Here is a 57,671-nt window from a genome sequence, read left to right as displayed (position 1 = left end):
GTTTTTTGCAATCGACAATCCGATTGGTCCATAGCCACAGCCTACATCAAGTAAAACACCTTCAACTTCAGGCATTTCAAAAGCATCGATAAGCACACGGGAACCAAAATCTACTTCGCTTTTACTGAATACACCCGTATCCGTTTCGAACGTAAACGTATTACCTAATAAAGTAAATTTCCATTGGCGTGGTTTACTTTCAGATTGAGGCTTATTTGAATAATAATGTTCAGACATCGATATGCCTCCTTAGAAAAACACATTTGCACCAACATGCGAAATGCTGTCTTTTTTCTTTATGTGGATTTCTTTTAAAAATTATACATTCTCATCCACTAAAAGTTAAATAAAGAAAAGCCCGCCGCAAAATTGTGACGAGCTTTCCTTATTAAGCTAAGCAATAGGCATAGCTATTAAATAAAGTTAAACTAAAATTATTTAACTTCTACTGAAGCGCCAACTTCTTCAAGTTTAGCTTTGATAGCTTCAGCGTCATCTTTAGAAACGCCTTCTTTAAGAGCTTTAGGAGCGTTGTCAACAACCTCTTTAGCTTCTTTTAAACCTAATCCAGTGATTTCACGAACCACTTTGATTACTTTAATTTTTTCTTGACCAGCAGATGTTAATACTACGTCAAACTCAGTTTTTTCTTCAGCTGCAGCAGCACCGCCAGCAACTACTGCTACTGGAGCAGCAGCTGTTACACCGAATTCTTCTTCGATTGCTTTTACTAAGTCGTTTAATTCTAGAACTGTCATAGCTTTGATAGCTTCTAAGATTTGCTCTTTGTTCATTTTAATTTCCTCCTATGGAATGTTTATTAGTTTAGGCAATTTGCCTGATTGTTGAAGTTAAGAGGCTAATATTAAGCGCCTTGCTCTTCTTTTTGTTCTGCAACAGCTTTTGTTGCAAGTGCGAAGTTGCGCACTGGAGCTTGAAGTACAGATAAAAGCATTGATAATAGACCTTCGCGAGATGGAAGTTCTGCAAGAGCTTTAACGTCTTCAACTGATGCCACAGTACCTTCGATGATACCAGCTTTAATTTCTAACGCTTCGTTTTTCTTAGCGAATTCGTTAATAATTTTAGCAGGAGCTACTACGTCCTCGTTAGAGAATGCGATAGCATTTGGACCAGTTAAGAATTCATTGATTCCTTCTAAACCAGCAGTTTCAGCAGCACGACGAGATAAAGTATTTTTATATACTTTGAACTCAACACCAGCTTCACGTAATTGCTTACGTAATTCTGTTACTTGCGCTACAGTTAAACCACGGTAATCTACTACTACGATAGAAGCAGCAGCTGAGAATTTATCAGCGATTTCTTGAACTTGAACTTTTTTTGTTTCGATTGCTTTGCTCATGATGACACCTCCTATTAGAATGAGTCATTTATACCGACAAAGAAAAGCCTCTACATCAAAATAGACATAGAGGCTGAAAGTACATCATCTTAAAAAGAATCCGAACTCCGATGTCCTCGGTAGGCTCATTAAGTGCAATATTGGCACCCCTACTGTCTACGGTACAAATGGATGATTCACAACAGCATTCATCTTATCAAGTAAGAGATGTGTTGTCAACAAATTTTATTTTACGATTTTTAAAAATCGGATAATTACTTAATAGTTACGTTAGCAGCGTCAACTTTTACAGCAGGACCCATTGTAGTTGTAACATTTACAGACTTCATGTAAGTACCTTTTGCTGCAGCTGGCTTAGCTTTTTGAACTACTTCAAAAACAGCTAAGAAGTTTTCTACTAATTTGTTTGTATCGAAAGAAACTTTACCAATTGGTGCGTGGATGATACCAGACTTTTCAGCACGGTATTCTACTTTACCAGCTTTGATTTCTTCGATAGCTTTTGTTACGTCAAATGTAACTGTACCTGTTTTAGGGTTTGGCATTAAACCTTTAGGACCTAATACACGACCTAATTTACCAACTTCACCCATCATGTCAGGAGTTGCAACGATTACATCGAAATCAAACCAACCTTGTTGGATTTTTTGGATGTATTCTGCATCGCCTACATAATCAGCACCAGCAGCTTCTGCTTCTTTAATTTTTTCGCCTTTAGCGAAAACTAAAACGCGTTGAGTTTTACCAGTACCGTGTGGTAATACTACCGCACCACGGATTTGTTGGTCATTCTTACGAGTGTCGATACCTAATTTGAATGCTACTTCTACAGTTGCATCAAAGTTTACTGAGCTTGTTTTTTGCGCTAATGCTACTGCTTCTTCAACAGAGTATAAAGTTGCGCGGTCGATTAATTTAGCTGCTTCTTGCAGTTTTTTACCTTTTTTAGCCATTATAATTTCCTCCTTGATTGTGGTTGTAACGGATTTGGACCTCCCACGAATAAAGGTTGCGCACTCATCAAACTAGTATCCGAGTGCAGCAACCTTCCAAAAAACAAAAACATCATCAAGTGTTGAAGATGGGATTAGTCTTCGATCGTAATGCCCATGCTTCGTGCAGTACCTTCAACCATTAACATAGCAGCTTCAACTGAAGCAGCGTTAAGGTCTGGCATTTTTTGTTCAGCGATTTCGCGAACTTTATCACGTTTAACCGTTGCAACTTTCTTACGGTTTGGTTCACCAGATCCTGATTGGATACCAGCTGCTACTTTAAGTAACACTGCTGCAGGTGGAGTTTTCGTAATGAAAGTAAATGAACGATCTTCGAATACTGAAATTTCAACTGGAATAATAAGACCAGCTTGATCAGCAGTACGAGCGTTAAATTCTTTACAGAATCCCATGATATTAACACCTGCTTGACCTAATGCAGGACCAACCGGTGGCGCTGGGTTTGCTTTACCAGCAGGGATTTGAAGTTTTACAACTTTAATAACTTTTTTAGCCACGAGACACACCTCCTTAAGTCCGTGATGTGGTAATAGGGTTGCCCCTCCCACTCAATATCTGTTCGTCAGCTAAGCCGATAACATTAAAACTAATTAAATCAAACATCAAATAGAATGACAGTCTGACCTATGAAATGATAACACTTTTAAATTGCTTAATCAAGTCTAAATAATTCTATATTTTTTGCACTTGGTTGAAATCTAGTTCCATCACTGTTTCGCGACCAAACATATCTACTAAAACTTTTAGTTTCGCTTTATCTACATCTACTTCTTCTACGCGACCTTGGAAATGTGCAAATGGCCCTTCAAGAACTTCAACAACTTCACCAACAGAAATTTCAACTTCACCTAATTGAGACTCGTTCATGCCCATTTGTGCAAGTAAACGTTCTGCTTCTTCCGGTAATAATGGCGTTGGCTTAACCCCGCCGCCTGAAGAACCGATGAAACCAGTTACCCCTGGTGTGTTACGGACTACATACCAAGCGTCGTCTGTCATAATCAACTCTACTAGAACATAACCAGGGAAGATTTTACGCATTACCGCTTTTTTCTTACCGTCTTCTTTTACATCGATTTCCTCATGCTCAGCTACGATTACTCGGAAAATCTTATCTTGCATACCCATAGTTTCTACACGTTTTTCAAGATTAGCTTTCACTCGGTTTTCATAACCAGAATACGTATGAACTACATACCAATTTTTCTCCATATAGGTAGGACTAAATCGTCCGTCCCTCCTTTACTTTAATGTGTTAGGGTATATATTTCCCCGATCACAAAACTTCAATAATCTATTTATTAACTATAAAACATTTTTTAACAAATGAAAAAACCCGTTATTTGAAATTGACGGGCTATTTCGAAATATTAACATGATATAGCTTATAGAGACAAGAACCAACGGAATAATTCTGAGATTCCTAAATCTGTAACCGTAAAGAATAACGCCATAACGATAACTGTTGAAATTACTACTACCGTATATTTCGTTAACTCTTTGCTTTTTGGCCAACTTGTTTTACGCATTTCCGAGCCGACTTCTTGAAAAAAGTTTGTTACCTTACTCATTTTGGCTAACCCCCGAACAACGAATTAATCTATTTTTTATTTATAACGTTTGTTTATGCGTTGTATGCTCGTTGCAATGCGAGCAAAATTTCTTTAATTCTAAGCGCTCAGTCGCTCCATCTTTTTTAGGAACGCTGTAGTTTCTTGAACCACATTTTTCACAGCTTAAAACGACTTTCTTTGCCATTTATATCACCTTTTCGGCAGTTTGTCCTTTAAAGACTAACACCTAAATTTCCCACTGTCAATAAAGGCTGTCAGTGTTTAAGTTATTTCTTTTAGTTCAAGATGCCGCTCTAATTTACGCTTTACCCGTTGCAGGGCATTATCTATAGATTTAACATGGCGGTTTAATTCTTCAGAAATTTCATTATAGGATTGGCCCTCTAAATAACGAGCCAACACTTGCTGCTCAAGCTCGCTTAATACCTCGCCCATCTTTTGTTCTAGATAAACATAGTCCTCACGGTTAATCATCAAATACTCTGGATCATCAGAAAGTGGACTCGTAATTATATCCATTAATGTCCGCTCTGATTCTTCATCATAAATCGGCTTATCTAAGGACACATAAGAATTTAAAGGGATATGCTTTTGGCGTGTAGCCGTTTTAATCGCTGTAATAATTTGCCTTGTTATGCACAACTCGGCAAATGCACGGAACGAAGCAAGCTTATCCTCTCTAAAATCTCGGATGGCCTTATATAAGCCAATCATACCCTCTTGGATAATATCTTCTTTATCGGCACCCACCAAAAAATATGACCGTGCTTTTGCTTTAACGAAAAGCCGGTATTTCGAAATCAAAAAATCTAACGCATCTGTATTGCCTAGATGCACCTGCTCTACAAGCCCTTCATCTGTCAAACGTTCTAAATGCAGTACCATTTGTAACTTCTCACTTTTAAGCAACGAAAATCACCTCAGCTACGCTAGAATTATTAGGAATAGTATAACTTAATTGGAAATTGCGGGCAAACTATTACTTAATCCCTCGTCTCCATTTTTCAAATTGTAGTTCTACTTCTTTCGATAATTTAATTCTTGAGGCCGGCTTTTCGTCAGTCGATTCTTTTACTTTAGAGGAAATTTTCGACTGAATAATTTGCATCTCAATTTCAAGCTCACGTGCGGACTTCCTTAAAGCACCGTGACCGAATACGACATTTTGCTCTGTCATATCGGAAGTTGCCACATGGATTTGAATTTTGCGCCCTTTCAACTCGGTCGATAACTTTTCAATACGCTCATCTGCTGTTTCGTTTTTACGCGTGTAGATTACTTCCACAGCATGCTGAATATAGAGTTGCTCTGTGCCCGGTACAAGGTGTGCATCAAACACAACAATCACACGCCACCCTGTATGCGCTTTATATTCAGCCATTCTTTCAATCAAGCGATCGCGCGCATCTTCAAAGTGGGGTTCGCGTAATGGACGCAGCTCACTCCATGCACCTATCATGTTATAGCCGTCTACTAGCAAAATGTTTTGCATAACCTCATCCGTTAGCTTCTTGTCGTTTACGGTACACTTCATACATAAGCAGTGCTGCTGCTACGGAAGCGTTCAATGATGTAACATGACCAACCATTGGTAAGTGATATAAGAAATCACATTTATCTTTTAAAAGACGGCTCATTCCTTTACCTTCACTACCAATAATTAATGCAAGCGGTAATGTTGCATCCATTTTACGATAATCGGCCGAACCTTTAGCATCTGTTCCCGCTATCCAAACGCCACGGTCTTTTAACTCGTCCACTGTTTGGGCTAAATTCGTTACACGCACAACTGGTACATGCTCGATAGCGCCCGTTGAAGCTTTTGCAACAACTGCCGTTAAACCTACCGCACGACGCTTCGGTATAATGATACCATGTACACCGATTGCATCTGCCGTTCGCATAATTGAACCTAAGTTATGAGGGTCCTCTAGCTCATCTAAAATAAGGAAAAACGGATCTTCATTTTTTACTTTTGCCACTTCAAATAAGTCATCTAGCTCTGCGTAGTCATATGCTGCAACAGATGCAACAATTCCCTGATGGTTTTCTGCTAGTTTATCTACTTTTTGCTTTGGTACAAATTGAACTAACACACCTTGCTCTTTCGCTAAGTCCATTAATTCCTGTACACCTGTTTTCTTAACACCTTCAGCGATCCATAATTTGTTGATTTCACGACCTGCACGTAGCGCTTCTAATACCGGATTTTTCCCGGCAATCATTTCTCCGGTTACTTCCTCTTGGGCAGCCTGAGGTTTTTCCTGCTGTTTTTTATCGTGAGCTTTAAAGGTATCCGCCTTTTTGTCGCGACCTTTAGCATCGCGCGGCTTACGACCTTGCTGTCTTTTTTCTGCCATAGTTACTCTCCTTTTGAATGTTCTACGATTTCTATTGCGTAATCTATAATTTCATTTGCCCGGTCATGTTCTTTGCTTAAAAATAAATAGCCTAAAACAGCCTCAAAGCCCGAACTATTTCGATATGTGCGAACATCTGTATTTTTAGGGACAGAGCCTGATTTGGCATTGCGCCCTCTACGGAAAACGGCTTGTTCTTCATCTGTCAAATAGTTTTCGTCAATCATGCGATGTACGATGTTTGACTGAGATTTGGCCGAAACATATTTTGTCGCTTCTTTATGCAATGTATTTGGCTTTGCGCGACCAGATAAAATTAAATATTCTCGAATTCTTTGTTCAAGCACGGCGTCCCCCATATAGGCGAGCGCCAGTGCATTTAACTGTATGACATCATGCGGTGTTAAGTTTTGCATCTATTGTCCTCGTTTCCAGCGTGTTCCTTGACGAGTATCTTCCAGCACAATATCCATACTTAACAATTGGTCACGAATTTCATCTGACCGTGCAAAATCTCTGTTTTTACGAGCTTGGTTACGCTCTTCAATCAATGCCTCTATCTCTTCGTCCAATAAACCAGCTTCAATTTTCACTTTAATTCCCAATACTTCTCCAATTGCATCAAACATATTTAATATCGCTTGCAACACAGCTTTATCAGTATTAGTTTCTTTTAAATAAACATTGGCAATATGTGATAGTTCAAACAATGCCGAAATCGCATTTGCTGTGTTGAAGTCATCATTCATTGCATTTTCAAAATCAACTTTCACTTGATTAACTTTCTCAAGCCATTGTTCGCTGTCATCCCCTAAGCTTGCCGATAATGCCAAACGGTGCTCAGCATTTGCATAAGAGGTACGAATACGATCCAATCCGTTTTTCGCCGCTTCCACTAAATCTTGCGCGAAGTTGATTGGGTGACGATAATGAACAGACAACATAAAGAAACGCAGTACTTGCGGATCGATTTGCTGACGAATATCATGCACTAATATAAAGTTACCGAGGGATTTTGACATTTTTTCATTATCAATATTAATATAGCCATTATGCATCCAATAACGTGCAAATGTTTTATCGTTATGCGCTTCTGATTGCGCAATTTCATTTTCGTGGTGAGGGAATGTTAAATCCTGACCTCCTGCGTGAATATCGATTGTATCACCTAAATGCTCACGTGCCATAACAGAGCATTCAATATGCCAACCTGGGCGTCCTTCTCCCCACGGAGAGTCCCATTTAATTTCCCCTACTTTGGCTGCTTTCCATAAGGCAAAATCTAACGGGTCTTCTTTCTTTTCACCTGCTTCAATGCGAGCGCCTACTTTTAAATCATCGATCGATTGGTGGCTTAACTTTCCATAGCCATCGAATTTACGTGTACGATAATAAACATCGCCTTGAGATTCATATGCATAACCCTTATCAATTAGCACTTTAATAAATTCAATAATATCGTGCATATGCTCTGTTACACGTGGATGGGCATCCGCTTTTTGGCAACCCAATGCAGTAATGTCTTCAAAATATGCAGCAATGAAGCGGTCTGTTAACGCCGATGTTTCTTCTCCCAGCTCATTGGCAGCTTTAATAATTTTGTCATCAACATCGGTAAAATTCGATACGAATTTCACTTCATAGCCGGCATACTGGAAATAGCGTCGTACCGTATCATATACGATGACTGGACGTGAATTTCCGATATGAATGTAATTGTATACTGTAGGACCACATACATACATTTTCACTTTGCCATCCTCTAATGGAATAAAGGGCTCTTTTTGTCTCGTTAACGAATTGAAGATTTGAATACTCATTTTGCCGCTCCTTTTTATATACATTCTTTTTTAATTAAATATTCACTTTTTATTTCTACAAAAAAGCGTCTCCATCACCTAGTTAAAGGTGACAGAGACGCTATACGCGCGGTTCCACTCTGGTTGAAAAAATACGAATACTTTTTCCGCTTGAAAGTCCTTTAACGGGGACAAATCGACTTAACTTACTATAATTTCAGTTAAATACTCGAAGGTGCATTTCAGCTTTGCCTAGACCTAGATCACTTTCAGCCGGTGATGATCCTCTCTAATAAGGTATGCGCCGCGTACTTCTCCTTCTCAACGTGCTAACTTTATATACAATTTACATTCATTTTACATTTATTTTCTGAAAAATCAATCATTAATATTACTCTTAGATAACTATTCAGCAAACTTCCCGACACGGGCGATTGTTTTTTCCTTGCCGATTAAGGAAATGGCGTTCGGTAATTCCGGTCCATGTGTTTGACCAGTCGTCACAACTCGAATCGGCATGAATAGGTTTTTACCTTTTACCCCTGTTTCTTTTTGCACGGCTTTAATAGCCGCTTTAATTGAGTCTGCATCAAAGGATTCTAAAGTTTCTAACTGAGTTTTAAATGCAGCCATAACAGCTGGCACTGTCTCACCTGCTAATACCTCGTTTGCTTCTTCATCATATGCAATTTCTTCTGTGAAAAATAGGCTCGATAATTCTACGATTTCAGCCCCGAAGCTCATTTGCTCATGGTAAAGTGCGATTAAATCAGAAGCCCATACATGCTGCTCTTCTGATAACTCTTCTGGTAGTAAGCCTGCTTTTTGTAAGTGTGGCAATGCTAGTGCAACAACTTCTTCACGAGACATTTTTTTAATATATTGGTTGTTCATCCATGTAAGTTTTGTTTTATCAAACATTGATGGTGATTTTGATAAACGTTTTTCATCAAAAAGCTTAACAAGTTCATCATGAGAAAAGATTTCCTCTTCCCCTTCCGGAGACCAGCCTAGTAAGGCAAAGAAATTAAACATTGCTTCCGGTAAATAACCAAGCTCTTTATATTGCGTAACGAATTGAATAATTGATTCATCACGCTTTGATAATTTTTTGCGCTCTTCATTTACGATTAATGTCATATGGCCATATTGTGGATATTCCCATCCGAAGGCATCAAAGATCATCATTTGTTTTGGTGTATTCGATAAATGCTCTTCTCCTCGGAATACATGCGTAATTTCCATAAAGTGATCATCTAATACAACAGCATAGTTGTATGTTGGAATTCCATTTGCTTTCACAAGCACCCAGTCACCAACATCCTTTGATTCAAACGATACTTCACCACGAACTAAATCATTGAAGTTATATGTCACATCTGCTGGTACACGCATACGGATTGTATATTGCTCGCCCGCTGCTTCTTTTGCAGCAACTTCTTCTGATGTTAAGTGACGGCATTTCCCTCCGTACATTGGAGCAGCAATACCCTTCGCTTTTTGAGCGTCACGCTCTGCTTCTAGCTCTTCTGATGTACAGAAACATTTATATGCTTGACCTGATTCCAACATCTTTTCTGCATGCTCTTTATAAATATCCAGGCGCTCCATTTGGCGATACGGTGCATACGGCCCCCCAATATCCACTGACTCATCTGGTACAATACCTAACCAACGTAAGTTATCAAGTTGAGAAGCTTCTCCACCCTCTACATTACGCTCGATATCTGTATCTTCAATACGTACTACAAAAGTTCCGTTATGATGTTTTGCATATAAATAGTTAAATAAAGCTGTACGTGCGCCACCGATATGTAAAAATCCTGTTGGCGATGGTGCATAACGAACTCGAACTGTTTTCGTCATAATATTGCCTCCTAATTTTAGCGTTAATACGCTCGACCATTTTTAATATAAAAAGTATACATTTTTTTATATGTGTAAGAAAGAACATTATATTGCACTATACTTTCACAATAAGTGTCTTTTTAAACCTTGTCCATTCTACCACTGTCAGTTACTAAGTTAAAGCAACATATGTTGATTTTCACACCTAATTTTGCCTTAAGCTTTCACTAAAAGAATTGTTGCCATTGCGGCAATACCTTCTTCACGACCAACAAATCCCAATTTTTCGGTCGTTGTTGCTTTTACATTTACTTGTGAAGGCTCTGCATTTAATAATTCTGCGATACGGTTTTGCATTTGCGCAATATATGGCGCCATTTTTGGACGCTGAGCCATAATCGTGCAATCTACATTGCCTAATTTGTAGCCCCGTTCTTCAACCTTTTTCCAAATGTATTCAAGTAACTTCGCTGAATCGGCATCTTTCCACTCTGGATCTGTATCCGGGAAGTGTCGACCTATATCTCCTTCACCAATTGCCCCTAATGCTGCATCTGTCACGGTATGCAAAAGTACATCAGCATCTGAATGCCCTAGCAAGCCGCGCTCATGGGGAATTGTAATCCCACCTAAAATTAATGGACGTCCTTCTGCAAACTCATGAACGTCAAAACCTTGTCCTATTCGAAACATAATAATGCTAGCTTACAAAGTAAACTAGCTTTCACCTTCTTTCTGCTAATCTCATTACCCATAGTATAATCAACTTCTACAAAAAAAGCCTTGAAAACCTTTTACTTTTCAAGGCTCTTTCTAAAGTTATGTTTTTCTAAAATAGCTTCTCCAAAAATCAAGTCTTCCTGAGTCGTCATTTTTACATTTTCGTAGCTGCATTCTACGATGTGAATATCATGCCCTAATCGTTCTACTAGCATCGCTTCATCCGTTCCTAAAAAACCAACCTTTTCAGCTACATCTTCTGCTTCAGCCAATAAATCATACCGGAATGCTTGCGGTGTTTGAACCATCCATAAAGACTCACGGTCAATTGTTTCTTTAATGAGTCCATTCTGCACAATTTTCATCGTATCTTTTGCACGAACGCCTGCAATGGCTGCTCCTTTTTCGTATGCAACCTTTGCAAGTTCTGTAATTTTTGGAATCGTAATAAAAGGCCTTGCTGCATCATGAACAAGAACAACCTCTACTGCCTTCATTTCTTTAATACATGAATGCACTGAATGTTGCCGTTCTTCTCCCCCTGTAGGTAGCCCTTTTACTTTTGTAATATTATAATTTTCGATGAGCGATTGTATAAATAATCGTTCCTCATCCTTTACTGCTAGCCAAATTCCTGTGCAGTTTGCATCTTGTTCAAAAACAAGAAGAGTATGCACTAAGATGGGTTTATCCGCTAAGTTTAAAAATAGTTTATTTTGCCCAGCGCCCATACGCTTCCCACTACCTGCTGCCGGCAAAACGACTTCATACCGCAAAATACTTCACTTCCTAATCTTCTTTTGGCTTCGCGAAAATCATTCGCCCGGCTGATGTTTGTAATACACTTGTTACCGTTACTCTAATCGCCTGCCCGATATAGCTACGACCGCCTTCTACAACAATCATCGTACCATCATCTAAATATGCTACCCCTTGATTGTGTTCTTTACCATCTTTAATCACAACTACTTGCATATCTTCACCAGGAATAACGACAGGCTTGACCGCATTTGCCAAATCATTAATATTCAATACTTTTACACGGTGCAATTCGCAAACTTTATTTAAGTTAAAATCATTCGTTAAAATTTGTGCACTCATATTTTTAGCTAAACGGACCAACTTTAAATCTACTTCAGCCACATCTTCAAAATCTACTTCAGTAATAAGGACTTTGGATGACCGTTCATCCTGAAGACGCTTTAGAATATCCAATCCTCTGCGACCACGCGTACGTTTTAACGTATCAGAAGAATCTGCAATATGCTGAAGCTCTGTTAGTACAAACTGAGGCACGACTAAAATCCCTTCAACAAACCCTGTCTCGGATATGTCCGCTATACGCCCATCAATAATAACGCTCGTATCAAGCAATTTATATTGCTCTTGCTCCTGTTCCTGCAATTCTTTTCCAGATGTCTCATTAATACGCTTTTTGTTGGATTTCCCTGTAAAAATCTGCATAAGCTCGTCACGCTTACTAAAGCCTAATCTAAAGCCTAAATATCCTAGTACAATCGATAAGATTGCTGGAACAACCGCAGTAATTACAGGTATATTCATTTGATTAATTGCCACACCAACTAATGTTGCTACACTTAGCCCTACAATTAAGCCAAGCGTCCCAAACAACAAATCTGCTGCAGGCAATTTAAATAATACTTCTTCTAACCATGTAATTAATTTTACAAAGTAATCGGATAACGCAAACGATAGAACAAATAATAAAGCAGCACCTATCGCAACACTAAAGTATGGATTATTAAGCCACGGATTGGATGATAAATTCATAAATTCGTATAATGGCGGTAAGAAAATGAGACCTAATGCTCCACCGATAAATAAAAATGCTACTTGGATAATTCTTTTTAACATTTACTATCACCTCCATCAATAATTATACATATAATGCCCTGTTCATGCGAAGCACAACCATCAATATCGCAGCAAAATAGAAATATTAATTAAAGACTCTATTTATGTAAGTTCCATGTCTTCATTAATATTAAACATTTGCAGAGAATTCTCCCTTTCTATTTGTTGAATTTACATTATATCTTTTCGATTATTACAGAGTTCGTTCAAAATTATACTCACACATAGCATTTAGATATTATTTTAATATAATAGAAAAATGACAACATAGAATAGGAGAATACGTTATGGATACAACAAAAGAAATAAAAATCTCAACCGCTGACCCATCTGCAATCGGGTTATTCGGTTTAGCTATTGTGACATTTGTGGCTTCAACTCAAAAATTGGGATGGACTGAAGGTTTAGGTTTAGTCATTCCCTGGGCAATTTTCTTAGGTGGGATTGCACAATTTTACGCGTCAGTATTAGATTCAAAGCATAATAATACATTTGGTGCGACAGCATTTGGCGCATATGGTTTATTTTGGATGGGTGTAGGTATGAGCTGGTTCGTTCAAGCCGGTGTGTTCGGTGAAGCATTGCAAGCATCTGTTGATACACGTCAGCTTGGCTTTGTGTATCTAGGGTATTTAATCTTTACCCTATTTATGACGATTGGTGCAGCTGAAACAAATAAAGTTTTATTTTCTATCTTTGTAATGATTGATTTACTATTTATTGGTTTAGCATTAAGCTCATTTGGGATAATGGAGCACGGTATGCATTTATTAGCCGCTTATTCTGAATTAATTATTGCGCTTTTATCACTTTACGGTGCAGGGGCTAATGTATTAAACAAGCATTTCGGCTTCAATTTCTTACCGATTGGAAAGCCTTTTGGCATTTTCACAAGAGAAGCATTTGAAAAGAAAGATAAAACTGTAAAAGCATAATTTATTGTTGTACAAAATAAAGCGTCGCAATTTGGTTTCTACCCATTGCGACGCTTTTTTATCTACATTGTTCCCCGCTTTACGGACAACTTCTATTTTCTCCCGCGCTCATCGAGAACACAAAAGGTTTACTATAAATTTTGAAAAGATTCCCGAAGTGCATCACTAATCGTTTCAACACCGACCACTTGTATATCTGCAGGGAACTCCCAGCCCCCAATATTTGAGGCAGGAATAAATGCGCGTTTAAACCCTAGCTTTGCCGCTTCTTGTACACGCTGCTCAATTCTAGAAACACGACGTACTTCACCAGTTAACCCTACTTCCCCAATAAAGCAATCAGTTGGGCGTACTGTTTGATCTTTAAAGCTCGAAACAATACTCGTTAATACCGCTAAATCAATTGCCGGCTCATCCAGCTTCACCCCACCGGCAACTTTAATATAGGCATCCTGTGCCTGAAGCATCATACCCATCCGCTTTTCCAATACTGCCATTAAAAGCTGCACACGGTTTTGATCAACCCCTGTAGCCATGCGTTTTGGATAATTGAAACTTGTCGGCGTGATAAGTGACTGTATTTCCACCAAAATCGGTCGTGTCCCTTCCATTGACGCCACAATCGTCGAACCCGGTGCACCTTGTGAACGTTCCTGTAGAAACAGCTCAGACGGATTTAATACTTCTTTCAATCCACCGTGGAGCATCTCAAAAATCGCAATTTCATTTGTAGAACCAAAACGGTTTTTTTGACTCCGTAAAATACGGTGGTTATGGTGACGCTCCCCTTCAAAATACAAAACAGTATCTACCATATGTTCTAAAATACGCGGCCCTGCAATCTGACCTTCCTTTGTAACGTGACCAACCAAGAAAATCGCGATGTTTTTCGTTTTCGCAATACGCATTAATTCTGCTGTACATTCACGTACTTGAGAAACACTCCCCGGCGCACTCGTTACCTCTGGATGATGTACTGTTTGAATTGAATCGACAATAACAAATTTCGGTTGTACCTCATCAATTGTTTGATTTAAAAATTCCAGATTTGTTTCCGAGTAAATATAAAGCTCTGGAGTGTGTACACCTAAGCGTTCGGCTCTTAGTTTCGTTTGACGTACAGATTCCTCGCCGGAAATGTATAACACACGCTTTCCTTGATTAGAAAGAAGAGCAGATACTTGTAATAGTAATGTCGACTTCCCTATTCCCGGGTCTCCCCCTATCAATACAAGTGAGCCTGGGACAATTCCGCCGCCTAGAACGCGATTAAATTCATTCATTTCTGTGGCAATACGTGTTTCTTCCTGTACCTCCACATGAATAATAGGTGTTGCCTTTGTAGCGGTTGTAGAATGCTGGAAAGCACCACGCGGCCCTTTTGTGATGACTTCGACTTCTTCGTTCATCGTATTCCATTCGCCACACCCTGGGCAACGTCCCATCCATTTTGCCGCTTCATAGCCACAGCTGCTGCACATAAATTTCGATTTCTTTTTTGCCATTTTGCTAGCTCCTTCGAATGTTTGTTCCTATAATTGTACACGAAACAAAATCGAATACCCACTAATCAGTCGTAAAATTCATTTTGGGCTTCAAAAATGGCTAAAAAAAGACGAGGCAGGAAATAACCTACCTCGTCTTTTTATTCCATTAATTTGTTGATACTTTTTCTTGTGTACGGACGATGAACTCATCACTTACATAATCAAGTACCACTGTTTGCGATTTATCTAATGTCCCTTTTAACAGTTCTTCAGATAAACGGTCTTCTACATGTTTTTGCAATGCACGACGTAATGGGCGGGCACCATATTGTGGATCGTAGCCTTCTTCAGCAATCTTTTCAAGTGCAGCATCTGTAAGGTGCAGCTCAATTTCTTGCTCTTTAAGACGGTTTGTTAAAGAGTTAGCCATTAATGATACGATTTCTTTTAAGTGAACTTTCTCTAATGAGTGGAACACAATCATTTCATCAATACGGTTTAAGAACTCTGGGCGGAATGCTTTTTTCAGTTCTTCCAGCATTGTACCCTTCATATCTTTATCTTTCGATTCATTTAATCCTGCACTAAATCCAACATGCTTACGGTATTTCAATGCATCCGCACCAACGTTTGATGTCATAATAACTACCGTATTACGGAAATCTACAACACGACCTTTTGAATCCGTTAAACGACCATCTTCCAGTACTTGCAATAAGATGTTGAATACATCTGGATGTGCTTTTTCGATTTCATCAAGTAATACAACTGAGTATGGTTTACGACGAACTTTTTCCGTTAATTGACCGCCATCATCAAAGCCCACATAGCCTGGAGGTGAACCAACTAAACGTGAAGTCGAATGTTTCTCCATATACTCTGACATATCTACACGGATCATCGCATCTTCATCACCGAACATTACTTCTGCCAGCGCCCGTGCAAGTTCCGTTTTACCGACACCTGTAGGACCAAGGAATATGAATGAACCGATTGGACGTTTAGGATCTTTTAATCCCGCGCGTGCACGACGAATAGCTCGTGAAATTGCTTCCACCGCTTCACCTTGACCGACTACACGCTTGTGTAATTCTTCTTCAAGGTTCAGTAATTTTGCAGATTCTGCTTGTGCAATTTTAGAAACTGGAATTCCAGTCCACATTGCAACAACTTGGGCAATGTCATCTACATATACTGTCGACTCTTCTTTACCCTGCTTTTCTTTCCATTCCTTTTTCATTTGCTCTAGCTCTTGTTTTAGCTTTTGCTCCGAATCACGTAACGCTGCTGCCTTTTCAAATTCCTGACCTGAAACAGCTGCATTCTTTTCGGATTTTATGCCTTCTAACTTATCTTCCAGTTCTTTTAAATTCGGTGGAACTGTATATGAACGTAAACGTACTTTCGAACCTGCCTCATCAATTAAGTCAATCGCTTTATCCGGTAAGAAACGGTCTGAAATGTAACGATCTGATAATTTCGCCGCCGCTTCTACTGCTTCATCCGAAATTTTCACACGGTGATGTGCTTCATAACGGTCACGTAAACCTTTAATAATTTGGATTGTTTCATCAACAGACGGCTCATCGACTTGGATAGGTTGGAAACGACGCTCCAATGCAGCATCTTTCTCAATATATTTACGGTATTCATCAAGTGTTGTGGCACCGATACATTGTAATTCCCCACGAGCTAAAGATGGTTTTAAAATGTTTGATGCATCAATTGCACCTTCAGCACCACCTGCACCGATTAGTGTATGAAGTTCATCGATGAACAGAATAATATTTCCTGCTTGGCGAATTTCATCCATAACTTTTTTCAAACGGTCCTCGAATTCACCGCGATATTTTGTACCTGCTACTACAGTACCCATATCAAGTGTCATAACACGTTTGTCACGTAGTGTTTCAGGTACTTCATTATTAATAATTTGCTGAGCTAATCCTTCAGCAATGGCTGTTTTACCGACACCTGGCTCCCCAATTAATACTGGGTTGTTTTTCGTACGGCGTGACAATACTTCCACGACACGTGTAATTTCTTTTGAGCGTCCAATGACAGGATCAAGTGAACCTTCTCGGGCAACTGCTGTTAAGTCACGTGCTAAACTATCCAACGTCGGTGTATTTACAGTTTGCGCCATATTTGACGTTCCACTATTATTGGCATCATTATTTCCTAAAAGTAATAAAACTTGTTGGCGTGCTTTATTAATACTTACACCTGTGTTAGCCAATACTCGTGCTGCCACACCTTCTCCTTCACGAATTAATGCCAATAGAATATGTTCTGTTCCTACATATGCATGACCTAATTTACGTGATTCGTCCAATGAAAGTTCGATTACTTTTTTAGCACGCGGTGTGTAATGTACGATAGGTCCAACCTCCTCGGTACCTTTCCCTACTAATTCCTCTATGCCTGTTTCAATCATTTGAGGGCTAATATTAATTGCTTCCAATGCTTTTGCAGCAATCCCGCCACCTTCACGAATTAAGCCAAGTAAAATATGTTCTGTTCCAATTTCTTTATGCTTAAGGCGAATTGCTTCTTCTTGAGCAAGTTGTAATACTTTCTGAGCACGTTGTGTGAATCGATTGAACATCATAAAAAATCCTCTCCTTTTTCCCCATTGTTTGTAGCTTCATCTTGCTCGTTTAACTTATCTTGTAAAAGCTTTGCACGATACATATCGCGCTCTGCTGGTTGCAAAGTAGTACCAATATATTGCTGAATGAGTCCAGGTTGCATTAAAAGCATGCACTCATTTAATTTACGCTGTGAAATAGGTTCTAATAATCCTAAACTTACCCCAAGACGGACATTGGATAAACAGCTTGCGGCTTCTTCACTCGGTAAAATTTTTGCATACTTCAATGTACCAAGTGAGCGACTTAAACGGTCTTCTAATATTGAAGGCGCTCGCATCAACAAATTCTTCCGAGCAAGCTGTTCTTTTTGTATCACTTGCTCTACTACTTCTTGAAGCTCCTGCAAAATTGTTTCTTCAGATTTACCTAAAGTGATTTGATTAGAGATTTGATAAATATTACCTAAATTTTCACTTCCTTCTCCATATATACCCCTCACTACCATTCCTAATCTTGTCATCATCTGAATTAAGGCATTCATTTGTTTAGTCATCGTAAGTGCTGGTAAATGAAGCATGACAGAGGCTCTAAGTCCCGTTCCAACATTGGTCGGGCAACTTGTTAAGTATCCATATCGGTCTTCATATGCATAGTTGATTGACTTACTTAAGTAGCGGTCAATTGTTCTAGCTTCCTGAAAGGCTTCTTTTAAGTTCATGCCTTGTGTCAGGCTCTGAATCCGAATATGGTCCTCTTCATTTACTAATATGCTAATGGATTCATCTTTTGTTAAAAAAAATGATCCTATTTTTTTTCTTCGTGCCAAGTTAGGGCTTATAAGGTGCTTCTCCACTAGGATTTGACGCTGTAATACAGGCATATCTTTTATTTGGAAGTAGGAAAATTGATAAGGGTTTACGTCTGTAGATAGTAGAACCTTCATCATTTTATCTTCGACTACCTGTGCCTCTTCTTCTGTAAAACTTATCGGAAATCGAGTATTGGCAATATTACGAGCAAGTCGAATGCGTGTGCTTATGACGATATCCGATTCGCTTTCATGTTGCATCCAGCTTGGACTAGCATTCGTTAGAAAATGCTCGATGTTCATGCGTTCCCCTCTCCTTCCTGTTTAATTTTATTTTCCAATTCACGTACTTCATCACGAATCAAGGCTGCGTCTTCAAAGCGTTCCTCAGCAATCGCCTGATGTAATAATGTACGGAGTTCGTTAATTTGTTGTTCGATTTTTTCTTTTGATGGGGCATTTTTTTCGTACCCTACATGCTGTGTGCCTGCTTGAATGCGCTCAAGCAACTGTGGTAATTGCTCGCTAAATGTCTCATAACACTGACCACAACCAAATTTACCTTGCTTTAAAAATTGTCGGTACGTAAACCCACAAGAAGGACATGCTTTTTGAGTGGTAGGCTGTTTCGTTGCATTTTCTTTTTTTGCATTCACCGGTACAAAATTGAACCAATTCGATATAAGTTGTTGAAGAGAGGTTGGCTCTTCACTCACATCAAATTGAAATGGATGGAATTGTGTAGCGCATACTTCACAATAGTGACGTTCCACTTTCTGACCGTTATGAACTTGTGTTACGGTTACATTTGCATGACGCTGCTTACAATGCTCACATATCATATATTTACACCTCTACTTTTCAAAAGAAATCGTTTTTAGCATTGCATGCATAATGCGTGCCCTTAACTGATCACGGAGTGGTAAACCTACCTGTAATGTGACACGATCGAGGGCTACTTTCATAATGCTTGCTTCACGCTCGGTAATAATATCCTCTTCCAACAATCGATAAATAATATGCTCTGCATTCGTCTGTGCAATGACATTCCCTATCTGTGTTTCCATTTCATCTAATAAGTTTTTCTTTGAGTGGATTGTTACTCGCAAAATTCGAATATAACCGCCACCCCCGCGTTTACTCTCTACATAGTATCCGTGTTCGGTCGTGAAACGCGTATTGATGACGTAATTGATTTGGGAAGGAGCACAGGAAAATTGCTTGGCTAATTCATTTCGCTTTATTTCAATATGTCCCTGTCCATCTAATTCAATAACTTCCTTCAAATACCCTTCAATTATGTCAGATATATTCCTCATGCTGTTCTCACCTCTCATCAACTGACTTTGACTATCTTTGACTTAAATATACAATATTTATTTTTTGTAATGCAACTATTTGCTCTTACTTAAGTTTCCCCTAAATCACAACAATAAATCCCTATTAATGTAAAAAAACAGCCGAGTTTGTTTTGTACAAACTCGACCGCTTAATCTTAGACCCAACGACCGACAATTGGATAATTCCAATCTTGGTCTGATAATGCTTTTATAATTCCTATCACTGGAGCACCCCAGAAGATTATGAAGAACACCAATAAGAATGGTAAACCGATTAACACAATTGTGAAGATCCCTGCAATTGTTAATAAAATACCAAATACAACTTGGAATAGTAATGCTTGCATTGCAGTACGTTTTACTTCGGATTCAGTAGTTATTAAGAAAAATAGAATCGGCACTAAGAAAGGAGCAAAAAAGGCACTCGCATGTATAATAATTTTTGACCATTTAGATTCCATTTGTTATCAACCTCACTTTGTATTGTTAACTTATTTACGAATAATATTCATAAAAGTTTCATAGCAGGAATAAAAAAATCCCGATTCTTTTATCGAGATTTCTTAGAGAACAAACTTCTGATTAATATGGACCTCTATCATCAGGGTTATCCCCTTCTTGAGGAAATAAAAAATACGAAATTATAGCTGTTAAAATGGTAGCTCCTATCACAATCAATATTCGATCACGGTCGCCTACTTCTGCATAATTATTAACTAACATAATATAAGAAGCAATTGCAACCCCTAATGACAATGGTATAACAAATTTTAAACGACCTTTATGAAATTTCATTTTTTCTACGCCCTTTGAATCTATTTTTGTTAGTTTCTATCATACCTCGTTTAATTTTAAATTACAAATTCTTCAATAATAAGAATTTATACCGAAATAATAATGATAATACCAATAAAAAATAGTAAGATTGTAATAGTTGGAAAATTAATGAAATGAGGAATAGTATGGGCATTCTATTTGCAAGAGCGACTAAAGTTTCAAAAAAACCTTACTTTGATATAGATAAATATTCTCAAGAAGTTTCTTTAGATGTTTCGAAGTATCCCGATTTAAATAAACAGCTTCAATTATTAAAATTAACAAACGATGACTTAGCCATAATAAAACAGCTGGAGCCCTTTGCACCAGAAATCATTCCTACTATGGTGGAACAGTTCTATGCAGCAATTAGTTTAAGTACGGAGCTTACTGATATTATAAATAATACAAGTAAAATAGACCGATTAAAAGTTACTCTATACAAACATTTAGAAAGTATTTTTAAAGCTTCAATTGATTCGCATTACTTAGAAGAGCGTCAGACAATTGCACATGTACATGTCAGAATTGGTTTAAAATCAAAATGGTATATTGCTTCGTTCCAATCCTTAATAACGACATTTATTGAGTTTATCGAAAAGATTGATATGCCGAACTCCGAAATGGGTAAAGCCATTAATGCTTTCTCGAAAATTATTAATCTCGAACAGCAGCTTGTTATCGAAGCTTATGAAAAGGAAGAACAGCGAATTCGTATGGAAAATGTAGAGTTGCAAACAAAACTAATCGACCGGATTCAAAATACCGCACAGGAATTGTATAGCATTAGTGATGAAACAAACGATTCTTTACAGGAAATAGCCAGCCAATCTGAAGAAATCGCTTCTAATACAGAGCAAGGTTTAAATTTAGTCGCGGAGACAGAAGACAAATCGACAACCGGCACAACCTATTTAGTAAGTCAAACGGCAATTATGACGACGATTTTAGACCGAGTAGAGACATTGGAAACTTCAATGGTTACACTTCGTCAATCCTCTCAAAAAATTGCTGATATCGTAGGGTTAGTTACAGGTATCGCTGATCAAACGAATTTACTAGCGTTAAATGCATCTATTGAAGCTGCCCGTGCAGGAGAACATGGTAAAGGTTTTGCTGTCGTAGCGGATGAAGTTCGAAAGCTTGCAGAAGAAACGAAAAAAGCAGTTCAAAATGTGTCGCAATTAATTAAAGAAACTGAGCTCAGTATTACCCAAATGTCTCATTCTGTTTCGAGTGTCGATGAGCAGGTCAAAATGAGTGTCGATACTCAAAAAAATTTAGCGGATTCATTTACTTCTATTACAGAAGCTGTATCCGGCATTAAAAAGAAATATGAAAATACTAATGAAGACATTCATACCATATCCTCTGTCATTACGGGATTAACACATACAACCAATCTTGTCTCAACTTCTTCTGATTCGTTGTTGCGCATCGTTCATGAATTAAATAACTAATTTTCAATTAGCGGTGTTTTAAATAGCTATTAAGAAAAATGAAAAGGCAGTGGTAAAAGGTTTCCCTTTATCACTGCCTCCTTTGATTATTGCTAAATTGTCATTTAAGCAGGCGATTTTTTGATAAGACCCGCTTTTGCTTTCGATGTTCTTGACGAATAGGACCTGTTTCAAATAAATGACGTTCAAAATCCGTTTCCGGCTCAACACCTGGTACTTCTTTCGGATTGCCATTTCCATCAATTGCAACCATTGTCACGAAAGATTCTGTCGTTAATTTTTTTGCTCCGGTTTTAACATTTCTAGAAACTACACGTACATACACTTCCATTGATGTACGTCCCGTCCCAGAAACGACTGCCTCTAGCTCTATCATATCACCTGCATATGCTGGTGAGACAAAATCTACGGAGTCGAAAGATGCTGTGACGACCTCTCCCTGAGAATGTTTCATTGCTGCAATTGCCGCAATCTCATCAATATATGCTAATACTTTTCCCCCGAATATAGATTGATGGTGATTCGTATCAGGAGGTAGTACTAATCGAGTTTGGATAGATTTTGAATAACTCATTGGTAAAGTTGTTTTCATAAATATCCTCCTTTCTAACTACACTCCATGTTACTATTCGATAGGGCAAAGTGCTAGTTTGAATTTTTAATATGTCAGCTTCATTGTTATAAATTTCAGCTCTGTCATTTCTTCCACAGCATACTTAATACCTTCTTTGCCATAGCCGCTATTTTTAACACCACCATATGGCATATTATCTACGCGGAATGTAGGAACATCATTAATAACTACCGTTCCTGCTTCAATCTCCTCTGCTGCTTTCATAGCATCTGTGAAAACGTTTGTATAAATACCAGCATTTAAGGCTAACTCTGATTCGTTTACGAGCGCTATTGCCTCGTCTAATGTTTCATATGGAACGATTGAAACAATAGGCGCAAAGGTTTCTTCACATACAATTTTCATATCCGGCTTCACATTTGTCATAACGGTCGGCGAACATGTACGATCCGTAAATTCCGCCCCTGTTGCAACAACCGCACCTTGTTGTTTCGCGGCTTCAATCCAATCCTTAATACGTTTTACCTCATCAGGGTGAATCATCGCACTCACATCTGTCTGTTCATCATGTGGATCTCCAACCACTAACTTTTCTGTCTCTTCAACAAACAACTTCGTGAATTGCTCATAAATTGAACTGTGAACATATACACGCTGTAGAGAAATGCAGACTTGTCCCGCAAAGCCAAATGCACCGCCTACACAACGCGCTATAATTTTTTCAATTGGTGTTGAAGGCTCTACAATTAATGCAGCATTTGAACCTAGCTCTAATGTAATTTTACGCAATCCGACCTTTTCTTTAATTTTCAGTCCAACCGCGCCACTACCAGTAAATGTAACCTTTTTCACAAGTGGGTGTGTCACAAGCGTATCGCTTAAATCGCCGCCACCACCAGTCACAATTTGAAGAGCCCCGTCAGGTAATCCAGCTTCTTTAAAAATTTCCGCCATCGCAAGCGCACTTAATGGTGTTTGTGATGCCGGTTTTAATACAACTGTATTCCCTACAGCAAAGGCCGGCCCTAACTTATGCGCCACTAAGTTAAACGGAAAGTTAAACGGTGTTATTGCAGAGACTACTCCTAATGGTACTCGTTTTGTATAACCCATTCGATCTTTAACACCAGGTGTAGCATCCATTGGAACGGTTTCACCTGTAATTTGTTTTGCCGCTTCTGCTGCGAATTGATACGTAGTAATCGTACGATCTAATTCGGTAAGCCCTGCTGATAAAGGTTTTGCCGCTTCATCTGCTAAAATTTTTGCAAGTTCAAATTTACGGTCACGCATAATTGCCGCAACTTTATATAAAATCTCTGCACGTTCATATGCTGTTGTCCTCTTAAATGACAGAAACGCTTTATGAGCCCCTTCAATCGCTCTTTCCACATCAGCCACAGAGGCTTTTGCAACTTTCGCAATTATTTTTCCCGTATAGGGAGCTGTTAGTTCACTTAACTCAGCTGTACTTTCCCATTTGCCATTAATCCATAATTTTGTTTCTTTCATAATTAATCCCTCCTCTATATTATTTACCCGATTTAAATAAATATATCGAGAATATCCAATGCTAAAAAAAATGTCATATCATTAATGAAATTACTCATATCAACTGCTTGCATAAAAAGTAGACTATCATTAAAATCAGCTAATTGATTGTTTTCTATTAAGCTATGCAGTATATAGTGGGTTGCCGTTATTAACGCATATTCTTCTTCCCTTGCAAACATAGATAGACTCTTTAATTCCTGGGATAGCTCAATAATTTCATCCACTACTTCAGAGGTTGCAGCTACTAAAGCGAGCAAGGCCAAATATGGATAAAACTTCTTCCCTACCTTTACCTTTTTGTTAGTAAATGATTGTTTAATCGCAACAGTATATTCGATTAAAGTAGGCTGAAACTCCTCTTGATATAGTGCCAAAAGCTGGGTCATCGCCTGTAATGAATCACCAATTTTAAAACCTTCTTTCTGCAAGCCATCATAATATTGCCGCATCGTTTCAGCCAAAGTTCCATAATTACTGGACTGATTCGTTAATAATACTGCGTAGGGAATGTCATCTTTGCCAGTTAAAAAATAGTGATGTTTTTTCATTTCTGTATGTAACTTCTTTGCTCGAAATGCATGATCTTCATCTGTTAAAAATAACGCAGCTATATTTTGATAGGCACTATTTTTAAATCCGGCCTTTATTAGCAACTTTTCATTTGAGATTAAGCGTTTCAGCTCTTGCTCAGGTTCTGGATGTAATACAAGATGCACTAAAATTCTATAAGTCAATGCAGATATATTATTGGATGGTGATAAAATATCGAGCAACTTTTTCTTTGGTTTTTGCTTATGTATTTTTTTAACACTATCCTCAAATTTTGATCCATTAAATGTTTCACGTGAAAATGTAAACTGATTAGCTAAAGGTATTCGAATATTACTGGTTTCATTTGTCCCGAAAAAGAGCTCCATCCGCTCATAATTTTGGCTAAGCAATTGAATAAAAGATGACTTTTCCATATCTTCACACTCCTAACCATTATTATACGCCTAAATATTTGAGGTGAAAAATAATGCATTTGTTTGTAAAAAAAAGTAAACACCAATGGAAATCCATCAGCGTTTACTCTTCACATTATCCTTAAAGCTGTTCAAGCTCTTCTTTTGTAAATGCACGTGATCTTGACAAAAAGCGTTTTCCCTCGACACCTTCCAATGAAAACATCCCGCCCCGTCCAGCTACAACATCAATTATAATTTGGGTATGCTTCCAATAATCATATTGATTTTTATGCATATAAAACGGACTATCCCCAATATGGCCGAGCAGCACATCCTGATTACCAATTATTAAATCGCCATCTGGATAGCACATTGGCGATGAGCCATCACAACACCCTCCCGATTGATGAAACATAATCGGTCCATGACGTTCCTTTAACTTCTCAATTAATTGTAGTGCTGCATCGGTTGCGGTTACACGTTCAACCAAAATCGCACCCCCCTCTCTTAGAAGAAGCCTAAGCGGTTTTCATCATAGCTTACTAAAAGATTTTTCGTTTGTTGGTAATGACTTAACATCATTTTATGATTTTCACGACCGATACCACTCATTTTGTACCCACCAAATGCTGCATGGGCCGGATATGCATGATAGCAATTGGTCCATACACGTCCAGCTTCAATACCACGTCCAAAGCGATAGGCAGTATTCATATCACGCGTCCACACACCCGCGCCTAAGCCATAAAGTGTATCATTTGCGATTTCTAAAGCTTCTTCTTTCGTTTTAAACGTTGTTACTGCAACGACTGGACCAAAAATTTCTTCTTGGAAAATACGCATTTTATTATGACCTTTAAATACAGTTGGCTTAATATAGTAACCGTTTGCATAATCGCCGCCAAGATCATTTTTCTCGCCACCGATTAAGCATTCAGCACCTTCTTCTTTTCCAATTTGTAAATACGATTGGATTTTTTCCATTTGCTCTGAAGAAGCCTGAGCACCCATCATTGTATCTGTATCTAAAGGATTTCCTGTTTTAATCGCTTCAACACGTTTCAATACACGATCCATGAATTTCTCATAAATCGACTCTTGAATAAGTGCACGAGATGGACAAGTACATACTTCCCCTTGGTTTAAAGCGAACAATACGAAACCTTCCACGGCTTTGTCCAAAAAGGCATCGTCTGCCTCCATAATATCTTCAAAGAATATATTTGGTGATTTACCACCTAACTCTAATGTAACAGGGATTAAGTTTTGTGAAGCATACTGCATAATGAGGCGCCCTGTCGTCGTTTCCCCTGTAAAGGCAATTTTTCCGATACGTGGACTAGATGCCAGTGGCTTACCTGCTTCTAAACCAAAACCATTCACAACATTCACTACACCAGGTGGCAGTAAATCTTCAATTAACTCAACTAACACTAAAATCGATGTTGGCGTTTGCTCAGCCGGCTTTAATACAACACAGTTTCCTGCAGCAAGTGCTGGCGCCAACTTCCATATTGCCATAAGTAAAGGGAAGTTCCACGGTATAATTTGTCCTACAACTCCGATTGGCTCATGGAAATGATAAGCAACTGTATTATCATCAATCTGACTAATCGATCCCTCTTGTGCACGTAATACCCCCGCAAAATATCGGAAATGATCAATACCAAGTGGTAAATCTGCATTTAATGTTTCCCGTACAGCTTTACCATTGTCCCATGTTTCTGCAACCGCTAACATTTCTAAGTTTTGTTCCATACGATCAGCAATCTTCAGTAAAATGTTTGATCGCTCTGCGGCAGATGTCTTACCCCATGCATCCTTTGCTGCATGCGCTGCATCTAATGCGAGTTCGATATCCTCTTCAGTTGAACGAGCAACTTGCGTAAAAACTTTTCCAGTAACCGGTGTTATATTGTCAAAATACTCCCCTTTTACTGGAGGTGTCCATTTACCACCAATAAAGTTGTCATAGCGCTCCTTAAAATTCACTAATGCGCCATCTGTGTTAGGATTGTGATACACTGCTGCCATTGAATTCTCTCCCCTTTGCAAAAATTGTTGTGACCATACCCTCATCTACAGGTTTTTTATTTAATAGCTCACCTTGTTGTGAGAGGTATCTCTAACTATTATATTGTCAGAAGAATCCAATAATTTCAAATATTAAACTACAATTTTAAGAATATTTTATTTTAAATATTCTGCTATACTGGTAATTATTACTATCAACCAAAAGGAAGTAGACAAATGAAACATTTTAGTACACTTTTTATTTTATTGTTTTTATCATTTATCTTTCCAAATGTTACATACGCTTCGGCACAAGAAACAGTAAAAATAGAAAAGGATACAACGGCCTATTTTTATTTGCATAATAACCAAGAAGTAAAATACATTACTTTAAAAAAAGGGGAAACATACCTCGCTACTATAGAGGATCTAACCTGGATGATCGAAATTGGCAATGCAAAGGTTCATATCGATAAACAAGATGCGAAAAGCATAAATGAAAAAATTACTCCTGCGCAAAACAATAATAAATTACAGATTTTAACCAATGACTCCACACCCGTTTATAATTCCCATCGCAATAGTAGTAGACAAATTGCTACATTAAGCGCTAATACACGTATTAGCTCCAATGGCGTAAAAGGCTATTTTTATGAGGTTGTTATTGGTGGAAAGCTTGGATATGTTCCTATTAAAAAAATGCAGGTTGACGCTGGTGTTCCTATTTTAATTTATCACCACTTTGTGGAAAACATTCAAAAATCCTACTTCCGTAATAATATCTCTGTTGTTGATATTGTAGACTTTGAACAGCAAATGACATTTTTGAAAAATGAAGGCTATACGACTATTTCTTTAAAGGATTTAGACCAGTGGATGCAAAAAAAGCAGGCTCTTCCTGCAAAAGCAGTCGCCCTAACTTTCGATGATGCTAATTTATCACTGGAGAAAATGGTCTATCCCATTTTAAAGGAAAACAATATGCATGGTACTACCTTTGTCATTGGGAATCGGGTAAAAGAAGAAACTCCCCCATTTAACAGTGAGGCAGAAATAGTACAATTTGCAGGATTTAAAGAACTCCACAGTGTAATGGACCTTATTGAAATCGAGCATCATACTTATGCGCTGCATGTTTACAATGATGCATTAAAGAGAAGTCAGCTCCAGCTTACATCAGCTAAAGATCTGCATTACGATATCCAGCAAACGAATGAAGTACTAAAGCAAATTGACCCTAATATACAAGCACAGTACTATTCTTATCCATACGGGAAATTTAATAAAAATCATGAAGCTACATTTATAGAAAATAATATTTCGCTAGCATTTTTAAATAAGGGTGGTAAAGCAAAAATAACGAGCCCTCGGTTATATGTACCCCGGATTCCTGTTCAAAATTCTATGCCACTCGAACAATTTAAATCATTCGTTCTGAATTAATGTGAATAATTTAAAACAACGTGAGACGAATTTATAAGTCATTTCATGTATACTGAAGATATTCTATTAGTAGGTGAAAAAATTATGCGTATAAATAAATATTTAGCAGAAACCGGCATCGTATCTCGTCGCGGTGCAGATAAATGGGTAGAAGATGGACGTGTAAAGATAAATGGCATCCTTGCAACAAATGGTAGCCAAGTAGAACCAGGTGACGAAGTATTTGTAGATGGCATACTTGTAAAAAGAGAAGAGCAGTTAGTGTATATCGTTCTGAACAAGCCTGTTGGCATTACAAGTACTACGGAAAAGCATATTCAAGGCAATGTCGTTGATTTTGTAAACCATCCATTGCGTATTTTCCATATTGGTCGTTTAGACAAAGACTCAGAAGGATTGCTCCTTCTTACAAACGATGGTGACATTGTAAACGAAATTTTACGTGCAGAAAATCATCATGAAAAAGAGTATGTCGTACAAGTCGATAAACCGATTACCGACAAATTCATTAAAGACATGAGCGCAGGTGTGGAAATTTTGGATACTACGACATTACCTTGCCGTGTCGAAAAAGTTTCTTCACAAGTTTTCAAAATTATTTTGGAGCAAGGTTTAAACCGCCAAATTCGTCGTATGTGCTCGGCACTGGGATATTCTGTACAAAGACTTCAACGCATCCGTATCATGAATATTCATATTGGAAATCTAAAGGTTGGACAATGGCGTGATCTTACGGAAAAAGAAAAAAATGAACTATTCAAATTACTGAATTATACACCAAAACAATAAGTAATCCTCTCCCTTAACCGGGAGAGCTGCTTACTAGGCATAGGAGGCATCGTTATGCTAACAATACAGCCAACTGAGAACTTAACAGGATTAACGGTAAGTGGGGACTATTGGGATTTGGATAATTTAATACATGCAGTTTACGAGGTCATCGGGGAAGAAAAGCGCTATTTCCATTATGAAGGTGTAAGGCAACGATTATTAGCCGTTTGCTTAAAGTTACGCCAAGCTTCTAAAGGGGAACATGGCATTGATTATATTTCAAATGGGATAAATAAAAATGTGCTGAAGAAGATACATGCAATTTATCCTGAAAAAAATATTTATTACAGTGTGCCTTTATTTGTCCCTGAGCTCATTTTTTCTGCGCTTGCATTAAATGATTTCATTTCACTTTATAAAGAAACAGTAGATGATTCGGAGTGGAGTATGGCGGTAACTACAGTTCGCAAGTTCCAGGCACTTGTAGCCGAATCCATCTCTTCATTTTTTCCAGAGGACCATTATATGTTGTTTTTAACAACGTTACATACGAAGTCACCACTGTTTCATCAGTATGCCCCACAGTATGTGGATATATTGAATCTGGAGTATCTTTCATTATCTAAAGAAGAACGCGAAAAACATATAAATTCATTTGCATTGCGTCTTTTAACAGAAGACGAGACTTATAAAGTATTAATTCAGCAGCTTTTAGATGTAACAAGCTTATCAAAGCAATCTTTCTATGAAGTAGAGCTGACATTAAAGTATCCAGATGAAGAAGCGATTATTTGGTAGCAATAGTTTACATACTTACATATAAAGAAGGCTGGTTAAAAGTCAATTATACTTTTAACCAGCCTTCTTTCAGTTTTTATAATCCACCTAAATAAGCGGCTCTTACTTCATCACTTTCCTGCAGTTCCTTCGCAGAACCTGCAAGCACTATTTTACCTGTTTCTAAAACATAGGCACGGTGCGCAACAGATAATGCCATATTCGCATTTTGCTCTACTAGTAATACAGTAACACCTTCTTTATTAACCATCTCGATAATATTAAATATATTTTTTACCATTAATGGTGCCAAGCCCATTGATGGCTCATCCATAATGATTAGTTTTGGCTTAGCCATTAAAGCGCGCCCCATCGCAAGCATTTGCTGCTCACCACCTGAAAGGGTCCCTGAAAGCTGTTTACGACGTTCTAAAAGACGAGGAAACAATTCATAAACATGGGCCAAATCCTTTTTAATTCCGTCTCGATCAGAGCGTAAATAAGCACCTAGCTCCAAATTTTCCTCTACCGACATATTTGAAAATACACGTCTTCCTTCCGGTACATGAGAAATTCCTGACTTTACAATAGATTGTGCCGGCTTACCATCAATTGCAGAACCTAAATATTCAATTGAGCCACGCTTTGGCTTTAGTAATCCGGAAATTGTTTTAAGTAAAGTGCTTTTCCCTGCCCCATTCGCCCCAATTAATGTAACAATTTCACCTTCATTTACTTCGAGGGAGATTCCTTTTAATGCCTGAATATTACCATAGAAAACATCAATATCATTGATTTTTAGCATATTATTCTGTAACCTCCTCACCTAAGTAAGCTTCAATTACTTTCGGGTTTGAACGAATTTCTGCAGGTGTCCCGTTTGCAATTAATTGACCGTGATCCAGCACGTAAATACGCTCACAAATACCCATAACCAAGTTCATATCATGTTCGATTAATAAAATCGTTAAATCAAATTCCTTGCGGATGAACGCAATAAGCTCCATTAAATCATGTGTTTCCTTTGCATTCATTCCAGCTGCTGGCTCATCTAATAATAATAGCTTTGGAGCTGCTGCCAATGCACGAGCAATTTCCAAACGACGTTGCATCCCGTACGGCAAGTTTTTTGCAAGCTCATCACGGTAAACATCCAGCCCGAATATCTTTAAAAAAGCCAATGACTCCTCTTCCATCTTCTCCTCGCCTTTAAAATGGCTTGGTAAGCGGAAAATGCTTGAAACTAAGTTGTGCTTCGCTAAACCGTGGTTTGCCACCTTTACATTATCCAGGACCGATAACTCCTTAAATAGGCGGATATTTTGGAATGTACGACTAATTCCTTGGCGTGTTACTTTATATGGATCAAGGCCTCCTATTGATTTGCCATCAAACATAATCTTTCCTTCTGTTGGCGAATAAACACCCGTTAGCATATTAAATGTCGTTGTCTTACCTGCTCCATTTGGACCTATAAGACCGATTAATTCACCTTGATTCATGTACAATTCAACGTTTTGAACAGCCTTTAATCCACCAAATTGAATACCTAAATTCTCTACGGTTAGAAGTGCACTCATACGCGTGTACCTCCCTTTTTACCAAACTTAAAGTATGCTGTAATTTCTTTTGAACCTAATAATCCCGTCGGACGATATAACATAACTAGAATTAGAATTAATGAATAAATAATCATTCGTGTCTCCGGGAAGTCCTGTAAATACGTTGAAACGACGGTTAATAAAATCGCAGCAATTACAGATCCTGATAAACTTCCTAACCCGCCTAAAACGACGAATATTAAAATATCAAAGGATTTTAAAAATCCAAATGCAGTTGGCTGAATTATATAGTAGTTATGGGCGTAAATTGCACCCGCAACTCCAGCAAAAAATGACCCAATTGCAAATGCGACTACTTTGTAATAGGTCGTGTTAATTCCCATTGCATCAGCAGCAATTTCATCTTCCCGTATGGATATACATGCGCGACCATGCCGGGAATTCGTGAAGTTGGAAATGACTAAAATAGTTATGAATACGCCAAAGAATGCATATGTCCACGTTGATTGGTGGGTCACTTGCAAACCTGCAGCTCCTCCTACATAGTCCGTATTAACAAATACAATTCGAATAATCTCCGCAAATCCGAGCGTTGCAATGGCTAAGTAGTCCCCTTTTAAACGAAGAGATGGAATTCCAACCAATAGTCCAGCCAGTGCGGCAACAATTGCACCAATTAAAATTGCTGTAATAAATGGCATGCCAAACTTCATTGTACAAATTGCCGATATGTAAGCACCGACTGCTAAAAATCCTGCATGCCCTATCGAAAATTGACCTGTAACCCCGATTATGACATGTAAACTAACTGCTAAAATAATATTAATACACATTGCGATAAACATATTTTGATAGTAGTTCTGAATAACACCATTTGAGATTAATAATTGAACAACTGCATAAATAACAAGTGCTAGGACGGCATAACCCCAAAAGATTTTTGATTTTTTCATGCTGTTCACCTACACTTTCTCGCGTGTATTTTTACCGAAAATACCCGCTGGACGTAAAATTAGAATTAAAATAAGAATGACGAATGCGGCTGCATCCCGCCATAAAGAATAGCCTAGTGCAGAAACAACGGTTTCTACTACTCCAAGAAAAAGACCGCCTACCATCGCCCCTGGAATAATTCCTATACCGCCTAAAACGGCTGCGATAAATGCCTTAATTCCCGGCATAATCCCCATTAATGGGTCGATACGAGTATAGTAAATACCAAAAATTACACCGGCTGCTCCTGCTAAAGCAGAACCAATGGCGAATGTTGCAGATATTGTATTGTCAACGTTAATACCCATTAAGCGGGCTGCATCAGCGTCATGTGATACTGCACGCATCGCTTTTCCGATTTTCGTCTTGTGAACAATGAATTGTAGGAGAAGCATTAAAAAGATCGATACAGACAAAATGAATATGGCTAGTGTGCTAATTTGAACACCAAAAATTTCAATATTCTTCGTTGTAAACACTGTCGGATATGCCTCTGGAGACGATCCACGGAAGAAAATTACTGTGTACTCAATTAACAGTGATACCCCAATGGCCGTTATAAGTGCTGCTATACGCGTCGCATTTCGCAGTCTCTTATAGGCGACACGCTCAATAATTACTCCGATAACGGCACATAAAATCATTGCTAAAATAAGGGCTAAAAATATGTTCATTTCCCAACGCGCAATTGCATAAAAACCAATAAAGGCACCTAGCATAAAAACGTCACCATGGGCAAAGTTGATTAATTTAATAATCCCATAAACCATCGTATAGCCTAAAGCGATGAGCGCATAAATACTACCTAGCGAAATCCCGTTCACTAATTGTTGAATCCACTCCATAAAGTTCACTTCCTTTTCAACTATTAACTATGAAAATACGAAAAAGGGAGGCAAGTTCCGCCCCCCCTTACTTGAAAAAAATTAAGGATTAACTTTAGAGTTGAACTGTTGTTTACCGTCTACGAATTCTAGAACTGTAGCTGATTTTACTGGGTTGTGGTTTTCGTCAACTGTGAAAGTACCTGTTACTAAACTTAAATCTTTCGTTGATGCTAGCTGTTTTTGAACTGCTTCACTCGTAACATCTCCATCTACACGTTTAATAGCATCTACGATAAAGTAAATTGAATCATAACCTAAAGCGTGGAATGCATTAGGCGCCTGACTATATTTATCATTGAAGGCTTTAACGAAATCCTGAATTTTTGCATCTGGATCTTCAGATGAATAGTGATTTGTAATGAAAGTATTATTTAAAGCATCCGCTCCGGCTAATTCGATTAATTTAGGAGAGTCCCAACCGTCAGCGCCCATTAATGGAACGGTAATACCTGCTTCACGTGCTTGCTTTACGATTATTCCAACCTCTTCGTAATATCCAGGAATGAAGATGAAGTCAGGATTTTTCCCTTTAATGTTCGTTAATTGAGATTTAAAGTCAACATCCTTTGCAACATACGCCTCTTCAGTAACAACTGTACCGCCGTTTGCTGTAATTGTTTCTTTGAATGATGCAGCTAAACCTTTCGCATAATCAGATGCATTATCCGCAAAAATTGCTACATTTTTAGCACCTAATTCATTTGTCGCAAAGTTTGCTGCTACTGTACCTTGGAATGGATCGATGAAACATGTACGGAATGCATATTCATTTACTGTTCCGTCATCATTCACTGTTACATTCGGAGCTGTACCTGATCCAGTAACCATCGGAACTTTATGGTTATTTGCAATTTGCACAGTTGCAACAGAGTTACCAGAAGTTGCAGGCGCTAACATTGCCACTACTTTTTCCTGCTCCGCTAGCTTAATCGCTGCAGATGTTGCCTCAGCTGTTTCTGATTTATTGTCGATAGGAATATATTCAATTTGCTTACCATCAATACCACCTGATGCATTGATTTCATCAATTGCTAATTTTGCTCCATCATTAATAGATGACCCGTAAGAACCAACCGCACCGGATAATTCTAAGTTTGCACCAATTTTTATAGTTTCCCCTACTGTATTGCCACTTCCACTTGAACCAGAAGAACCGGAATCATCAGTTCCACATCCTGCTAAAAGCCCAGTTAATAGTGCTGTTGCCATGAATAATGACCCGTACTTTTTTGTTTTGTTGTGCTTTGCCATTATTATTTCCCCCTTAGTAAACTTGAAATATTTGATATTTCAGATAATTATACTCAATCTTTCAAGTTCCTACAATCTAATTTTTAAATATTCAGAATAGATGTCATTGCAATAAAATTCTCATTTATTCCAACTTCTGTATTGTATACGATACTAAATTATTAGTCTAGTGTGATTTTTCTGTAAATTTTGTATATTTAAAGACTATAAAAAAACCGTCATTATTCGTTCATAAGACGAAAAACGACGATTCGTTCATTTTCATTTTTTTCATGTCGGAGTTTTATATTTAAATAACATTCCAGCATTTTTTCTTCTAGTAAAAAATGCATATAGTCAGGGGAAGGGTAATATAAAATTATATCAATAGTTCGTGGATATAATTTGAATGACTTAAAAAGGAGATTAATAAATTCGCGAAAAACATGAATGGAAAAAGGATTGAAAAAGAAAAAAACATTATCCTGCTTTTTAATTTCGTATGTTTCTGCAATGATGTTCAAAAATTGAATAGGTGCTTTCTTCTTTTTGATTTTTTTCAAGTATTGCTCGGCATTATGTTCGGCTTCTGCAAAGAATTTTTGATCCATTTCAATCCCTATGACAGGAATACGGAAACGATTGTATATATAAATCGGGACACGGCCTTTCCCACAGCCAATATCGAGGAATCGAGCATTCAATGGCATTTCATATGTTTCAAATAATTGTTCAAGCCCACTATATGGGGTCGGTTCATAGCGATGATATTTTGCTAACTTTGGAAACCCATACTGAAAGCCTGCCGTTTGAATATTTAATAACTTATCATATTGTTGCTCGTTCATTAATTCACCTCATATCTTACTACTTATTATACCAATATATTTTATCACGATAAAATATATTGATGTTTTAACTCATGATTCAGCAACCATTCTTTACGCCATAAACCTCCTGCATATCCTGTCAGCTTACCATTTGCTCCTATAATTCTATGGCAAGGGACGATAATACATATCCTATTTCTGCTATTAGTCATACCGACAGCACGTACCGCTTTAACATTTTCTATTTGCTGGGCAATTTCTTTATATGAAGCAGTTTGACCGTATTGTATGTTTTTTAATGCTTCCCATACGGAAATTTGAAAAGCTGTACCTTCAAGTTTATAAAATACAGAGAACTCTAGACGTTGCCCGCTAAAATATTCATCTAACTCTTTATAGCAATCTAGTAATAGCGCAGGTGTGTCAATCTTTTGTAAAAACTGAATTTCTCTTTCCACAAATAATACCGATGAAATAAATTGTTCTGTACCGACTATCTCAATAACTCCTATCGGTGAAGCATAATCCAACTTATGCATAGTGTTTCTCCCCTTCCCTTATCTTTGTACTATAGCGCATTTACGAGAATGAAAAAAGAACCTTTAATCTGACATTGATTAAAGGTTCTCTCTATTATTAATTATGCTTTTTGTAAACCTAATGCTTTAGTTGTTGTTTCATGTATTTCTTTAAGAAGTGCTGTATTTTCAACAAGGTTTTCGCCGTAAGAAGGAATCATCTCTTTAATCTTAGGCTCCCAAGTTTTTAATTCTTCTGGGAAACATTGTTTGATTACTTTTAACATTACAGATACCGCTGTAGAAGCACCTGGAGATGCACCTAGTAAAGCTGCAATTGATCCGTCGTGTGCAGTTACTACTTCCGTACCAAATTGTAATGTACCTTTACCAGCGTCTGTGTCTTTAATAACTTGAACACGTTGACCTGCAACACTGATTTCCCAGTCTTCTGACTTAGCAGTAGGAATGAATTGACGTAATTCCTCCATACGTGCTTCTTTTGAAAGAACTAACTGAGAAACTAAATATTTGCTCAATGACATTTCTTTCACACCACAAGCAAGTAATGTAAATAAGTTATGCGGTTTAATTGAAGCAAATAAGTCCATGTTTGAACCAGTTTTTAAGAACTTCGGAGAGAAGCCTGCAAACGGTCCGAATAATAATGACTTTTGACCATCGATATAACGAGTATCTAAGTGAGGTACTGACATCGGTGGTGCACCTACTGCTGCTTTACCGTATACTTTTGCATGGTGTTGATTAATAATTTCTTCGTTTTTACAAACTAGGAATAAACCTGAAATTGGGAACCCACCGATATGTTTTGATTCGGGAATGCCAGACTTTTGCAGTAACTCTAAGCTACCGCCTCCAGCTCCTAAGAACACAAATTTCGACGTATGGTATTCTACTTTACCGTTTTCCTTGTTATGGACTTTTACTTCCCAAGAACCGTCTTTTAAACGTTTAACGTCAGTAACATTATGATTGTAGTTTACGTCTACATCTTGTTTTTGTAAGTTTGCGATTAAAGTACGAGTTAACGCACCAAAGTTCACATCCGTACCAGAGTCAATTTTAGTTGCAGCAATTGGCTCATTTGATTTACGTTCATTCATAATTAATGGAATCCACTGTTTTAATGTTTCAGGATCATCAGAGAACTCCATACCTTCGAATAATGGGTTAGCAGTCATTGCTGCATGACGCTTTTTAAGATACTCAACATTGTTAGCACCTTGTACCATACTCATATGTGGTAATGGCATAATGAAATTTTCTGGTTTTTCGATTTGCTTTGTGTTAACTAAATGCGACCAAAATTGTAGTGAATCTTGGAATTGTGTGTTAACGTTAATCGCTTTTGTAATATCGATTGTTCCGTCTTTTTTCTCGCTTGTGTAGTTAAGCTCACATAAAGCTGCATGCCCAGTTCCGGCATTGTTTAATTCGTGAGAGCTCTCCTCACCTGCTTTTGCTAAATTCTCAAATACTTTGATTTTCCAATCTGGTGCTAATTCTTTAAGCATTGTACCTAAAGTTGCACTCATAATTCCGGCACCAATTAAGATAACGTCTGATTTAATATGCTTGTTACTCATTTTTACCTTCCCTTTATATATATTAAGATTTTTAGAATAATGTAAGCGCTCTAATTTACTATCGACAATCTAAAAAAGGAGGCGGGTCCATTCATTCTAGATCTGTTATTACCTTATTGTAGTGTAACACAATTGCGAAAAGATTAAAATATATACAGATTGCTGTAAGTACGCATATGAAAAGGTTGACATTTGCGAGAAGACTTTTAACATTTTTAAGCAATTTACGTATTAGAGGAATATAAATTATTTTTATTTTCTAACAATTACAGAGTATTTTTTTCAATATTTTTAAGTTATATTTATTAAGAATGTTCTTTTCCTTCTATTATATACTTGCGAAGCTTCGATAAATTATTAGAATATTTTGTAAGAATGTAAATCATCATTCTTTGCATATAATAGAGAAATAGGATAAATATTATGAGCAAGACATGACAAATATAAATAGTTCAATACAGAAATTCAAGTTAAAATTAAATTTGAATGAGATTAGGGGGATGTTTATGAAAATTTTTGCAGATAGTGGATCGGACTTATCTAAATCATTTTTTGATAAGGAAGATGTTCATCTTTTCCCACTACGTGTATTAGTAAGAGGCGTTGAGTACGATGATATTATTGGCATTTCGACAGACCAAGTATACGCTGCCATTAGTGAAGGTGAACAACCAAAAACATCACAAGTTTCATTGGAAGTTTTTTTAAACACATTTGAACAATTAGCAAAATCAGGAGAGGAAGGTATCTATTTAGCCTTCTCATCAGAGTTGTCAGGTACATGCCAAACAGCTATACTCGCAAAAAACCAAGTACTAGAAAATTATCCTAACTTGAAATTAGCTATTATTGATACAAAGTGTGCTTCCTTCGGCTTAGGTTTAGTTGTGAAAGAGGCAGTTCGATTAAATAAATTGGGTATCGGATTTGAAGAAGCGGTAGATCAACTAAAAGCTATGGCAAATTCAATGGAGCATTTGTTTACTGTTGGGGATTTAAATTATTTGGCAAAAGGTGGGCGTGTTTCGAAATCAAGTGCTTTTATGGGTGGGTTACTAAACATCAAACCGATCCTAAATATGGAAGATGGTAAGCTAATCCCGCTTGAAAAAACACGTGGATTTAAAAAAGCTACACAACGAATGATTGCACTGATGAAAGATCGCGGTGGCGACTTTACAAATAAAGTCGTTGGTATTTCACATAGTAATGATGAAGAATTAATGCACGAAGTAAAGGCTGCCATTCAAGATGCCCTACAACCTAAGGCAATTGAAACGACAACAATCGGGGCTGTCATTGGGGCACATGTTGGGCGTGGCACTATCGCCATTTTCTTCACAAATAACAAATAAAATACTCAAAGAAAGCTGTCTGGAAGTTAATCCAAGACAGCTTTTTTTCATTCTATATGAAGAATAGTCCTGCTAATGCGATTCCAGTAATTGCTCCTAATGCAATACCATAGCCAAAGCCGGCACCAGGCCCAAAGCCCCAAAAGCCTATACCATACCCATTATTATCAGGCATAATCCAAACTTGTCGATTGTCGACCTTTGTAATCCGGCCAACATGAGTATTTCCGCAATTATCGGATATTCTCACCCGCTTACCTTGATATTGACAGCATAAATTATATGCATCTTGTGGATTCATCAGTGTACCTCCCTTCCATACTTTTTTCTACTATATGTTCAGGCTTTAAGCACATACGAGCCTATCGTCTAAGTCATACACTAAAAGAAAAAGGAGGACATCATGCCAATTCTCGATACAAAAATGTTATTTGAAAAAAACGATCAACGCGAACAACTTGCCTATCACTCTGTACAGTCTATTTTTCCTCAGCAACCACCCGAGGCTGTTCAATTTGAGTTGTTACAACAAGGTCTTCTTCAAAATGGCGAATTGCCCTTAACATTAGATTTTTGGCACATCGCTGAGAGATTATTTGAACAACTTATGCTTGCATGGGATGGACCGGATGTACCCATTGCTATTTTGCCCATTAAAAATGGCTTTGTAAAAAATGGCGTCGCCTACCCATTCGGTATTTGTTTATTTATTTCTTCAAGGATTACGATAAAGGAGCTACATGCCTTACTTGCGCATGAATATCACCACATTTGTAGGCGACGCTTCATTTCAGAACCTCCTACATTACTTGATTCTGTAATTATGGAAGGGTTAGCGGAGCATGCAGTTGAAAGCTTATTTGGGGAGTACGCTATAAGTTCATGGACGAAGCGTTATTCTATGGAAGAAGCCATTAGCTATTGGAATTCCCATTTTGCCCCTGCCCTGCATATACGGGGGTTACATGAACATAGAGCTTATTTGTTTGGAGATATTGCTTTAAACCTACCGCCTTGGATTGGCTACTGTATAGGTTATCGAATTGTAGAAGCCTTTCAAGAAAACGAGGGATTTCATGATATCAATCAACTATTAATATTACCTTCTGAATACTTAATAGCTGCCGCAAAATTTAAAAAGAAGTGACCGACTAAAATTAACCGGTCACTTCTTTCCTATTTTTGTACAACTGGCTCGGGATAATCAAAGCCTTTCGTATCTACTTCTACAGTTTTCATTATTTGATTTTCTTTAGGTTTATCGCTACCATCCCGCTCAACTGCAACGATTTTATCGACAACTTCCATCCCTTCAATGACTTTACCAAAAGATGCATAATCGCCATCTAAATGAGTTGCCGCCTCAACCATAATAAAGAACTGAGAACCTGCTGAATCCGGCTGTTGTGTACGAGCCATTGATAAAACACCACGCTCATGTGTCAGTGTATTTTCAAATCCATTTGATGAAAATTCCCCTTTAATTGAATAGTCGGGGCCTCCCATACCTGTTCCGTCTGGGTCTCCACCTTGTACCATAAATCCTGGAATGACCCGATGAAAAATAAGTCCATCATAAAATCCTTCTTCTACAAGAGAAATAAAGTTAGCCACAGTATTTGGTGCAGTTTTCGGCTCTAATTCAATAACGATTTTCTCATCATTTTCCATCGTAATTGTCACAATTGGATTTTCTGTTATAGCAGCTGTGTAGTCTTCCGCGCTTCCTTGCTCGGTATTATCTGTTGTTTCAGTACCACATGCAGCTAACCCTAGCATTAAAATGGCCATAAAAAACATCCAATAAAATTTCTTCATTAACATATTCACTCCTTTTCCAACATAATCCCATCATACTATGGAAGCATGAAAAAGAGCATCAATTCGTCTATAGTTTTTATATAAAAATCACCTAATCATTGCTATAGCAACAATTAGGTGATTCATCAATTAGAGAGCTCTTTATTTAAGGTTTTAATATAAACTTAATGCTTTGATCTTCGTGATCGTGGAACTTTTGATAGGCTTCACTTGCTTCAGATAATGGCACTTTATGCGTAATAATCTCTGTTGGATCAATCTTTCCTTCGGCAACCATTTCATACAGCATAGGACTATAATGAATTGCAGGTGCTTGACCCATTTTCACCGTTACATTGCGCTCAAATATATTGCCTAATGGGAACATGTTGTACTTTGAACCATATACACCTGTAAGCTGAATTGTACCAAACTTTCTAACAGCTTTTATCCCTACATCAATCGCACTCAATGTTCCGCCTTGCAATTTCAGTTTTTGCTGTGCCTTCTCTACAAGCGACATTTTACCGTCCATCCCTACACAGTCAATTACTACATCTGCTCCTCCATGTGTAATTTCATGAAGGTGATTTCCTACATCGTCAAAATCATCAAAGTTAAATATTTCAACATTATTTATTCGTTTTGCATGGTCTAGACGATATGAAAGAGGATCTACTACTAATACACGTTTAGCACCTTTCATCCACGCAAATTTTTGTACCATTAATCCAATCGGTCCTGAGCCTAATACAATAACTGTATCGCCCTTTTTCACTCCTGCATGCTCTACACTCCAATAGGCAGTCGGCAATACATCCGATATAAACAGTAATGCCTCATCTTCTAGTTCACAGTTGTCTGGTACTTTAAATGGTATGAAGTTTCCGTACGGTACACGGAGGTATTCCGCCTGTCCACCTGGGAAATTGCCGTAGCGCTCTGTATAGCCAAAATAGGCACCCGAATCAATAGCTGGATTTTCATTGGCATTGTCACATTGGCTTTCCAACTGATTTTGGCAGTAGAAGCATTCACCGCATGCAACATTAAAAGGAATAACAACTCGGTCTCCTTTTTTTACTTTCGTCACATCAGGTCCGACTTCTTCCACGATTCCCATCGGTTCATGTCCAATAACAAAATCTTCTCTAGTTGGGATTGCCCCACGATAAATATGGAGATCTGATCCGCATATTGCCGTAGAGGTAATACGTACAATAATGTCATCTGGCTTTTCAATTTTTGCATCAGGAACTTCTTTTACTTCTACTTTTTTGGCACCTTGGTACGTTACTGCTTTCAAAAAGACCCCTCCTGTTGGATAAAGTATTAGATTTGAACTTCAACAAAGTCAATCTGTAAGTTATTTACCCTGATGTCAAAAAATTATACATAAAATAAAAAATGAGCCTGGGACAAAACGAAAAACATCTATTTTTTCAAAGAAAAAATAGATGTTTTTCTGCTTCTGCCAGAATTGATTTCCATTACGGGGACGCTTTCCGGGGGCACGGCCTGAGCCTGTAGTCTCAGGCGTCGCGCTGTTTCCCCAGGAGTCGCCCCTTCACTCCAATCAACTCATATAATATCAATTTCTTAATAAGAGTATTTCCCTTATAAAAAGAAATTTCTACTTATGTCCCAGCCTCTTGATTGTTACCGCTTTTTTAAATTTTGGTTTATTGGGAACCATAGTCTGTTACTTCTTTTAAAGCTTTTTCCTCTAAAGGAATACGGATGGAGAGAATAATCAAATTTAAAATAGTAAAGCAGATTGCTGTAAAATATGCTTGGAACATGAGTGGAATTACAGCGATTTCCAAACAGACAACTAAGTAATTTGGATGTCTAATATATGAATAGGGACCTTTAACAACAACATTGGCTCCAGGTAAGATTATAATTTTTGTATTCCAAAATGGACCTAGTGACGCTAAACACCATACTCTTAGTAATTGTAGTAACAAAAAGATGAACAATAAAATATAATGTGGTGTAAGTTGTCCTGTAAAGTAGATTACCTCTACTATAAGGCTTACAAAGAAACTCACGTGGAGTAAAATCATGAATGGATAATGGGAAGCACCAACCTCATATGCCCCCTTCGCCAACATAGATTTCTCATTTCTTTTGGCTATAAGCAGTTCGACTAATCTTTGTATAATAATAAAAGCTAGTACTAAATAAAAAAACAGTTTACTCCCTCCATTCTAATAAAACTACTTCTCCACTAAAGCCGGGACCTAGAGCTACTAACAGACCCAGTGTGTTTTGCTTATTTTTCTTTAACATATATTCCTCTAATACATAAAGTACCGTTGGCGATGACATGTTTCCATTAGCCTGTAATATTTCACGTGAAACATTTGTATGCTCTGATGTGAGCTGAAGTGCCTCTTCATATGCTTGCAAAACTTTTTTTCCACCAGGATGTGCAACAAAATTATCGATTTGCTCGGGTAAAACGTCATGATTATTTAAAAACTCATGAATAAACGGACCTAGCCATTTTGAAATAATCACGGGTATGTTTTTGGAAAATACTACATGTAATCCACTATTTTTAACATCCCAACCCATTACATCTTCAGAATCCGGCATCCATTTGGAGCCTCGTCCAATAATATGAGGGACTGATATATCCTGACCAAACTCTACATTGTCCCCACATACGAGAGCACAAGCAGCACCATCTGCAAATAACGATGCTCCTACTAAATTACTTTTTGAATAGTCTTCCTTTTGGAACGTGAGGCTGCATAGTTCCACACAAACTACGAGCACTTTTGCATCTGGATAAGCTTTGCAGTAATCAAACGCTCTACTAATTCCCGATGCTCCACCAGCACAACCTAATCCCCATATTGGGATTCTAACAAGCTGATTTGAAAATGGTAGGATATTCATTACTCGCGCCTCTATACTTGGCGTAGAAATGCCTGTACTACTAATAAAGAATATGGCATCGATATCTTCAGTAGAAATATCCTCTTTTAAAAACGATCGATTTGTTAAACATTTCTTAATTACTTCCACACTATATTCTGTAGCTAACTGAATATAAAGCTCATTACGTTCTTCAAAAGTATGTTCTTCTCGATACCAATCTGGTGGAACACAGAAATTACGTGTCTTTATTTCACCATTTTCAAAAACCTTTAATAAACGATCTAGTCTTGAAATCTTATGTTGAAAAAGCTCTTTCGTTAGTTGCTCAATATTAGATTGAGCTAACGTGAATGGCGGTTTATATGAACTAACTGAAGCGATTTTTGGAATAATAATTTCTCCTTATATGAGTTATTTTCTTTCAATGTATTTATAAAGTAAATAAAATATACAAAATATGGTGGAATTTATACAACTGAAAATAATAGCACTATCCTCTATTTGGACGGTGCTATTATATATTTTTCAATAAACATTAAATGTCTTATACGACGTTTACTTTTGGAGTGAAGTTTTAATTACCAACCTCTACGTTTTGAACAGCCGCATCCGCCCGGTCTAAATGGTGTTCCACACATTGTATGTGTTTCATAGCATTCATGTCTTACGGATTCCGTATGTGGGAAATAATGCTGATTATTAATGTATTGTTGGTTAACCGTTGTTAAATGAGATGGATGAACATGTGGCACCACCATATTCGTTACATTTCTTTGAACATAATGTCTTGTAGGTGACATTTGCGGTGATCCAAATTGAGTAGGAGCTGTTTGGACCGGTAGTTGTTGCCCAAAACCTTGGAACGCTTGAACGCTTTCATCATCAAATGATTCAAACCAGTTTCTATTAACCAATTATATCCTCCTTCCATAATGTTGATGTTTCTTTACTAACGTATGAAAGGATTCAATTGAGACCTATTTAATTGCCTATAGTTCAAAATAATTTTTTAATGAAAGAAACTACTAACTGCTCTAACTGCTTGTCACCTATTATTTAATCTACTGAGGTAATGGACCGTATATTTTAGTCCATACTTCCTTAACGCCAGCTGCTGCATGTTCAGTAGCAAAATGGATATGCTGTGATTCTGGCAGCTTTAAAATAGCGTCACAAGCATTTCCAACTGCAATGGCTGGATAGCCGAGTTTGAATAAACTGAGATCATTTTCGGAATCACCAGCTACAACAACCTTTCCTTCATATTGGCACTTTTTAAGTATATATGTGAGGGCAGACCCTTTATTAATATTAGCAGGAAGTATATCTACGTCTTTGTCACTGCTAAACACAATATCCACTGCCAAATTAAGCTGTTGGACTGTTTTTTTAAGTATTTGAACTTGCTTACTCTCTGCAAAATAAGCAAGACGCCATGGGGTATTTATAGGCTGCCGTGCAATTCCAATAGATGTGGCTATTGTTTTAACCTGTTCAAAATCATTTTGCTTAATATTGCGTGCCCAATCTTCGTCAAGCTCATAGTTTGGACCAACATAAATAGAAGCGCCAACATCGCATATTAAAATATCCGGTTTTGGCAGTTGTTCACGCTCAATTAAATCCATCGCGGACTGCTTATATCTTCCTGTAATATATATAAGAGATGTATTTTCCAGTGCTAACGTTTCCCAAAGATCTTTGTGGGATACCTTTTCACTAACAATTGTATTATCTAAATCTGTTGCTAAAATACGAGGTTTAAGGTAGGGATACGTAGGCATTTTTACGTTCATACAGCTCCTTTACTTTGCGGGAAATAAGCGTCCAGTTAAATTCTCTTTTTGCATATTCCTTAGCATCACGACGCATTTTTAATACTTGCTGAGAATTCTTTAAGAAATAGACCATGCTTTCACTTAACTTTTGCATATTGGCTTTTGGAATATGGAATCCTGTTACGCCTGATTTAACAACGTCTTTTAATCCACCCACATGTGTCGCAATTACCGGACAACCACATGCCTGAGCTTCTGCTGCTACCATTCCAAAAGATTCATAATGAGATGGCATAATCGTAACTAATGCACCTGCATAAAGACTTTTTAACTGTTTCTCGGTTTTTGGGCCGAGGAATAGCACGCGATCTTCCATTCCTTTTATTGCTTCTTTTAGCCTTTCGCTTTTTGGACTAAAATTATTTAAATCAACCGATTCTGGACAGCCCCCTGCAATAAGTAGCTTCACATTATCTGGTACATCGTTCTTTTTTAACATATGTCGGTATGCATTTAAAAGATCAAAAATTCCTTTTGATGTTTCGAGACGCCCCGCATAAAAATAATATGGAAATGTAAATTGTTTCGTATCTTCTGATGCCGCTAAATAAACCGGTGATACTCCCACCGGCACAACAGATACTTCGCTTACATGTTTTGTGAAAACTTCAATTTGTTTTTTCTCGTTTGGAGTTGTAGCGAGGACAACATCGGCTTTTTGCATAATTATCTTTTCAAAATGCTTGCGCTTTTGATCAATAAATCCTGTACCTTGCTCTTTTGCAATTGCAAGTGAATGATTTGTGTGGCACCAGTAGAAAGAATATTCTTTTTGGAGATAATATGCGAGTACACCGGATAACCAGTAATGAGTATGAACAACGTCATAGCTGCTTAAATCTAATGTCTCTTTCATTTCTTCATAAATGCTAGGTAGTATAGCAAACATCTGCTGCTTATCAACAAAGCCTTTTTGACCTCCAGCAAATCTGTACACTTTACTACGCTCTCCCAGCTGTTCAACAGCCGGCTTTTGTTCATTGCTCCAATGGGTAACAATATCTACACTATACCCAAGCTCATCAAGCTGCAATGCTAAATGTTTCACATAATTATTCTGTCCGCCTGCCTGTTTACTTCCAAGCGGAATTAAAGGATCGCCATGATCAGAAATAAATAGTATTTTTTGCTTCAAATGAATCGCATCCTTTCGTTCTTAAGCAGCAAATCCGAGCTGTAATACTTTACTGCTGTCTTGCTGTTATTCAATGAAATGACGGTTACTTTCATAAGAATACTGTTTTTAGCTAGGCTGATTTCCATTCTTTAAGCTTCGCTTGATTCCTACTTTTGTACAAAAGTATCCTAACCCTATCTAGCAAGTACTCTAATAGAATATGGTTTTACGTTTAACCGTTTTTTCCACACCTAAAAAAGCGCTCCTCTATTTATTAGGAACATTTGTCAGAAATTTAGAGTCAATTATCCTATTCCCTAAATTACACAGCATTAAACTAAATATTCACATAAAATTATTAAAAGCGTAAATTTGATCTTAAAAATCATTAAGTAATAGGGTAAGGAGAACCGATTATTTAGAGAATTTTTTTTAAGAAAAGTAAAAGGATTTTAGAATTAAAAAAAGCTATTCTGAGCATAGCTTTAACAGAATAGCTAACTAATTTTAAATAACTTCCAGCGTTACCTCAATATTCTTTCTAGTGGCTTTTGAATAAGGACATACTTCATGTGCTTTATATACAAGCTCTTCTAATTTTTCACGCTCAATACCTGTCCCTTTTACTTGTAAAACAACGCCAAGTTTAAAACCTTGATCCTGTTCGTCCTTTAACAGACTAACATTAGCTGTCACTTCAGAGGTAAACTTGATACGGGCTTTACTTGCTGTTGATTGGAGAGCACTATCAAAACAAGCGGCATACCCAGCGGCAAATAATTGTTCCGGATTTGTTGCATTTTCAATCTTCTTTGCACGTGGTGTACCTGGCATCGCTGTATCGAAATGGATTACTCCATCTTCAGATTGTACTTTCCCTTCTCTACCCCCTGATGCAGTAGCAGTAGAAGTAAATAATTTTTCAGACATTACACTTCAACACCTCTCCATTATGATTACAACGTATCTCTACCCTCTTTTTCTTTTTTCATGCATTTATTATTTCTTTTATTTATGGATTGTTGAATCAGGAGTGATTAAAAGAGAGCGCTTGCTTATGTTTTGGAAAATTAGTGAGGGGTAACAACATATAAGTATTTATAGGGAGGGTATAGAATATTATGTTCGGAATATCTGACCTTATCTCACTTATCATTTCTGCATTTATTATATTGCCTGTTGTTGTATTTCTTCGGGAAATGGGCTATATAATTGTAAGTTGGCTTTTTGGTGTAAAAGAACCAAGATTAACAATCGGATCTGGACCAAGATTTATGAAACTTGGGATGTTCGATATTCGTAAAAACTATCATATTTATAGTTGGTTTTCGTATGATGAGTTGAAATATGAAAGCAAGTTTTCCTATATTTGTATTTATTCAGGTCCTATACTAATTAATCTCTTCTTAGGTCTTACAATCAACTTTTTAATTGCCAATGGCTGGGCAGAAGAATACAAAACATTTTGGGATCGCTTTGTTTTTTATGCCTTTTATTATGTACTATTTGATATAGTCCCAATGGTTACGTTTAACGGCAAGCCTAATAACGGTATGATTATTTATCAAATGATTAGGTATGGGAAACGTATCGATTCAAGTAAAGAACCCTTTCTTCCAGCAACTTCAGATGTAGAGAAAGAATATCAAGAGTATATGAAGAAATATGAGGAAAGTAAAAAACAAGAAAAAGAAAAACCGTGACTACAGGAATATTAGAAGAGCCACGACACATAAAAAAATGCAGCTAAAGAAAAGACCCTCAAAATCATCATTTAATTATGATTAATTTATAGCAATAAGAGCTCGGTATGATCGAGCTCTTTTTTTGCTAGACACCTCTTTTATTTCCCCAGATAAGTGTATGCAGCTGGGGTAATACCTTCACATTTTTTAATTCTGTATCCATCATTACTTTATCGATTAACTGTTCGTATTTTTCCAATAAATGCTCAACCAATTCTGATGTATTATTAGATGTAATATCATCATTTCCAACCTGAAGATAAAAAGGAGTACTCGGAAATTGAAGGTGTACTTGTTTAGCATAGGCATAATCTTCTTCATTAAAGACCACAATTTTAAGAGAGATACTCTGATTGTTGCTTCTATCTCTAAGCTTTCCCAAAATATAAGAGAGCATAGAAAAGTCGGTCTTCATGCCGGAACTAGGGGGCTTAGGTGAAATTGTTAATTCATCTACTTCATACAACCAATCTTGCCACTTGCTTCCCTGTGTCTCAACGCCAATCTTTATATTATTCTCTTTTAAAACTTTAACAAGCGATTCCAGATTGCGCAGAAGTGCAGGGTTTCCTCCTGAAATTGTGACAAATGAAAAGCCATTTCCCCCAAGGCGTTTTAACTCTGACCAAATCTCTTCTGCTGTCATTTGAACAATAAGGTGTTTGCCACTGCCATCCCATGTAAAAGATGAGTCACACCAGGAACAAGAATAATCACAGCCAGCTGTGCGTACAAACATAGTCTTCTGACCAACCACCATTCCTTCTCCTTGTATCGTCGGACCAAAAATCTCTAAAACCGGTACTTTACTCAATTTCCATCCACTCCCTTCTTGCTTCGGCATAGCTTGTTGGAGTTTCATATAGCTTAATAAATTCTACTCGTGCCCCTTGAAGTCGATGTTCATCAAGCAAGGCTTCATTCAACTTTTCAAAAATCCAGACAACAATATTTTCTGCAGTCGTATTCATCGGTGGCAGAGTCTCATTTAAATAGTGGTGATCTAAATAAATCTCTATTTTTTGTTTCCAAATCTCCTTGATGTCACCAAAATCAATTACAATTCCTCGTTCATCGGTATAACCACTCAATCCTAAGACTGCGCGATACGTATGACCATGTAAGTTTTTACATTTGCCCTCATAGTTGTGTAAATGGTGAGCAGCATCAAACGTAAATTCTTTGCTAATGAGAACACGTTTTGAATGATATTTTAATTGATTGCTCTGGATATCTTCATCAATTTTTTGTAGCTTCTCAACAATTCTAAAATTAGTCATGTATTAAAAACTCCTCCCTGAAAATCTTCCCGACACATTTCAAGAGAGGCACTATGATTCATTCTATTAAAACATATGTAAAAACAGAAAAAGCCACGTCCTTTATGGACATGGCAAGTTGTCATGTTTCCATAGTTTTTTATAGAGGGTATAAGCTATGAACCTCTCCCGTTCAATTCCGGGCATTCTTTTATAAGGACATTCTATATAAAGTATTAGGAAATTTCAAATTTATTATTCCATAAAAAACATTAAATAGTATTTTAAAACCATACTTACCAATAATTTATTTTACTTTTAAAGGTGTTAGCATATCTTTACTGAATTATTAATATTGTAAAAATTGCAGGATACTTTATTGAGGAAGGTAGCGATTTATGGAGACATTTCAAACTTTTCTAAATGATTTCAATAACCAAATGCAAGTATTGCATAATGCTGCGATAGAAGCAGCCCCTCTGTTTTTATCAAAAATACTCCTCCTCTTCATTCCACTGAGTAACTTTTTTTCTATGCGTTAAATAATTCTCCTGCAAGTAACAAGATAGCTGTATTTTAAGGGTGTCCTCCTGTTTTTGCAGCGAGATATTTAAAATTTGTTCAATACGATTCAAGCGCTGGTAAAGAGTATTCGCATGAATATGCAAATGCTGCGCAGTTTGCTGAATAGAACGGTTAAATTTGAAATAAGCTAATAATGTTTCGTAGAGGTGATTTTTATTTGCTTGAGCAAGTAACTCACCGATTTGATCTTGAATGAAATTTGCCAAGTCACGCGGTGGAACTTGTAAGATCAACTGGTTAAGACCTATTTTCTCATAGCTCGTAACCGTCCATTCATCGCGTACACGTAAAAAGCGCAATGTTTGAAGCGCTTCCTCATAAAAAGCAGTAATGTTATAAAGTGATTTATGTTGTTTACTGATTGCACTCCGAAAAAGTGGTTTATGTTGTATTTGCCACTTTCTTTGAAGCAACTGTAATGTTTCATTTAACGAGGTAAGTGTTGCTGATAAAGGACTCCCAATTAAAAAAGTTATTTTATTTTTTTCATAAAAAATTAATGTACGTTCACTTGAAAATTGTTCTTTTAGCAAAGATATAAACTGTTTTAAGGATTGCTCAATTGACAGCATGTTTGCTTTCTGTTGAAATTCGAAAATACATAAACGGTAATAGTCTTGGACATCTAAATCTAGATGATATGCCGTAGAGGCAACTGATTTTTGATTCGGTGCATCTATAAATTGTTGAAATGTTTCATGGATGCGTTTGTTATGAAGCTCTTGGACATTTTTGTTACGTAATATTTGTAGTATTAAAATATTTGCCCCCTGCTCCAATGTTTGTTGATCTTTGTAGGAGATGCTTCCTTTCTGTTCAATTATCATACTCCCTAAACAAATGTCTAAATTATAGAGCGGATAAATTATATAGCTTCGTTTGTTTTTTAGCCTGTACTCAAAAGGTTTTAGCTTTAAAAATAACTGTTTCTTTATTTTTGATTTAGTGTGGTAAGGAATAGAGAAGCTGTCCTCCAAAAATACATCATCAGAGGCATCATAAAAGCCAATCGGTAGTTGGGTTAATTTTTGTAGCTCTTTTAAAATGACCGATATTGGTTCATTTTGTAAAAGCAATTGATTTAAGGAAGCATGTACATCATAGCGTTGTTTAAGAAGGGTATGTTTTGTCTCTAATGCTAGGGATAATTCATGCGCTTCTTTTACTTTTTCAATCATCTTTTCATAATACTGAGCTTTTTGAATTGCTACCCCTACCTGATCTGCAAATGCTTGAAAAAATAATAGATCTTCTTGTGTGAGATCTCTTTTCTTTTGAAGTTGGTGAATAATCATGACACCAATTGGCTTAACATCAACAGTTATCGGTACACAAAGTGCTGCCTGCGGAACATGTTCACTCTTTAAAATTGTCCGTAAATTATGGGGGCTTACATTTTGATGATACATAGCAGCCATGATTTCTTCATTACTGTTAAAAAACTCACCCATTCCTGTCGCAAATACGCGACCAGTGATGGCTTCATTTGGCTTTGTTTGAAATTGTTCAATTGATGGCGGGAAATGGATATAAGTTTTTGGAATGAGGCATTGTTTATGATTATCAAAAAGCATCAAATAGCCTGCATCCGCTTCAGGAACAACATTAAGTGCATAGCGCATGATTGTATGTAATACTTCATCGATTTGAAGCTTAGAAGTAATCGTACGAATACTTTCTACGAGGATAGATAACTGTTTATTGGAAAGTGTTAATTGACGCAAAATTGTTTCTTGTCCATCTGACATAGACATTTCCCCTCCCCTATAAATATATTGAATATTCTATATTTTCAATTTCAAATATAGAGGATTACACATTGTTTAGCAATAAGAAAACAAAGTATAGTATTGAAAACTGAATTGTTAGTCAATTAAAAGGGAGGGTTTTTATGTACTTAGCATCAGAAATTATGGGTCACCCGATTTTATGGCTTTTGGCATTAATCGTTGTAATAATCGTGATTTTCCAAGCCATTGTATTTATACGTATTTCGAAACGAGTTGCCCCAGAAGTCGGTTTAACTAACCAGGAAGTAACTTCAATTATTCGAACAGGTGCAATTAGTTCGCTAGGGCCGTCGTTTGCCATAATTATCGTTGCCATTTCTTTAATTACTTTAATTGGTGAACCTACGACAATGATGCGAATCGGTATTGTTGGATCAGCACCAATTGAAACAGTGGGAGCAAGTCTAGGAGCAGAAGCAGCTGGTGAAGAGTTAGGTGATAAAAGCTTCTCAGCACAAGCCTTTACAGCAGCTGTTTGGACAATGTGTTTAGGTGGCATGGGCTGGTTGCTTGTTACAGCATTATTCACAAAATCACTTGGCCGACTTCAAAATAAATTAACGAGCGGTGGTGGTAATCGAGCAAAATGGCTAAGTGTCGTTTCTACTGCAGCGATGATCGGCGCTTTCGGTTATTTTGGTGGTGGTCAAATTGCAAAAGGGATGAATGAAACGATTATTTTCTTTATTGCTTTAATTATAATGCCGGTGATTATGTGGGCAGCCCAACGTTTCAATCAAAATTGGCTGCGAGAGTGGTCGCTAGGATTGGTTATTTTAATCGGTATGGGCGTCGGTTATTTCTTAATTTAAATGAAGGAGATGATTAAAATGGTTGTTTTAGAGCGTCATACAACACCTACAGTTTCAAAAAGCGAGGAAAATTTTACAACGTTTCATAGTCAAGCACATTTCTGGGGTCGCCTTACGATTTGGGCTGTCATCATTTGTACGATTGCCGTTCCCCTCTATTTATCATTTGGTTTAGGGTATCATCCTGGTTGGTCCGTCATCTTAACAGGATTTTTAAGTTATGGGGCTGTTGTAGCCATCGTATGGTTTGTTGAGCCAATTAGCTATTACCCTATTTTAGGAGTATCTGGAACATATTTAGCTTTTCTAACAGGTAACATCGGTAATATGTGCTTACCGAGCGCTTCTATTGCACAGACTATCGTGAAAGCAGAGCCAGGTACACGCAAAGGTGAAGTAACAGCAACGTTAGCGATTTCTGCCGCTTCCATTGTGAATACAACAATGCTTATTGCGGTTATATTAGGTGGTTCTTACTTAATTAATGCGCTGCCAGAGGCAATTCGCGACTCCTTCAACTTTGTATTGCCGGCTATATTTGGGGGAGTACTTGCACAGTTTGCCTTAAAAAAACCTGTTTGGGGGATTGGAGCAATTGGGTTAGGAATTTTTGCTGCACTTGGCCCTGTTCCACCATCATTCCAAACATTTATTTGTATTACAGGAACAGTAATCTTTGCCGTTATTCTTGAAAAAATGAAAGCAGGTGGACAAGCATCATGACGATAAAACAACAGTTAATGGATATGTTGACAGCACGGAATGATGAGATGATTGCGATCCGTCGTCATCTACATGAAAACCCGGAGCTATCCTTCGAAGAACAGCAAACAGCACAGTATATCGCGGATTTCTATGAAAATAAAGGTGTAACAATTCATCGCAATGTCGGCAATGGCTACGGAATCATAGTAGAAATTCAAGGTCGCCATCCCGGTCCTGTCATCGGAATCCGTGCAGATTTTGATGCTTTGCCAATTGAAGAAGAAACAGATGTACCGTTTAAATCGAAAAACCCCGGTGTCATGCATGCTTGCGGTCATGATGGACATACCGCGTATTTGCTCATTTTAGCGGACTGTCTCATCCAATTAAAAGATGAATTGCAAGGAACAGTTAAAATTATTCATCAGCATGCAGAGGAAAAGCCTCCTGGTGGTGCTAAAAGTATGATGGCTTCAGGTTTGCTGGATGATTGTGAAGTCATTGTCGGGGCGCACTTATTCCCAACATTTAAAGTGGGTCACATTGGGTACCGAGCTGGCGCCGCAATGGCCGGTCGCTCATTTTTCAAGTTGGTTGTTCATGGGACTGGAGGGCATGGTTCTTCCCCCCACTTAGCTAATGATGCAATTGTTGCAGCCTCAAATTTTGTAACGACCGTACAAACAGTTATTAGTAGACGGTTAAACCCGTATGATATGGGTGTCGTTACAATCGGCTCCTTTGATGGGAAAGGTACATTTAACGTTATTAAAGATGCCGTAACCCTTGAAGGTGATGTGCGTTATATGAATGACGATGTTCAAACTACAATTGAACAGGAAATTAAGCGTTTAGCAAATGGTTTAGAAGTGCAGTTTGGTGTTACTTGTGCACTCACTTATGAAAAGGATTATCCACCTTTAGTAAACGATGAAGATCTGACTAGCTTTGTCGTCAAAACATTAAAAGCTTCGGAACAGGAAGAAATCATCTCTATTGAAGAAGCACCTTTATTTTCAGGCTCTGAGGATTTTGCCTATTATGCACTTGCAAAGCCGTCCACTTTTTATTATATTGGCTGCCAACCGACGTATTTAGATGTCCCTTATATGAATCACCATCCAAAGTTTGATATTGATGAACGTGCATTATTAGTTGCAGCCAAAGCTGGCGCTGAAGTGATTGCTACATATTGCTTAAAATAAAATAAGAATCCTACCTATTAAATGAGCCTGGGACAAAACGAAAAATATCCATTTTCCTAAAGAGAAAATGGATATTTTTCTGCTTCTCCCAGAATTGATTTCCGTTACGGGGACGCTTTCCGGGGGCACGGCCTTACACGATCGTCTCAGGCGTCGGTGCTCCTGCGGTTACTCGTCGCAAAATAAATTTTGCTTTTCCCCAAGAGTCGCCCCTTCACTCCAATCAATTCATATAATATCAATTCTTAATAAGAGTATTTCCCTTTCACAAAGAAATTTCTACTTATGTCCCAGCCTCATTTTAAAAACTAAAACTATATTTATATAAACTGGTAAGGGTGAATTTAACAAGATTGCAATTCGTTCTGCTTACATAAGACTTAGTAATTTAAGAGAGTATACTTTAAAAGTTCTAGTTTCACATTAATTTTATAGGTAGATAGATTTAACATATTTTTGAATATCTGATACTAATTATCAATATTTTAGAATATTTAAAAATTTCGATATTCGAATTGGTTTCCCTGTGATAAATTGGAAATGTCATACTAAACTGAAAAGTATGAAAATTAAAGGTGAAGGGGAAATGAGATTTGAGTAAGTTTAAGTTTACGAAGTTCTTTAGTAGTGTTCTAGCCTTCGTTATGGTGCTTTCTTTATTGTTGCCATTCTCGAGTGTGAATGCTGAAGAACTAAAATCATTCAAGCAGAATAATCAAAGTGAAAGCACGATTCAACTAAAGGCGGCTATTGCTGAACAGCTAAGCTTGTCTAAAGATGGTCCAACTCTTCACGAAAGCTTACAAAATGTATCGGGCAATCAGGATATTGCAGTTATTGTTCATTTATCTGAAAAGCCTGTTGCACTAGAGCAAGGGATGAGCCAAGTTAAAGGCAAAAAATTCTCCAATGCTAGAGCAAATGAAGTTCGTTCAAATGTAAAAGCCCAGCAAGCAAAAGTTAAAAAAGAGTTAGCTGTCAAAAACGTACAGATGACTCAAGGGTATACGTTTGATACGGTTTTAAACGGTTTCGCAGCAACTATTAAAGCAAATGATCTTCCGAAACTGCTTTCAGTAGACGGGATCACACTAATTGAGCCTGATGCGACGGTTTATGCATCAGAAGATCAAAACATGAAATCATCGGAGCTTATTAAGGAAGAAACATTAGAAGCTTATATGAATACAAGTAATTCCTTCCTTGGCATCGAACAGCTATGGAACGAAGGTATAGAAGGACAAGGAGTTAAAGTAGCAGTACTAGATACGGGTATTGATGCAGATCACCCGGAATTTGCCGGAATTTATAAAGGTGGTAAAAACTTTATTCCTCACTCTTCAACTTACAATAAACCTCGTGCAGATGACGATGCGTCGGAAACTTTACCTTCAGAGCGCCCAGCTGGGACACCTGAATTTAATGCAAACGGTAGTTCATTCTATACTTCTCACGGTACACATGTTGCCGGGACAATTGCAGCAATCGGAGCTAACGAGTTTGGCATCAAAGGAATTGCTCCAAAAATAGACCTTTATGCTTATCGAGTTCTTGGAGCATATGGTAGTGGTTCTACATCAGGTATTGTAAAAGCTATCGAAACTGCCGTTTTAGAAGAAATGGATATTATCAATCTTTCACTTGGTGGCGGAGCTAACTCTGAAACCGATGCTGGTTCATTCGCGATTAACAACGCAATGATAGCGGGAACAATCGGAGTCATTGCAACAGGTAACTCTGGTCCAAATCGTGGAACAATGGGAACACCAGCAACTGCTCGTTTAGGGATTGCTGTTGGTAACACAACAAATCCAGAAAAAATGTATAACGGAGAAGTTAATATCACAGTTGGTGATTACAAATTAACAAAACAGCTTCCATTAATGGGAACAACTTTTGGCAAAGATTTAGCAACACAGCTTCCAGGTGAATTCGACTTAGTTGCGATTCCAGGAAACGGAGAAGTTAAAGATTTTGAAGGAATTGATGTAGAAGGTAAAGTAGCCTTAATTTCTCGAGGCAATATTGCATTCGTTGATAAAATTGCAAATGCAAAGGCCAATGGTGCCGTTGCAACAATTATTCATAACTTTGCCGGTGGATCGAATGCACCAGACATTTCAGGAACTTTCCTTGGTGATTCATTTGAGTTCCTTCCAACATTTGATATGTCCGTAACGGATGGTGCTGCAATCCGCGCTGCATTAGCTGGCGGAATTGGAAAAGTAAGCTTTGGAAAATTTGCTTCCACAACGACAGCTGGAGATGATGTAAACTCTTCAAGTTCCCGTGGGCCATCTACTCCAAACTTTGACATTAAACCAGATGTAACGGCGCCTGGAACAAATATTATGTCAACAATTCCTATGTACAAAGCAGACTTCCCTGATGCAGATTATACGGAAGCTTATGCTCGTAAAACAGGAACTTCTATGGCAACACCGCACATTGCAGGTATTGCTGCATTAGTGAAGCAAGCAAATCCGAATTGGAGCGCTTTTGATGTAAAAGTAGCGCTTTCCAATACAGCAAAAGTTTTAGATAAAGCAAAATATGATGTGTTTTCTCAAGGTGCGGGGCGTGTAAATGCTTATGCAGCGGCTCATCCAGAAATTCTTGCATATGCACTTGATGAAGCTATTTTAGATGGTACAGGTGCTGTTGTTGAAAATCTGAAAGGTACTGTTACTTTCGGTCCTCAATCACTAAAAGATGGCAATATTTCTGTAACGAAACAAGTTTTAGTAAAAGATATTAAAGGTAATGGCGGTAATTATAATGTTTCCGTTGATGTAACGAAAACTTTCGGTGATGCAACGATTACAGTAGATCAGCCGACATTTAATTTAGCTGGTGAGCAGCTT

General features: G+C 37.6%; 61 protein-coding genes, 1 riboswitch and 2 other annotated features (2 of these 64 cut by a window edge). Of the genes, 12 read left to right on the top strand and 49 right to left on the bottom strand.

The genetic code is table 11. The annotated features are described in order from the left end of the window. The 17 genes from H9635_RS15080 to H9635_RS15000 form a co-directional block, all read right to left on the bottom strand. Window positions 1-237, bottom strand: the start of a protein-coding gene (locus H9635_RS15080; RefSeq protein WP_191701141.1) for a class I SAM-dependent methyltransferase. It extends 366 nt beyond the left edge of the window; 237 of the gene's 603 nt are visible here — the first part of the coding sequence; the start codon lies at window positions 235-237; its stop codon lies off the left edge, out of view. Between the two features lie 197 nt (window positions 238-434). Further along, entirely contained in the window at window positions 435-794 is a 360-nt protein-coding gene (gene rplL / locus H9635_RS15075; protein ID WP_191701140.1) for a 50S ribosomal protein L7/L12, read from the bottom strand. A 71-nt stretch (window positions 795-865) separates the two neighbouring features. Further along, window positions 866-1,366, bottom strand: coding sequence for a 50S ribosomal protein L10 (rplJ, locus tag H9635_RS15070; protein WP_191701139.1), 501 nt, complete (start codon window positions 1,364-1,366; stop codon window positions 866-868). A 32-nt stretch (window positions 1,367-1,398) separates the two neighbouring features. Continuing rightward, window positions 1,399-1,546, bottom strand: a sequence feature (ribosomal protein L10 leader region). A 74-nt stretch (window positions 1,547-1,620) separates the two neighbouring features. Next, window positions 1,621-2,319: a 50S ribosomal protein L1 gene (rplA, locus tag H9635_RS15065; RefSeq protein ID WP_191701138.1), complete on the bottom strand. Its 699-nt coding sequence runs from the start codon at window positions 2,317-2,319 to the stop codon at window positions 1,621-1,623. Window positions 2,320-2,453: 134 nt separating this feature from the next. Continuing rightward, window positions 2,454-2,879, bottom strand: coding sequence for a 50S ribosomal protein L11 (gene rplK, locus H9635_RS15060; RefSeq protein ID WP_008406998.1), 426 nt, complete (start codon window positions 2,877-2,879; stop codon window positions 2,454-2,456). A gap of 175 nt (window positions 2,880-3,054) precedes the next feature. After that, window positions 3,055-3,594, bottom strand: coding sequence for a transcription termination/antitermination protein NusG (gene nusG, locus H9635_RS15055; RefSeq protein WP_191701137.1), 540 nt, complete (start codon window positions 3,592-3,594; stop codon window positions 3,055-3,057). A 173-nt stretch (window positions 3,595-3,767) separates the two neighbouring features. Beyond that, window positions 3,768-3,953, bottom strand: coding sequence for a preprotein translocase subunit SecE (secE, locus tag H9635_RS15050; RefSeq protein ID WP_191701136.1), 186 nt, complete (start codon window positions 3,951-3,953; stop codon window positions 3,768-3,770). Window positions 3,954-3,993: 40 nt separating this feature from the next. Continuing rightward, entirely contained in the window at window positions 3,994-4,140 is a 147-nt protein-coding gene (rpmG, locus tag H9635_RS15045) for a 50S ribosomal protein L33 (protein ID WP_191701135.1), read from the bottom strand. A gap of 77 nt (window positions 4,141-4,217) precedes the next feature. Next, window positions 4,218-4,841 (bottom strand): RNA polymerase sporulation sigma factor SigH, encoded by a 624-nt coding sequence (sigH, locus tag H9635_RS15040; RefSeq protein ID WP_191701190.1) that lies wholly within the window; start codon window positions 4,839-4,841, stop codon window positions 4,218-4,220. Window positions 4,842-4,935: 94 nt separating this feature from the next. Further along, window positions 4,936-5,448 carry an NYN domain-containing protein gene (locus H9635_RS15035; RefSeq protein ID WP_191701134.1) on the bottom strand — a complete coding sequence of 171 codons (513 nt, stop codon included), beginning with the start codon at window positions 5,446-5,448 and terminating at the stop codon, window positions 4,936-4,938. Window positions 5,449-5,452: 4 nt separating this feature from the next. Further along, entirely contained in the window at window positions 5,453-6,316 is an 864-nt protein-coding gene (gene rlmB / locus H9635_RS15030; RefSeq protein ID WP_225231331.1) for a 23S rRNA (guanosine(2251)-2'-O)-methyltransferase RlmB, read from the bottom strand. Window positions 6,317-6,318: 2 nt separating this feature from the next. After that, window positions 6,319-6,732, bottom strand: coding sequence for a Mini-ribonuclease 3 (locus H9635_RS15025; RefSeq protein ID WP_191701133.1), 414 nt, complete (start codon window positions 6,730-6,732; stop codon window positions 6,319-6,321). After that, the gene (gene cysS, locus H9635_RS15020) at window positions 6,733-8,136 is read right to left on the bottom strand and encodes a cysteine--tRNA ligase (protein WP_191701132.1); all 1,404 of its coding nucleotides are present in this window, start codon (window positions 8,134-8,136) and stop codon (window positions 6,733-6,735) included. A gap of 90 nt (window positions 8,137-8,226) precedes the next feature. Further along, window positions 8,227-8,449: a binding site (T-box leader), on the bottom strand. Window positions 8,450-8,520: 71 nt separating this feature from the next. Continuing rightward, window positions 8,521-9,981: a glutamate--tRNA ligase gene (gene gltX / locus H9635_RS15015; protein WP_191701131.1), complete on the bottom strand. Its 1,461-nt coding sequence runs from the start codon at window positions 9,979-9,981 to the stop codon at window positions 8,521-8,523. A gap of 198 nt (window positions 9,982-10,179) precedes the next feature. Then, window positions 10,180-10,656 carry a 2-C-methyl-D-erythritol 2,4-cyclodiphosphate synthase gene (ispF, locus tag H9635_RS15010; RefSeq protein WP_191701130.1) on the bottom strand — a complete coding sequence of 159 codons (477 nt, stop codon included), beginning with the start codon at window positions 10,654-10,656 and terminating at the stop codon, window positions 10,180-10,182. Between the two features lie 101 nt (window positions 10,657-10,757). Beyond that, a complete protein-coding gene (ispD, locus tag H9635_RS15005) occupies window positions 10,758-11,459 on the bottom strand; it encodes a 2-C-methyl-D-erythritol 4-phosphate cytidylyltransferase (protein ID WP_191701129.1) in 702 nt (233 codons plus the stop codon). Between the two features lie 13 nt (window positions 11,460-11,472). Further along, complete coding sequence (locus H9635_RS15000; RefSeq protein ID WP_191701128.1) at window positions 11,473-12,558, bottom strand: PIN/TRAM domain-containing protein; 1,086 nt, start codon at window positions 12,556-12,558, stop codon at window positions 11,473-11,475. Between the two features lie 287 nt (window positions 12,559-12,845). Here H9635_RS15000 and H9635_RS14995 point away from each other — a divergent pair, with 287 nt between their 5' ends. Beyond that, the gene (locus tag H9635_RS14995) at window positions 12,846-13,493 is read left to right on the top strand and encodes an acetate uptake transporter (RefSeq protein ID WP_191701127.1); all 648 of its coding nucleotides are present in this window, start codon (window positions 12,846-12,848) and stop codon (window positions 13,491-13,493) included. A 131-nt stretch (window positions 13,494-13,624) separates the two neighbouring features. Here H9635_RS14995 and radA read toward each other — a convergent pair whose 3' ends face one another. The 7 genes from radA to H9635_RS14960 form a co-directional block, all read right to left on the bottom strand. After that, window positions 13,625-14,998 (bottom strand): DNA repair protein RadA, encoded by a 1,374-nt coding sequence (gene radA / locus H9635_RS14990; protein ID WP_191701126.1) that lies wholly within the window; start codon window positions 14,996-14,998, stop codon window positions 13,625-13,627. A gap of 148 nt (window positions 14,999-15,146) precedes the next feature. Next, window positions 15,147-17,591 (bottom strand): ATP-dependent Clp protease ATP-binding subunit, encoded by a 2,445-nt coding sequence (locus H9635_RS14985; protein ID WP_191701125.1) that lies wholly within the window; start codon window positions 17,589-17,591, stop codon window positions 15,147-15,149. Further along, window positions 17,588-18,685 carry a protein arginine kinase gene (locus tag H9635_RS14980; RefSeq protein WP_191701124.1) on the bottom strand — a complete coding sequence of 366 codons (1,098 nt, stop codon included), beginning with the start codon at window positions 18,683-18,685 and terminating at the stop codon, window positions 17,588-17,590. The genes H9635_RS14985 and H9635_RS14980 overlap by 4 nt, the downstream gene beginning before the upstream one ends. Next, a complete protein-coding gene (locus tag H9635_RS14975; protein WP_191701123.1) occupies window positions 18,682-19,224 on the bottom strand; it encodes a UvrB/UvrC motif-containing protein in 543 nt (180 codons plus the stop codon). Before H9635_RS14975 ends, H9635_RS14980 begins: the two co-directional genes overlap by 4 nt. Window positions 19,225-19,236: 12 nt before the next feature. Continuing rightward, a complete protein-coding gene (locus H9635_RS14970) occupies window positions 19,237-19,701 on the bottom strand; it encodes a CtsR family transcriptional regulator (RefSeq protein WP_191701122.1) in 465 nt (154 codons plus the stop codon). Window positions 19,702-19,877: 176 nt separating this feature from the next. Beyond that, window positions 19,878-20,183, bottom strand: a complete 306-nt coding sequence (locus tag H9635_RS14965) for a DUF4870 domain-containing protein (protein ID WP_191701121.1) — start codon at window positions 20,181-20,183, stop codon at window positions 19,878-19,880. A 121-nt stretch (window positions 20,184-20,304) separates the two neighbouring features. After that, entirely contained in the window at window positions 20,305-20,517 is a 213-nt protein-coding gene (locus H9635_RS14960; protein ID WP_191701120.1) for an acyltransferase, read from the bottom strand. Window positions 20,518-20,684: 167 nt separating this feature from the next. On the opposite strand from H9635_RS14960, the gene H9635_RS14955 reads away from it, so the two are divergent. Next, window positions 20,685-21,998, top strand: coding sequence for a globin-coupled sensor protein (locus H9635_RS14955; protein WP_191701119.1), 1,314 nt, complete (start codon window positions 20,685-20,687; stop codon window positions 21,996-21,998). Window positions 21,999-22,098: 100 nt separating this feature from the next. Here H9635_RS14955 and H9635_RS14950 read toward each other — a convergent pair whose 3' ends face one another. The 5 genes from H9635_RS14950 to adh all read right to left on the bottom strand — a co-directional run bounded on the left by H9635_RS14950 (window position 22,099) and on the right by adh (window position 27,107). Further along, window positions 22,099-22,590, bottom strand: a complete 492-nt coding sequence (locus H9635_RS14950) for an acyl-CoA thioesterase (RefSeq protein ID WP_191701118.1) — start codon at window positions 22,588-22,590, stop codon at window positions 22,099-22,101. 66 nt (window positions 22,591-22,656) lie between these two features. Beyond that, on the bottom strand, window positions 22,657-24,084 hold the full coding sequence (locus H9635_RS14945) for an aldehyde dehydrogenase family protein (RefSeq protein WP_191701117.1): 1,428 nt from the start codon (window positions 24,082-24,084) through the stop codon (window positions 22,657-22,659). A gap of 32 nt (window positions 24,085-24,116) precedes the next feature. After that, window positions 24,117-25,091 (bottom strand): DUF4003 family protein, encoded by a 975-nt coding sequence (locus H9635_RS14940; protein ID WP_191701116.1) that lies wholly within the window; start codon window positions 25,089-25,091, stop codon window positions 24,117-24,119. A gap of 121 nt (window positions 25,092-25,212) precedes the next feature. Beyond that, window positions 25,213-25,563: a DUF779 domain-containing protein gene (locus H9635_RS14935; protein WP_191701115.1), complete on the bottom strand. Its 351-nt coding sequence runs from the start codon at window positions 25,561-25,563 to the stop codon at window positions 25,213-25,215. 17 nt (window positions 25,564-25,580) lie between these two features. Beyond that, the gene (adh, locus tag H9635_RS14930; protein WP_191701114.1) at window positions 25,581-27,107 is read right to left on the bottom strand and encodes an aldehyde dehydrogenase; all 1,527 of its coding nucleotides are present in this window, start codon (window positions 27,105-27,107) and stop codon (window positions 25,581-25,583) included. A 216-nt stretch (window positions 27,108-27,323) separates the two neighbouring features. On the opposite strand from adh, the gene H9635_RS14925 reads away from it, so the two are divergent. The 3 genes from H9635_RS14925 (at window position 27,324) to H9635_RS14915 (ending at window position 30,098) form a co-directional block, all read left to right on the top strand. Then, window positions 27,324-28,529 carry a polysaccharide deacetylase family protein gene (locus H9635_RS14925; protein ID WP_191701113.1) on the top strand — a complete coding sequence of 402 codons (1,206 nt, stop codon included), beginning with the start codon at window positions 27,324-27,326 and terminating at the stop codon, window positions 28,527-28,529. 84 nt (window positions 28,530-28,613) lie between these two features. Beyond that, window positions 28,614-29,318, top strand: coding sequence for a 23S rRNA pseudouridine(2604) synthase RluF (gene rluF / locus H9635_RS14920; RefSeq protein ID WP_191701112.1), 705 nt, complete (start codon window positions 28,614-28,616; stop codon window positions 29,316-29,318). A gap of 54 nt (window positions 29,319-29,372) precedes the next feature. Continuing rightward, on the top strand, window positions 29,373-30,098 hold the full coding sequence (locus H9635_RS14915) for a DUF6904 family protein (RefSeq protein ID WP_191701111.1): 726 nt from the start codon (window positions 29,373-29,375) through the stop codon (window positions 30,096-30,098). Window positions 30,099-30,174: 76 nt separating this feature from the next. Here H9635_RS14915 and H9635_RS14910 read toward each other — a convergent pair whose 3' ends face one another. The 8 genes from H9635_RS14910 to H9635_RS14875 all read right to left on the bottom strand — a co-directional run bounded on the left by H9635_RS14910 (window position 30,175) and on the right by H9635_RS14875 (window position 37,725). Next, window positions 30,175-30,882, bottom strand: coding sequence for an ABC transporter ATP-binding protein (locus H9635_RS14910; RefSeq protein ID WP_191701110.1), 708 nt, complete (start codon window positions 30,880-30,882; stop codon window positions 30,175-30,177). Window position 30,883: 1 nt separating this feature from the next. Continuing rightward, window positions 30,884-31,657, bottom strand: a complete 774-nt coding sequence (locus tag H9635_RS14905) for an ABC transporter ATP-binding protein (protein ID WP_191701109.1) — start codon at window positions 31,655-31,657, stop codon at window positions 30,884-30,886. After that, window positions 31,654-32,592 (bottom strand): branched-chain amino acid ABC transporter permease, encoded by a 939-nt coding sequence (locus tag H9635_RS14900; protein ID WP_191701108.1) that lies wholly within the window; start codon window positions 32,590-32,592, stop codon window positions 31,654-31,656. The genes H9635_RS14905 and H9635_RS14900 overlap by 4 nt, the downstream gene beginning before the upstream one ends. Before the next feature lie 9 nt (window positions 32,593-32,601). After that, the gene (locus H9635_RS14895) at window positions 32,602-33,477 is read right to left on the bottom strand and encodes a branched-chain amino acid ABC transporter permease (RefSeq protein ID WP_191701107.1); all 876 of its coding nucleotides are present in this window, start codon (window positions 33,475-33,477) and stop codon (window positions 32,602-32,604) included. Window positions 33,478-33,558: 81 nt separating this feature from the next. Next, complete coding sequence (locus H9635_RS14890) at window positions 33,559-34,770, bottom strand: ABC transporter substrate-binding protein (RefSeq protein WP_191701106.1); 1,212 nt, start codon at window positions 34,768-34,770, stop codon at window positions 33,559-33,561. Window positions 34,771-34,991: 221 nt separating this feature from the next. Next, window positions 34,992-35,597: a class I SAM-dependent methyltransferase gene (locus H9635_RS14885; RefSeq protein WP_191701105.1), complete on the bottom strand. Its 606-nt coding sequence runs from the start codon at window positions 35,595-35,597 to the stop codon at window positions 34,992-34,994. A gap of 44 nt (window positions 35,598-35,641) precedes the next feature. Further along, window positions 35,642-36,118, bottom strand: a complete 477-nt coding sequence (locus tag H9635_RS14880) for a methylated-DNA--[protein]-cysteine S-methyltransferase (RefSeq protein WP_191701104.1) — start codon at window positions 36,116-36,118, stop codon at window positions 35,642-35,644. Between the two features lie 101 nt (window positions 36,119-36,219). Further along, window positions 36,220-37,725, bottom strand: a complete 1,506-nt coding sequence (locus H9635_RS14875) for a malate:quinone oxidoreductase (RefSeq protein ID WP_318245221.1) — start codon at window positions 37,723-37,725, stop codon at window positions 36,220-36,222. 485 nt (window positions 37,726-38,210) lie between these two features. On the opposite strand from H9635_RS14875, the gene H9635_RS14870 reads away from it, so the two are divergent. Then, window positions 38,211-39,059: a DegV family protein gene (locus H9635_RS14870; protein ID WP_191701102.1), complete on the top strand. Its 849-nt coding sequence runs from the start codon at window positions 38,211-38,213 to the stop codon at window positions 39,057-39,059. 52 nt (window positions 39,060-39,111) lie between these two features. Here H9635_RS14870 and H9635_RS14865 read toward each other — a convergent pair whose 3' ends face one another. Beyond that, the gene (locus H9635_RS14865; RefSeq protein WP_191701101.1) at window positions 39,112-39,360 is read right to left on the bottom strand and encodes a hypothetical protein; all 249 of its coding nucleotides are present in this window, start codon (window positions 39,358-39,360) and stop codon (window positions 39,112-39,114) included. A gap of 102 nt (window positions 39,361-39,462) precedes the next feature. Between H9635_RS14865 and H9635_RS14860 the strand changes: the two genes are divergently transcribed. Next, window positions 39,463-40,206: a DUF2268 domain-containing protein gene (locus H9635_RS14860; protein WP_191701100.1), complete on the top strand. Its 744-nt coding sequence runs from the start codon at window positions 39,463-39,465 to the stop codon at window positions 40,204-40,206. 29 nt (window positions 40,207-40,235) lie between these two features. On the opposite strand, the gene H9635_RS14855 is transcribed toward H9635_RS14860, so the two are convergent. The 8 genes from H9635_RS14855 to H9635_RS14820 all read right to left on the bottom strand — a co-directional run bounded on the left by H9635_RS14855 (window position 40,236) and on the right by H9635_RS14820 (window position 47,636). Beyond that, window positions 40,236-40,877, bottom strand: coding sequence for a peptidylprolyl isomerase (locus H9635_RS14855; protein ID WP_191701099.1), 642 nt, complete (start codon window positions 40,875-40,877; stop codon window positions 40,236-40,238). A gap of 148 nt (window positions 40,878-41,025) precedes the next feature. Next, a complete protein-coding gene (locus tag H9635_RS14850) occupies window positions 41,026-42,165 on the bottom strand; it encodes a zinc-dependent alcohol dehydrogenase (RefSeq protein WP_191701098.1) in 1,140 nt (379 codons plus the stop codon). Window positions 42,166-42,541: 376 nt separating this feature from the next. Beyond that, on the bottom strand, window positions 42,542-43,057 hold the full coding sequence (locus H9635_RS14845) for an isoprenylcysteine carboxyl methyltransferase family protein (protein WP_404828877.1): 516 nt from the start codon (window positions 43,055-43,057) through the stop codon (window positions 42,542-42,544). Between the two features lies 1 nt (window position 43,058). After that, complete coding sequence (locus tag H9635_RS14840) at window positions 43,059-44,141, bottom strand: type III polyketide synthase (RefSeq protein ID WP_191701188.1); 1,083 nt, start codon at window positions 44,139-44,141, stop codon at window positions 43,059-43,061. Window positions 44,142-44,329: 188 nt separating this feature from the next. Beyond that, window positions 44,330-44,665 (bottom strand): CotD family spore coat protein, encoded by a 336-nt coding sequence (locus H9635_RS14835; protein ID WP_225231330.1) that lies wholly within the window; start codon window positions 44,663-44,665, stop codon window positions 44,330-44,332. Window positions 44,666-44,812: 147 nt separating this feature from the next. Then, window positions 44,813-45,547, bottom strand: coding sequence for an HAD-IIB family hydrolase (locus H9635_RS14830; RefSeq protein ID WP_191701096.1), 735 nt, complete (start codon window positions 45,545-45,547; stop codon window positions 44,813-44,815). Further along, window positions 45,513-46,724: a glycosyltransferase gene (locus tag H9635_RS14825; protein WP_191701095.1), complete on the bottom strand. Its 1,212-nt coding sequence runs from the start codon at window positions 46,722-46,724 to the stop codon at window positions 45,513-45,515. The genes H9635_RS14830 and H9635_RS14825 overlap by 35 nt, the downstream gene beginning before the upstream one ends. 489 nt (window positions 46,725-47,213) lie before the next feature. Further along, window positions 47,214-47,636: an organic hydroperoxide resistance protein gene (locus H9635_RS14820; protein WP_191701094.1), complete on the bottom strand. Its 423-nt coding sequence runs from the start codon at window positions 47,634-47,636 to the stop codon at window positions 47,214-47,216. 191 nt (window positions 47,637-47,827) lie between these two features. Between H9635_RS14820 and H9635_RS14815 the strand changes: the two genes are divergently transcribed. After that, on the top strand, window positions 47,828-48,409 hold the full coding sequence (locus H9635_RS14815) for a hypothetical protein (RefSeq protein ID WP_191701093.1): 582 nt from the start codon (window positions 47,828-47,830) through the stop codon (window positions 48,407-48,409). A gap of 127 nt (window positions 48,410-48,536) precedes the next feature. Here H9635_RS14815 and queE read toward each other — a convergent pair whose 3' ends face one another. The 3 genes from queE to H9635_RS14800 form a co-directional block, all read right to left on the bottom strand. Further along, window positions 48,537-49,265: a 7-carboxy-7-deazaguanine synthase QueE gene (gene queE / locus H9635_RS14810; protein ID WP_191701092.1), complete on the bottom strand. Its 729-nt coding sequence runs from the start codon at window positions 49,263-49,265 to the stop codon at window positions 48,537-48,539. Then, on the bottom strand, window positions 49,258-49,731 hold the full coding sequence (gene queD / locus H9635_RS14805; protein ID WP_191701091.1) for a 6-carboxytetrahydropterin synthase QueD: 474 nt from the start codon (window positions 49,729-49,731) through the stop codon (window positions 49,258-49,260). Before queD ends, queE begins: the two co-directional genes overlap by 8 nt. Before the next feature lie 125 nt (window positions 49,732-49,856). Next, a riboswitch (PreQ1 riboswitch) is annotated at window positions 49,857-49,903 on the bottom strand. Window positions 49,904-50,198: 295 nt separating this feature from the next. After that, entirely contained in the window at window positions 50,199-52,043 is a 1,845-nt protein-coding gene (locus H9635_RS14800) for a helix-turn-helix domain-containing protein (protein ID WP_191701090.1), read from the bottom strand. Between the two features lie 143 nt (window positions 52,044-52,186). On the opposite strand from H9635_RS14800, the gene H9635_RS14795 reads away from it, so the two are divergent. The 4 genes from H9635_RS14795 to H9635_RS14780 form a co-directional block, all read left to right on the top strand. Next, window positions 52,187-52,897 (top strand): DUF5058 family protein, encoded by a 711-nt coding sequence (locus H9635_RS14795; protein ID WP_191701089.1) that lies wholly within the window; start codon window positions 52,187-52,189, stop codon window positions 52,895-52,897. After that, window positions 52,898-53,620: a small-conductance mechanosensitive channel gene (locus tag H9635_RS14790; RefSeq protein ID WP_225231329.1), complete on the top strand. Its 723-nt coding sequence runs from the start codon at window positions 52,898-52,900 to the stop codon at window positions 53,618-53,620. Continuing rightward, entirely contained in the window at window positions 53,617-54,807 is a 1,191-nt protein-coding gene (locus tag H9635_RS14785) for an amidohydrolase (protein ID WP_191701088.1), read from the top strand. Before H9635_RS14790 ends, H9635_RS14785 begins: the two co-directional genes overlap by 4 nt. Window positions 54,808-55,400: 593 nt before the next feature. Beyond that, window positions 55,401-57,671, top strand: partial view of a S8 family serine peptidase gene (locus H9635_RS14780; RefSeq protein WP_191701087.1) — the 5' portion only. The gene runs 1,614 nt beyond the window's last position; only the first 2,271 of its 3,885 coding nucleotides appear in the window; it begins with the start codon at window positions 55,401-55,403; its stop codon lies beyond the right edge, outside the window.

Origin of the sequence: Solibacillus faecavium (assembly GCF_014836905.1) — a bacterium.
GTDB lineage: Bacteria > Bacillota > Bacilli > Bacillales_A > Planococcaceae > Solibacillus > Solibacillus faecavium.
Note: the sequence above shows the minus strand (reverse complement) of the source record. Positions and strands in the feature narration are given on the sequence as shown.

Coding starts and splice junctions, on each gene's coding strand:
- rplL (WP_191701140.1), bottom strand. CDS start 794: ATGAACAAAGAGCAAATCTTAGAAGCTATCAAAGCTATGACAGTTCTA.
- rplJ (WP_191701139.1), bottom strand. CDS start 1,366: ATGAGCAAAGCAATCGAAACAAAAAAAGTTCAAGTTCAAGAAATCGCT.
- rplA (WP_191701138.1), bottom strand. CDS start 2,319: ATGGCTAAAAAAGGTAAAAAACTGCAAGAAGCAGCTAAATTAATCGAC.
- nusG (WP_191701137.1), bottom strand. CDS start 3,594: ATGGAGAAAAATTGGTATGTAGTTCATACGTATTCTGGTTATGAAAAC.
- secE (WP_191701136.1), bottom strand. CDS start 3,953: ATGAGTAAGGTAACAAACTTTTTTCAAGAAGTCGGCTCGGAAATGCGT.
- rpmG (WP_191701135.1), bottom strand. CDS start 4,140: ATGGCAAAGAAAGTCGTTTTAAGCTGTGAAAAATGTGGTTCAAGAAAC.
- sigH (WP_191701190.1), bottom strand. CDS start 4,841: ATGGTACTGCATTTAGAACGTTTGACAGATGAAGGGCTTGTAGAGCAG.
- H9635_RS15035 (WP_191701134.1), bottom strand. CDS start 5,448: ATGCAAAACATTTTGCTAGTAGACGGCTATAACATGATAGGTGCATGG.
- rlmB (WP_225231331.1), bottom strand. CDS start 6,316: ATGGCAGAAAAAAGACAGCAAGGTCGTAAGCCGCGCGATGCTAAAGGT.
- H9635_RS15025 (WP_191701133.1), bottom strand. CDS start 6,732: ATGCAAAACTTAACACCGCATGATGTCATACAGTTAAATGCACTGGCG.
- cysS (WP_191701132.1), bottom strand. CDS start 8,136: ATGAGTATTCAAATCTTCAATTCGTTAACGAGACAAAAAGAGCCCTTT.
- gltX (WP_191701131.1), bottom strand. CDS start 9,981: ATGACGAAAACAGTTCGAGTTCGTTATGCACCATCGCCAACAGGATTT.
- ispF (WP_191701130.1), bottom strand. CDS start 10,656: ATGTTTCGAATAGGACAAGGTTTTGACGTTCATGAGTTTGCAGAAGGA.
- H9635_RS15000 (WP_191701128.1), bottom strand. CDS start 12,558: ATGTTAAAAAGAATTATCCAAGTAGCATTTTTATTTATCGGTGGAGCA.
- H9635_RS14995 (WP_191701127.1), top strand. CDS start 12,846: ATGGATACAACAAAAGAAATAAAAATCTCAACCGCTGACCCATCTGCA.
- radA (WP_191701126.1), bottom strand. CDS start 14,998: ATGGCAAAAAAGAAATCGAAATTTATGTGCAGCAGCTGTGGCTATGAA.
- H9635_RS14985 (WP_191701125.1), bottom strand. CDS start 17,591: ATGATGTTCAATCGATTCACACAACGTGCTCAGAAAGTATTACAACTT.
- H9635_RS14980 (WP_191701124.1), bottom strand. CDS start 18,685: ATGAACATCGAGCATTTTCTAACGAATGCTAGTCCAAGCTGGATGCAA.
- H9635_RS14975 (WP_191701123.1), bottom strand. CDS start 19,224: ATGATATGTGAGCATTGTAAGCAGCGTCATGCAAATGTAACCGTAACA.
- H9635_RS14970 (WP_191701122.1), bottom strand. CDS start 19,701: ATGAGGAATATATCTGACATAATTGAAGGGTATTTGAAGGAAGTTATT.
- H9635_RS14965 (WP_191701121.1), bottom strand. CDS start 20,183: ATGGAATCTAAATGGTCAAAAATTATTATACATGCGAGTGCCTTTTTT.
- H9635_RS14960 (WP_191701120.1), bottom strand. CDS start 20,517: ATGAAATTTCATAAAGGTCGTTTAAAATTTGTTATACCATTGTCATTA.
- H9635_RS14955 (WP_191701119.1), top strand. CDS start 20,685: ATGGGCATTCTATTTGCAAGAGCGACTAAAGTTTCAAAAAAACCTTAC.
- H9635_RS14950 (WP_191701118.1), bottom strand. CDS start 22,590: ATGAAAACAACTTTACCAATGAGTTATTCAAAATCTATCCAAACTCGA.
- H9635_RS14945 (WP_191701117.1), bottom strand. CDS start 24,084: ATGAAAGAAACAAAATTATGGATTAATGGCAAATGGGAAAGTACAGCT.
- H9635_RS14940 (WP_191701116.1), bottom strand. CDS start 25,091: ATGGAAAAGTCATCTTTTATTCAATTGCTTAGCCAAAATTATGAGCGG.
- adh (WP_191701114.1), bottom strand. CDS start 27,107: ATGGCAGCAGTGTATCACAATCCTAACACAGATGGCGCATTAGTGAAT.
- H9635_RS14925 (WP_191701113.1), top strand. CDS start 27,324: ATGAAACATTTTAGTACACTTTTTATTTTATTGTTTTTATCATTTATC.
- rluF (WP_191701112.1), top strand. CDS start 28,614: ATGCGTATAAATAAATATTTAGCAGAAACCGGCATCGTATCTCGTCGC.
- H9635_RS14915 (WP_191701111.1), top strand. CDS start 29,373: ATGCTAACAATACAGCCAACTGAGAACTTAACAGGATTAACGGTAAGT.
- H9635_RS14910 (WP_191701110.1), bottom strand. CDS start 30,882: ATGCTAAAAATCAATGATATTGATGTTTTCTATGGTAATATTCAGGCA.
- H9635_RS14905 (WP_191701109.1), bottom strand. CDS start 31,657: ATGAGTGCACTTCTAACCGTAGAGAATTTAGGTATTCAATTTGGTGGA.
- H9635_RS14900 (WP_191701108.1), bottom strand. CDS start 32,592: ATGAAAAAATCAAAAATCTTTTGGGGTTATGCCGTCCTAGCACTTGTT.
- H9635_RS14895 (WP_191701107.1), bottom strand. CDS start 33,477: ATGGAGTGGATTCAACAATTAGTGAACGGGATTTCGCTAGGTAGTATT.
- H9635_RS14890 (WP_191701106.1), bottom strand. CDS start 34,770: ATGGCAAAGCACAACAAAACAAAAAAGTACGGGTCATTATTCATGGCA.
- H9635_RS14885 (WP_191701105.1), bottom strand. CDS start 35,597: ATGAACGAGCAACAATATGATAAGTTATTAAATATTCAAACGGCAGGC.
- H9635_RS14880 (WP_191701104.1), bottom strand. CDS start 36,118: ATGCATAAGTTGGATTATGCTTCACCGATAGGAGTTATTGAGATAGTC.
- H9635_RS14870 (WP_191701102.1), top strand. CDS start 38,211: ATGAAAATTTTTGCAGATAGTGGATCGGACTTATCTAAATCATTTTTT.
- H9635_RS14865 (WP_191701101.1), bottom strand. CDS start 39,360: ATGAATCCACAAGATGCATATAATTTATGCTGTCAATATCAAGGTAAG.
- H9635_RS14860 (WP_191701100.1), top strand. CDS start 39,463: ATGCCAATTCTCGATACAAAAATGTTATTTGAAAAAAACGATCAACGC.
- H9635_RS14855 (WP_191701099.1), bottom strand. CDS start 40,877: ATGAAGAAATTTTATTGGATGTTTTTTATGGCCATTTTAATGCTAGGG.
- H9635_RS14830 (WP_191701096.1), bottom strand. CDS start 45,547: ATGAACGTAAAAATGCCTACGTATCCCTACCTTAAACCTCGTATTTTA.
- H9635_RS14820 (WP_191701094.1), bottom strand. CDS start 47,636: ATGTCTGAAAAATTATTTACTTCTACTGCTACTGCATCAGGGGGTAGA.
- H9635_RS14815 (WP_191701093.1), top strand. CDS start 47,828: ATGTTCGGAATATCTGACCTTATCTCACTTATCATTTCTGCATTTATT.
- queD (WP_191701091.1), bottom strand. CDS start 49,731: ATGACTAATTTTAGAATTGTTGAGAAGCTACAAAAAATTGATGAAGAT.
- H9635_RS14800 (WP_191701090.1), bottom strand. CDS start 52,043: ATGTCAGATGGACAAGAAACAATTTTGCGTCAATTAACACTTTCCAAT.
- H9635_RS14795 (WP_191701089.1), top strand. CDS start 52,187: ATGTACTTAGCATCAGAAATTATGGGTCACCCGATTTTATGGCTTTTG.
- H9635_RS14790 (WP_225231329.1), top strand. CDS start 52,898: ATGAAGGAGATGATTAAAATGGTTGTTTTAGAGCGTCATACAACACCT.
- H9635_RS14785 (WP_191701088.1), top strand. CDS start 53,617: ATGACGATAAAACAACAGTTAATGGATATGTTGACAGCACGGAATGAT.